Raw genomic sequence first — 54,806 nt, 5'->3', positions numbered from 1 at the left:
TGACCGACGGCATCGCCATGGGCCACGAGGGCATGCGCTCGTCCCTCGTCAGCCGCGACGTGATCGCCGACTCGGTCGAGCTGACCATGCGCGGCCACGGCTATGACGCCCTGGTCGGGGTCGCCGGCTGCGACAAGAGCCTGCCGGGCATGATGATGGCCATGCTGCGCCTGAACGTGCCGTCGGTGTTCCTCTACGGCGGCTCGATCCTGCCGGGACGTTTCCAGGGTCGCGACATCACCGTCATGGACGTGTTCGAGGGCGTCGGCGCCCACGCCGCCGGGACCATGGACGCCAAGACCCTTTGCGAGCTGGAGCAGCACGCCTGTCCGTCGGACGGCGCCTGCGGCGGCCAGTTCACCGCCAACACCATGGCCTGCGTGTCGGAAGCCATCGGCCTGGCCCTGCCGCTGTCGTCGGCTCTGCCGGCGCCGTACCTGGACCGCGACCAGTACGCCGTGGCCTCCGGCGAGGCGGTGATGCGGCTTATCGAGCAGAACATCCGCCCGCGCGACATCTGCACCCGCAAGGCGTTCGAGAACGCCGCCGTGGTCGTCGCGGCGACCGGAGGCTCCACCAACGGCGCCCTGCACCTGCCGGCCATGGCCCACGAGTGCGGCATCGAGTTCACCCTCAAGGACGTGGCCGAGATCGCCGCTCGCACGCCCTATATCGCCGACCTCAAGCCCGGCGGCCGCTACGTGGCCAAGGACATGGGCGAGGCCGGCGGCGTGCCGATGCTGCTGCGCACCCTGCTGGACGCCGGCCTGCTGCACGGCGACGTCATGACGGTGACCGGCAAGACCCTGGCCGAGAACCTGGCCGACGTGGTCTGGCGCGACGACCAGGACGTGATCCGCCCGGTCTCCAACCCGCTGTCGCCGACCGGCGGCGTGGTGGGGCTGTGGGGCTCGCTGGCCCCCGAGGGCGGCATCGTCAAGGTGGCCGGCCTCAAGCACCAGGTGCACCGCGGCCCGGCCCGGGTGTTCGACGGCGAGCAGGCCTGCTTCGAGGCCGTCTCGAACCGCGACTACAAGGAAGGCGACGTCCTGGTCATCCGCTACGAAGGCCCCAAGGGCGGGCCGGGCATGCGCGAGATGCTGTCGACCACGGCCGCCATCTACGGCCAGGGCGTGGAGAACATCGCCCTGATCACCGACGGCCGCTTCTCGGGCGCCACGCGCGGCCTGTGCATCGGCCACGTGGGACCGGAAGCCGCCGTGGGCGGGCCGATCGCCCTGGTCCAGGACGGCGACATCATCAGCATCGACGCCACCAAGGGCACGATCGACCTCGAGGTCGAGGCCGACGAACTGGCGCGCCGCAAGGCCGCCTGGAAGCCGCGCGGCCACGACTACAACAGCGGCGCGATCTGGAAGTTCGCCCAGCTGGTGGGGCCGGCCTATCTCGGCGCGACCACCCATCCGGGCGCGGCCAAGGAAACCCACGTCTACGCGGACATCTGAGGGGACGAGTTGGGCGGCCCTTGCGGTCGCCCGGCCTATTTCCTGATCTTCTTGAAGTCCTTGTAGAACAGGTCTTCCGGCGGGCGATCCTCCGGCGCGGCCAGGGCCGGCGCGGCGCAGCAAACGGCGAGGGCGGCGGCGAGAACAAGACGCATCGATCAGGGCTCCCAAGGTTTGCTTGCAGGGCGGCCTGCAGGGCATTTGTTGACGCAACGCGCGAGCTGTCAATCACGGGGCGAGCGACGGGCCTACATTCATCATGTCGGCGCCGGTGGGTTGTCTAAAAGCCTTCGAGTGAGCGCCGGGTCCCAACGTACGTGAGGGCTGAGGCCCCAATTCAACGCGACAGGCTGGTCTGGCCGCGCCAGCAAGAGTGCGCGGTGGCCATCGAGAGACATCGTCGGGATTGACCCTTCCTCGGCGAACGCAGTCTGAAAGCGCGCCATGCTTGTATAAATGGCCAAGGCTCTGCGTCCGTCGGGCAGCTTGACCGTCCATACGTTCACCTGTCCGTCCTTGAGAGCCGGGAAGCGCCTTGCTGTCTCGTCGTCGATGCGGACATACACCCTGGATCGCAACAACGCCTCGCCCACGGCCGTCTCGGTTTCAGGGCTGGGATGGTCGGCGAAGGCCACCAAGGCGCGCTCGAGATCGTTCTCGGGCGTTATGAAGGGCTGACCCATGGCCTCGGCCTCCCTACGAAGGCGAGGTTTGCAAGCTGACGCGAGGAGCGCCGCCATCGCCGAAATGGCCAGGATGGCGGCTCGTCTGTCCATCTTCCCGCCTAATCGTCCAGGTCGAACGGCAGCTCGTCCTGGTCGCTCTGGGGCGGACGGCCGGCCTTGGAGACTGGCTTGTAGGTCTTTTCCGCGATCGGCGACCGATCCTCGTCCACTCCCGGCGGGGCGTCGAGATCGTCATCCGCCTCCCAGGGGGCCTCCAGCGGGTCGGCGGTGGTGTCGATCTCGTCGAACAGCGGGGCGGTGGCGGTCGGGCGGGCCTGCGGCGCGGCGCTGATCGTCTCCAGGGCGGGCGTGTACGGCTTGGGCGCGCGCGCGGTCTCCGGCTCGACGGCCGGCGGGCGCGACTGGATGGCCGGCTCGGCCGTGGGCGAGACAGCGGGCGCGGGCCGGGCCTTCGGGGCCAGGGGGCGGCGGACGATGGCGTCGGCGCGCAGCAGCCAGCGGTTGGCTTCCTGGATGGCGTCGGCGGGCGAGCGGCTCTCGCGGCGCTGCTGGTCGCCTTCCAGCCACACGTCCAGCTCGAAGTCGGGGTGGCGCGGATCGTCGAAGATCAGCTTCAGGGTCACCTGGGCGGCCTGCTGCACGATCTGGTCGATGGCCCGGCGCTGCTCGCCGCGGAACACCCGGCCGATCACCTGGCCGTCGACCGACAGCTCGGCCCCCATTAGCTCGTCGATGCGGTAGATCAGGCACCAGGCGCCGCTGTCCCAGGCCACGGCGGCCTGGTTGGTGGTGAAGTTGAAGCCGGCGCCCCGGCCGCGACCCTTGGCGACGATCACGGTCTCCGGCGGGCCCTTCAGCACATGGCGCAGCGCGCGGCGGATCCGGCGCTCCTCGTCCATGAACCAGATGGCGGCGCTGCCCACGAAGGTCACCGCGGACGCCGACAAGGTCACGAGCAGCAGGAGACGCCAGAGTTCGCTCATGGGATCAGGCTAGCGAGAGTCCCCGTTTACGAACAGTTGCCGTTTCAGAGCGACAGCTCGGCGACCACGGGAACGTGATCGGAAGGCTTTTCCTTGTCCCGCTCGTCACGATGGATGACCACCCCGGCCAGCCGATCCGCCGCCTGGGGCGACAGCAGCAGGTGGTCGATGCGGATGCCCAGGTTCCTCGGCCAGGCGCCAGCCTGGTAGTCCCAGAAGGTGTAGCCGCCCGGGGCGCCGTCGGCCTGCAGGTAGGCGTCGGTGAAGCCCAGGTTCTTCAAGGCCCGGAACGCGCCCCGGCTCTCGGGCTGGAACAGGGCGTCGCCCAGCCAGGCCTCGGGATTGGCCACGTCCTCGGCCTCGGGGATGACGTTGTAGTCGCCGGCGATGACCAGCGGCTCCTCCAGGGCCAGAAGATCCCGGGCGTGGGCGTGCAGCCGCTTCATCCAGGCCAGCTTGTAGGCGAACTTCTCGGTCCCGATCGGATTGCCGTTGGGCAGGTAGATGCCGACCATCCGGAATGGGGTCGGGGCGGCGATCACCGCCTCGATGTAGCGCGACTGCTCGTCGACCTCGTCCGCGTGCAGGAAGGGCAGGCCCCGGCGCACGTCCTCCAGCGGGAACTTCGAGAGCATGGCCACGCCGTTATAGGTCTTCTGGCCATGGACGGCGACGTTGTACCCCAGGCGCTCGAAGGCCTCGGCCGGGAACTTCTCGTCCAGGCACTTGATCTCCTGCAGCACGGCCACGTCGGGCGCGGCCGATTCGAACCACTCCAGCACCCTTTCCAGGCGGGCGTTGACGGAATTGACGTTCCAGGTGGCGATGCGCATCGAAGGCTCCGTGAGGCCGGCGGAGGCTAGGGCGCATGGCGGCCGCGCTCAAGTCGGGCTTCCAGATTTCGCGCCGCGGATCGGCCCTAGATCGAGAAGCTGACGCCGCAGCCGCAGCTGGACTTGGCGTTGGGGTTGCGCACCTTGAACTCGGCGCCGGCCAGTTCGTCGACGAAGTCGATCTCCGAGCCCTTCAGGAGGGCCAGGGAGATGACGTCGACCAGGGCCGCGGCCCCGTCGCGCTCGACCCTCAGGTCGTCGGGCTCGGCGCTGTCGACCAGGTCGAACCGGTACTGGAAGCCCGAGCAGCCGCCGCCGTCGACGGCGACGCGCAGCATCACCCGATGGCCCTCGGCCTCGGAGAGGGTGTGGAGCCGGCGGGCGGCGTTGGAAGAAAGCGTTACGGCTGTGTCGGTCATGGCTGTGGAAAATCCATACTTCGCCTATATGAGGGCCTGCGCGCCCCAGGGAAAGGGGCGATCAGCAAAGGCCTTCCATGTCGTCGTCTCCCTTCTTCGTTCCGCGCGCGCCCTATGCCGAGGATCCGGCCAGATCCCTGGGGCGTCGTTTCCTGGAAGACGAGAGCCGCACGCGCACCCCGTTCGCCCGCGACCGCGACCGCATCATCCACACCTCGGCCTTTCGCCGCCTTAAGGAAAAGACCCAGGTGTTCGTCGCCCACGAGGGCGACAACTTCCGCACCCGCCTGACCCATTCACTGGAGGTGGCGCAGGTGGCGCGGTCGCTGGCCACGGCCTTGGGCCTGGACAGCGACCTGGCCGAGACCATCGCCCTGGGTCACGACATCGGCCACCCGCCGTTCGGCCACGCCGGCGAGGACGAGCTGCAGTCGTGCATGAAGGCGTATGGCGGCTTCGACCACAACGTCCAGACCTTCCGCGTCGTCACCGAGCTGGAGCGCCGCTATCCGGACTTCAACGGCCTGAACCTGACCTGGGAGACCCTGGAGGGGATCATCAAGCACAACGGCCCGGTGACCGAGAAGCTGGGCAAGCCGTCCTGGAAGGCGATCTCCAAGTACGACAGCGAATACAAGCTGGGCCTGAACACCTGGGCCTCGGCCGAGGCCCAGGTCGCGGCCCTGGCCGACGACATCGCCTACAACAACCACGACATCGACGACGGGGTCGAGGCGGGGCTGTTCACCCTGGATGAGCTGATGGACGTGCCGCTGATCGGCCCGATCCTGGCCGCCGTGCGCAGCGAGCGCCCGGACCTGGACCCGCGCCTGACCCGGCTGGAGGCCGTGCGGCGAATGATCGGGGCCATGGTCGACGACGTCATGGGCGAGACCCTGCAGCGCGCCGCCGCCACCGGCGTGCAGTCGGCGCAGGACGTCCGCGCCCTGGAACACGCCCTGGTCGCCTTCTCGCCGGACATGACCGAGGACTTGGCCCGGCTGCGCCAGTTCCTGCACGCCCGCATGTACCGCCACTGGCGCGTCAATAGGACGCGCAGCCAGGCCCGCCGCATTCTCGCCGAGATGTTCAACCTCTTCTTGGCCGAGCCCGACGTCCTGCCGTCGGAATGGTTCGCCCGGTCGCAGAACCGCGACGAGGCCGGCCGCGCCCGCGTCGTGTGCGACTACATCGCGGGCATGACCGATCGGTTCGCCATCGAGGAACATCGCAAGCTGTTCCAGCTGGACGTCTGGAACTAGCCCGGCCCGAAAGCCGGACGGCGACGTTCACGAGTGGTTCTGGGTAGGCCCGGGCTCCGATAAACTATGTCGGCGCGCGTCCGATTCGCTGTGAGCGATCCCGCGCGCATGAAGTCTGGAGCCTCGACGCGAATGTCCGATCCCCACCGCGGCGCCTACACGCCGCCCACCGATGCGCCGCTCTCGTTCGACGCGCGTCAGCCCGTTCGCGGCTCGCGGCCCCTGCCCATGACCCTGATCATCAGCGCGGTGGTCCTGGCCACCCTGGTGGTCGCGGTGCTGCTGATCTATCGCGGCGGCGTGCGCGGCCCCAACGAGCCGCCGCGCACGGTGGGCGAGCCCGTCGCCCAGATGAAGGCCGCGCCGCCGGCCGACGCCGCCCAGCCGGCCGACCCGGCCTCGGGCCTGCAGATCTATAAGAGCGAGACCCCCGAGGCCTCGCCGACCTTCGCCGCCCAGCCGGAAGCGCCGCTGGCCCGTCCGACCCCGCCGCCGCCCAGCGCGCCGGTCCAGACCGCCACCCTGCAGCCGGCCAAGCCCGCGCCGACCGGCCCTGCCGCGCCGGTCTCGGCCCTGCCGGCGGCCAAGCCGGCCGCCAAGCCGCAGACCATCGAAAGCCTGGCCACCGCCGCCGTCTCGCCGCGCGCCGGGCCGCCGGTCGCGACCAAGCCCGCCGCCGCGCCGGCCCCCGCCGCTTCCGCCGGCGGCCCAGCCAGCGTGCAGATCGGCGCCCTGTCCTCGACCGCCCTGGCCGACAAGGCCTGGTCCGACGCCGCCCGCATCGCGCCGGGCCTGGCCGCGGGCAAGGGCAAGCGGGTCGAGGCGATCGACAAGAACGGCACGACCCTCTACCGCACCGCCGTCACCGGCTTCGCGTCGCGCGCCGAGGCCAAGGCCTTCTGCGACGCCCTGTCCGCCGCCGGCAAATCCTGCTTCGTGAAGTAAGGGAGTCGGGCGCTTGGCCAGCATTTCCGCCGCCATCCTCGGCTGCGCCGGGACCACCCTGACGGCGGAGGAGGCCGCGTTCTTCCGCGACGTGAAGCCGTGGGGCTTCATCCTGTTCAAGCGCAACATCGCCGACCCGAACCAGGTCCGGGCCCTGACGGCGGCGTTGCGCGCCACGGTGGGGCGTTCCGACGCCCCGATCCTGATCGACCAGGAGGGCGGCCGCGTCGCCCGCCTGCAGGCGCCGCATTGGCGGAAATATCCGCCGGGCCGCGCCTATGGCGACCTCGTCGCCAACGACCCGCTGGTGGCGCGCGAGATCACCCGCCTGGGCGCGCGGCTGATCGCCCACGACCTGACCTCGCTGGGGATCAATGTCGACTGCGTGCCGGTGCTGGACGTGCCCGATCCGCAGGGGCACGAGATCATCGGCGACCGCGCCTATGGCGACACGCCGCAGCAGGTGGCGACCCTGGGGCGCGCGGCGGCCGAGGGCCTGCTGGCCGGCGGCGTCCTGCCGATCATCAAGCACATCCCCGGCCACGGCCGCGCCATGGCCGACAGCCACCTGGAGCTGCCGGTGGTGAAGGCCAAGCTGGCCGAGCTGGACGCCCGCGACTTCGCCCCGTTCCGCGTGCTGTCGGACATGCCGATGGCGATGACCGCCCACGTCGTCTACACGGCCATCGACCGGTCTCGCCCGGCCACGACCTCGAAGAAGGCGATCAAGAAGATCATTCGCGAGTCCATCGGCTTCGACGGCCTGCTGATGAGCGACGACCTGTCGATGAAGGCGCTGTCGGGCGATTTCCGGCAGCGCGCCAAGGACAGCCTGGCCGCCGGCTGCGACGTGGTCCTGCACTGCAACGGCGACATGGCCGAGATGAAGGCGGTGATGTCCGGCGTCGGCAAGCTGTCGCGGGAGGCCAAGCGTCGGGTCCAGGCGGTGATGGGCCGGCTCGTGAAGGTCCCCGAGCCGCTGGACGTGGCCGAGGCGCGCGCGCGGTTCGATGCGGCCTTCGACGGACGCTTTGCGTGAGCACGGGCTTCCAGCCCACTCTCGACTTCGAGGCCGCCAACGAGGCGGCCGAGGACGGCGCGGCGCTGGTCATCGACATCGACGGCTACGAAGGGCCGCTGCACGTGCTGCTGGCCCTGGCGCGCAGCCAGAAGGTCGACCTGCTGCAGCTGTCGATCACCAAGCTGGCCGAGCAGTACCTGGCCTTCGTGCAGCAGGCCCGCCGGGTGCGCTTCTCGCTGGCCGCCGACTACTTGGTGATGGCCGCTTGGCTGGCCTATCTGAAGTCGCGCCTGCTGCTGCCCAAGCCCGAACGCCCCAAGGCCGAGGAGCCGCCGGCCGAGGAGATGGCCGCCCAGCTGGCTTTCCGCCTGGCCAAGCTGGACGTGATGCGCAAGGCCGTCGAGGCCCTGAAGGAGCGCCCGATCCTCAAGCGCGACGTGTTCATGCGCGGCGACCCGGAGGCGGTGAAGATCGTCTCCTCGACCCGCTTCGAGGGCGACCTCTACGCCCTGATGACCGCCTACATCACCCAGCGCAAGCGCGAGCACGGCCGCCACTACGCCCCGCGCCCGCCCCAGGCCTATCCGCTGGAGGACGCCCGCGACCGCCTGCGCGAGCTGCTGCCGCGGATGAAGGACTGGACGACCCTGTCGGGAGTCGCGCCGGTCGACCGCTGGGAAGAGGATCCCGACGGCCCCAGCCCCGCCAGCTACCTGGCCTCGACCCTGTCGGCCAGCTTGGAGCTGGTGAAGGAGGGGATCCTCGAGGCGCGGCAGATGGAGGCGTTCTCGGATATCTATCTGCGGACAAGGGCCGAGCCGTTGGAGCCTGCGACGTGAGAAGACCCCCTCCGGCCCTTTGGGCCACCTCCCCCAGAGGGGGAAGATCGACTCAGGAGATGCTCCCCCTCTGGGGGAGCTGTCGCGAAGCGACTGAGGGGGCTTTCGCGCCATGACCATCGACCCCCTCTTCACCGAACGCTGCATCGAGGCCCTGCTGTTCGCGGCGGCCGAGCCGCTGAGCGTCGAGGACCTGGTCAAGCGCCTGCCCGAGGGCGCCGACATCGGCGCGGGCCTGGCCGACCTGCACGCGCGCTACGCCGGCCGGGGCATAGAGCTTGTGCAGGTGGCCGGCCGCTGGCGGTTCCAGACCGCCCAGGACCTGGCCTTCCTGATGACCGAGGAGCGCGAAGAGCCGCGCCGCCTGTCCAAGGCCGCCCAGGAAACCCTGGCGATCATCGCCTACCACCAGCCGGTCACCCGGGCCGAGATCGAGGCGGTGCGCGGGGTGCAGGCCAGCCGGGGCACGCTGGACGTGCTGCTGGAGCTGGGCCTGGTCAAGATGCGCGGCCGCCGCCGCACGCCCGGCCGTCCGGTGACCTTCGGCACCACGGACGCCTTCCTCGAGCACTACGGCCTGGCGACCCTGGGCGACCTGCCCGGAATCGCCGAGATGCGCGCGGCCGGTCTTCTGGCCCTGGACCTGCCGCCGGGCTTCACCGTGCCCGACCCGATGGGCCTGCGGGCCGGCGAGGACGAGGATCCGCTGGAGGACGGCGACGAGGCTCCGGAATTCGCTCAGGATTTCCTGGGAGACATGGAGCGGGGGTAGGGGCTTTACACATCGTCGCAGGCGCCCGCTTATCGTGCGGCGCCGCTTTGCCCCTCGCCTCGCGACGGCCTATATTGTCAGAGATATTGTAACGACACGCCACAGCGGCTAATGGGCCGCTGTCGCAAGGAGCATCGTCGTCATGGGTAGCATGAGCTGGATCCACTGGGTGATCGTGATCGCGGTCGTCGCCCTGCTGTTTGGCGGGCGCGGCAAGCTGTCCGGCATCATGGGCGACGCGGCCAAGGGCATCAAAGCCTTCAAGGACGGTCTGAAGGACGATTCGTCCGACGACGTCGCCGCCAACAAGTCGACGGGCGCCCTGCCGCGCACCGAGGCCGAGAAGGAAGACCTGCGCAAGTCGTAGGGGATTCGTCGCGCCGCGCCCCCGCGAGGGGGAGGGCGGACGCGGCTATCGTTTCACTTCGCGCGCCGGCTCCCGGCTCGCTCTAAGGCGCGTCCATGCTTCCTGATATCGGCGGAACGGAACTCCTGGTCATCGCCGCGGTCGCCTTGATCGTGGTGGGACCCAAGGACCTGCCCGTCCTGCTGCGCAAGCTCGGCCAGTTCGTCGCCAAGATCCGCGGCATGGCCAACGAGTTCCGCGCCAGCTTCGACGAGATGGCCCGCCAGTCGGAGCTGGACGAGCTGCGCCGCGAGGTCCAGGCCATGCGCGAAGGGCAGTACACCGCCCCGATGCGCGACGCCGCCGCCCAGGCCGGCGACGCCAGCCACGTCGACCAGGTGTTCGCGGACATCGACGCCAGCCTCAACAGCGGCGCGGTCAAGGTCTCGCCGCACGACGCCTACCAGCCCGCGACGCCCCTGGAGGCGCCCGCGCCCGGCGTCGAGATCGTCTCCAAGCCGAAGCGAAAGACTTCGGCCAAGCCCAAGGCCGCCGCCGAGGCGACCGAGATCGTCTCCAAGCCCAAGTCGGCCAAGGTCGCCAAGGGCGACCTCTCGGTTCCGGCCAAGCCGGCCCGCAAGCGCGCGGCCAAGACCTCGACCAATTCGGACATCGTCTCGTGACCAACGCCCTCGGACACGATCCGGAAGACGAGATCGAAGCCTCGCGCGCGCCGCTGATGGATCACCTGATCGAGCTGCGCATGCGGCTGATCATCTGCGTGGTCGCCCTGTTCGTCGGTTTCGGCGTCTGTTTCGCCTTCGCCGACCAGATCTTCCTGTTCCTGGTCAACCCGTTCACGGTGGCCCAGAAGCTGCTGGCCGCCCAGCACGCCGGCGGCCATCATGGCCCCTTCGACCTGCTGCTGGCCCTGCTGGGCCTGAAGGAGATCCCGGCCACCGACACCAAGGCCCTGGGCCTGGTCTATACCGCCGCCCTGGAGTTCTTCTTCACCAAGCTGAAGCTGGCCGGCTTCGGGGCCGTGGTCCTGACCTTCCCGGTGCTGGCCTGGCAGCTGTACCGCTTCGTGGCCCCCGGGCTCTACAAGAACGAGCGCTACGCCTTCCTGCCGTTCCTGATCGCCTCGCCGTTCATGTTCCTGCTGGGCGCGGCCCTGGTCTACTACGTGATGCTGCCGTTCGTGCTGTGGTTCTCGCTGAGCCAGCAGATCTCGACCGCCGGCATCTCGATCCAGCTGCTGCCCAAGGTCAGCGACTACCTGACCCTGGTCACGACCCTGCTGCTGGCCTTCGGCCTGTGCTTCCAGCTGCCGGTGGTGGTCTCGCTGCTGGGCATGGCCGGCATCGTCTCCAGCAAGATGCTGCGCGACGGCCGCCGCTACGCCATCGTCGGGGTGTTCATCGCCGCCGCCATCCTGACCCCGCCCGACCCGATCAGCCAGATGACCCTGGCGATCCCGATGTGCCTGCTCTACGAGATCTCGATCTGGTGCGTGTGGCTGATCGAGCGCCGCAAGGCCAAGGACGAGGCCGAGCAGACCAAGGACGTGGTGGCGGTCTGATTTCCCTTCTCCCCTTGCGGGAGAAGGTGGCGCGCAGCGCCGGATGAGGGGTCTCTCAGACGTTGGAGGCCGTGCGTAACGCGGCGGCGCCCGCCATCGACCCCTCACCCGACCCGCTGCGCGGGCCACCCTCTCCCGCAAGGGGAGAGGGAAGAGTGTTGGCGCCCCCGCCGACGCGCCTTAGAGAGGTCCGTTCTTAACGACTTCTCTTCCGAGCGTTCCGATGCACGACATCAAGGCCATCCGCGACAATCCCGACGCCTTCGAAGCCGCCTGGTCGGCCAAGGGCCGCTCGGGCGCGGCCGCCGAGGCGGTCAAGCTGGACGCCCTGCTGCGCGCGGCCCAGACGGCGCTGCAGGAGGCCCAGGCCAAGCGCAACGAGAGCTCCAAGCTGATCGGCATGGCCAAGGCCAAGAAGGACGAGGCCGAGGCGGCCCGCCTGATGGCCGAGGTCGAGCACCTGAAGGCGGTCATGGCCTCGGCCGCCCAGACCGAGACCGAGGTCGGCGGCCAGCTGCGCGACCTGCTGGCGGCCCTGCCCAACATCCCCGCGCCCGAGGTGCCGGCGGGCGAGGACGAGGCGGGCAATGTCGAGGTCCGTCGCTGGGGCGATCCGTCCAAACTGCCGGCCGGCCGCCTGAACAATCCCAAGGACCACGTCGATCTGGGCGCGGCCCTGGGCGGCATGGACTTCGAAGCCGCCGCCCGCATGAGCGGTGCGCGCTTCGTGGTGCTGAAGGGCCAGATCGCCCGGCTGGAACGGGCGCTTGGCCAATTCATGCTGGACCTGCAGACGGTGCAGCACGGCTACGTCGAGGTCAGCCCGCCGCTGCTGGTCAAGGACGAGGCGTTGTTCGGGACGGGACAGCTGCCGAAGTTCAAGGATGATCTCTTCTGCGCGAATAGCGGCGACGTCAGAGATATCCAAGAGACGTTGACCGCGAACCGAACCTGGGAACCCGGAGAGTTCGATGCAGCCGTGCGACTGTTTATCGGCGATCCGAAGTGGCTCATCCCCACCGCCGAAGTCTCCCTGACCAACATCGTGCGCGAGCAGATCACCGACGAGGCCGAGCTGCCGCTGCGGATGACGGCCCTGACGCCCAGCTTCCGCTCCGAGGCCGGCGCGTCGGGCCGCGACACCCGCGGCATGATCCGCCAGCACCAGTTCTACAAGGTCGAGCTGGTCTCGATCACCACGCCCGACCAGTCCGAGGCCGAGCACGAGCGCATGGTCGGTTGCGCCGAGGCCGTGCTGAAGGCGCTGGAGCTGCCGTTCCGCACCATGCTGTTGTGCACCGGCGACATGGGCTTCGGGGCCCGCAAGACCTATGACCTGGAAGTCTGGCTGCCGTCGCAGAACACCTATCGCGAGATCAGCTCGTGCTCGAACTGCGGCGACTTCCAGGCCCGGCGCATGGACGCTCGCTTCAAGAAGGCCGGCGAGAAGGGCACGCACTACGTCCACACCCTGAACGGCTCGGGCCTGGCCGTCGGCCGCACCCTGGTGGCCGTGCTGGAGAACTACCAGGACGAGACCGGCCGGATCACCATCCCGGACGTGCTGGTCCCGTACATGGGCGGCGTGACGCATATCGGGGGCGCGGCGTGACCCGCCTCCACGATCCTTCTCCCCTTGCGGGAGAAGGTGGCCGGCGCAGCCGGTCGGATGAGGGGTTGAAGATCGCTTCAGCCGCCCTTCTGGACCGGCGGCGCGACCCCTCATCCGTCAGCTACGCTGACACCTTCTCCCGCAAGGGGAGAAGGAAGGTCTAGATGCGCATCCTCCTCACCAACGACGACGGCATTCACGCCGAGGGCCTGCAAAGCCTGGAGCGCATCGCTCGCGCCCTGTCGGACGACATCTGGATCGTGGCCCCGGAATACGAGCAGTCGGGGGCCGGCCGGGCCCTGACCCTGTCGGACCCGATCCGCGTGCGCCGGATCGACGACCGCCGCTTCGCCGTCGAGGGCACCCCGACCGACTGCGTGGCCATGGCCGTCCAGCAACTGATCGACGGCCCGGCGCCGGACCTGGTGCTGTCGGGCGTCAACCGCGGCCAGAACCTGGCCGAGGACGTCACCCTGTCGGGCACGGTGGCCGGCGCCATCGAGGGCATGGCCCTGGGGATCCCGTCGATCGCCCTGTCCCAGGCCATGACCTATTTCCACGACGAGGTGGTGGCCCACTGGGAGACCGCCGAGCACTTCGGGCCGGGCATCGTCCGCCGCCTGCTGGAGATCGGCTGGCCCAAGGACGTGGTCATGAACGTCAACTTCCCGGCCCTGGCCCCCGAGGCGGTCACCGAGGTGGAAGTCACCCGCCAGGGCTTCCGCGACTCGCACATGCGGAGCATGGAAAAGCGGACCGACCTGCGTGGTCGCGACTATTACTGGACGGGCTTCGTTCTCAAGCCGTCCACGCCGGCGGAGGGCACGGATCTGAAAGCCGTCTACGAGGGGCGCATCTCGGTCACGCCGCTGCACATCGACCTGACCCACAACCCGACGGTGGCGGCCCTGAAGGGGCTGCTCGGCGGCGCGCCGCCAAAGCTGGAGGCGGCTTCGTGATGGCCCAGGCCAAGGCCGACACGCCCGAGGCCCGGCTGCAGGCGCTGATGAAGGCCCTGCGCGCCCAGGGCGTCACCGACCCGGCCGTGCTGAACGCCATTGAGAAGACCCCGCGCGACCTGTTCACCCCCGACCTGTTCAAGGAGCGGTCCTGGGAGGACTCGGCCCTGCCGATCGCCTGCGGCCAGACGATCAGCCAGCCGTTCATCGTCGGCCTGATGACCCAGGCCCTGACCCTGGAGCCGCGCTGCCGGGTGCTGGAGATCGGCACCGGCTCGGGCTACCAGACCGCCGTCCTCAGCCGCGTCTCGCGCCTCGTCTACACGATCGAGCGCTACCGCACCCTGATGAAGGAGGCCGAGGCCCGCTTCGCGGTGCTGGGCCTGACCAATGTCATCACGAAATTCGGGGATGGATGGGAGGGCTGGCCCAAACAGGCGCCGTTTGACCGCATTCTGGTCACGGCGGCGGCGCAGGATGAACCGGAAACTCTGCTTTCGCAGCTCAAGCCCCAAGGCGTGCTCGTCGCGCCGGTGGGCAAGGGGCCGGTGCAGAGCCTTCGCCGCTACGCCGGCGACGGAAAGGGGGGCTTCACCGTCGAAGTCCTGTGCGACGTGCGTTTCGTCCCGATCCTGGACGGCGTCGCCCGCGAATAGCGGGCCGGCGTCGCCGGGTTTTCCCCGTGGGTCCCGCCCGGGGTTCTCGGGGCGGCGCGACATGTTTAATGGTTGGTTTACCCTTGCGGCGGCGACTGGAGCCCATGCAAGGTAGAGGAGAGGCTATGAGGCAGTTGTGGACGCGTGCGGCGGTGATCGCCCTGACGGCTGGAACGCTCGCGGCCTGCGAGAGCACGGGCGGCGCGCAATATCCCACCCGGAGCCAGGCTCCGACGCCGAACTTCCCGATCGTCCAGGCCCCGCCGGCCAACCAGCAGCCCGAAGGCCCCTCGACCCCGCCCGACGAGCCGCAGCCCACCTTCTCCGCGCCCGCCGGCAATGTCGGCGTCTCCAGCCAGCCCCTGGCCCCGGCCACGACCACCCAGCCGGCGCCGCTTCCTCCGCCGCCCCCGCCCGTCGCTGAAACCCGTCCCGCCCCGGCCCCGCCGGCGGCGCGCCCGGTGGTGGTCACCACCGTCGGCGGCCCCGTGGTGACGATCGCCGGCCCGCCCAAGAGCTACAAGGTCAAGTCGGGCGACAATATCGACGCCATCGCCCGCACCCTGGGCACCACCCGCGCCCAGCTGGTCAAGGACAACGACCTTAAGGCGCCGTACCGCATCCATCCCGGCCTGGTGCTCCAGGGGCCCGAGACCAAGGACGCCAAGGCCTATGTCGTCCAGACCGGCGACACGATGTTCGCCATCGCCAAGCGCTTCTCCGTCACGGCCGCGGCCCTGGCCGAGGCGAACGACCTGAGCACCGGCTCGGCCATCCGCAAGGGCCAGAAGCTGCGCCTGCCGGACGGCTACAAGGACAAGGGCCCCAGCCGCACCACCGTGATGCAGCCGGTGGCCCTGGGCCCGGCGAGCGGCGCGCCGTCGTCGTCCAGCGGCCTGCCGCCGATCGGTTCGCCGTCCAGCCAAGCCTCAGCGTCAGCCCCCTCCCGCGAGGTCGAGGAGGACGAGGCGCCGGCCGGCCGCCCGGTCACCACCACCACGGTCAGCGTCACCGGTCCGGTGGTCGAGGTCGCCGGCCCGCGCCGCACCTACACCGTCAAGTCGGGCGACGCGATCGACTCCATCGCCCGCAGCCTGGACACCACCCGCGCCGACCTGGCCAAGGACAACGACCTCGAGGCGCCGTACCGCATCAAGCCCGGCCAGAAGCTGAAGGGCCCGGCGACCACGGCCAAGGCCTATGTGGTCCAGACCGGCGACACCCTGGCCAATGTCGCCAAGCGCTTCAACGTCAAGCCGGCGGCCCTGGCCGAGGAGAACAACCTCCGCACCTCGGCCGCGATCAAGAAGGGCCAGAAGCTGCGCCTGCCGTCCGGTTTCCGGGACAAGGGCCCGCTGAAGACCACGGTGACGACCACCCCGGCCGCGCCGCGTCCCAGCGTCCCGCGCCCGACCACGCCCGCGCCCAGCTACACCCCGCCGGCCGCCACGCCGCCGCCGGCGTCGCTGCCCTCGTCGCCGCGCCCCTATACGCCGTCGCCCAGCACGACCTATCCCCGCACGCCCACCGGCCCGGCCCAGCCGGTGACGCCGCCGCCGTCCTCGGGCCAGATCATCGGCAGCAGCCCGCCGCCGACCGAGGCCGAGATCGCCGCCGCCGGCCGCGGCCGCTTCGTGTGGCCGCTGCAGGGCGAGACGATCTCCGGCTTCGGCGTCAAGGGCACGGGCCAGCGCAACGACGGCGTCGACATCCGGGCGCCGGCCGGCACGCCGGTCCGCGCCGCCGCGGCGGGCGAGGTGGTCTATGCCGGCAACCAGGTGCCCGGCTTCGGCAACCTGGTGCTGGTCAAGCACGCGGACGGCTGGGTGACGGCCTACGCCCACCTGTCGACCACCGAGGTCAAGATGCGCCAGCAGGTCGCCCAGGGCGCCACCCTGGGCGCGGTCGGCCAGACCGGCGGCGCGCCCGAGCCGCAGCTGCACTTCGAGGTCCGCTACGCGCCGACCCCGAAGGACAAGGCGCGTCCGGTGGATCCAGGCCTGGTGCTGCCGAGGTAGGGGCTTTCTCTCCTCGGTAAAGGCAGCGGAATTGCCTATGGATTTTCGCCCCAAGAGGCTGTCATCCCGGGCGTAGCGAAGCGAAGACCCGGGACCGCCGGGAGCGCCGAGTTCACGCCCCGGTCCCGGATCTTCGCGCTGCGCGCTCGTCCGGGATGACAGCCGTCTGGGGGAGGCGATTGCCCCGCTTCACAATGGGAGAAGGGTCAGGCTATTTGTCGCCCCAGCGCCACTTCCAGGGGCCGTCGCTCTTGCGCCAGCTGACGATGACCACGATCGCCGTCGCGGCCAGCACGACGCCCAGATGCAGCATCGGGTCGCGCCCCGCGAACGCCACGCCGCTGGCGGCGAGGACGACCAGGAAGCCGGCCAGCAGCGCCCAGCCCTCCCAGCTGCACGGCAGGCCGGCGTCGAACCCGTAGCGCTTCACGCGAAACCAAGGCTTGCCCATCAGGGCCTCCGAAGGGTCTTACGCCGGCAAGTTTACACCCAGCTCCCCGGCCAGGTCTCGGATGAACTGGTAGGCTACCCGGCCCGAACGGGCGCCGCGCAGCTGCGACCATTGCAGGGCCCGGCGCTCGAGATTCTCGACCTTCAGCCCGAAACGGTCGGCGTAGCCGTGGATGGCGGCCAGGTAGGTGGGCTGGTCCATGGGCGGGAAGCCGATCCACAGGCCGAAGCGGTCGGAGACGCTCATCTCCTCCTCGGCGTTCTCGGCGGCGGCGATCGCGCCCTGGGTCTCGACGTGGTCGCGCGGCATCAGGTGGCGGCGGTTCGAGGTGGCGACGAACAGCACGTTCTCGGGCGGTCCGGCCACGCCGCCCTCCAGGGCCGATTTCAGCGCCTTGGCGGCGGCGGCCCCGTCCTCGAACGACAGGTCGTCGCACAGCACCACGAAGCGCTCGGCGCGGGCGCGCAGCAGGTCGAACAGCGGCGGCAGGGCGGTGACCTCGTCGCGGTCGACCTCGACCAGCTTCAGGGCGGGGTGCTCGGCGGCCATGCCCATGAAGGCCGACTTGGTCAGCGAGCTCTTGCCCGTGCCGCGCACGCCCCACAGCAGCACATGGTTGCAGGGCAGGCCGACGGCGAAGCGGCGGAGATTCTCGACGAACCGGTCCTTCTGCCGCTCGACGCCGATCAGCAGGTCCAGGGGCATCGGATAGTCGGGTGCCGGTATGAAGCTACCGCTGGCCGGCTCATGCCGGAACAGCCGCCCCGCGGCGAAGTCCGGGGCGGCCGGGGCGGCGGGGGCCAGGCGCTCCAGGGCGTCGGCGATGCGGGCGAGCAGGGGCAGGGCGGCGTCGGTCATGTGTTGCCTCCTAGCCCCACCTGCCCGTCATTGCAAAAGGGGAGGTGAACGCATAGCTTCCGCCGACTTGGCGGGCCCCCATGTGTGGCGGGACGCTAACCTGACTTTCTTGGAGACGACATGTCCGGTGGACTGCAAGCCCAACTGATCCAGATCGCGCCCATCATCCTGATGGTCGTGCTCTTCTATTTCATGCTGATCCGCCCGCAGCAGACGCGCGCCAAGCAGCACGCCGCGGCCATCGCCGCCGTGAAGCGCGGCGACAATGTCGTGCTGTCGAACGGCATGCTCGGCAAGATCGTCCGCGTCGAGGACACCGAGGTCGGCGTCGAGATCGCCCAGGGCGTGACCGTGAAGGTGGTCAAGAGCATGATCGCCGAGATCCGCGCCAAGGGCGAACCCGCCCCGGCCAACGATCCCAAGAGCTGATCACCACTTCGCTTGAACACGAGGCGCCCTGGGGCGTCGTCCAGAGCCTGTAATCCATGCTGACCCTCTCCCGATGGAAAGTCACCGCCGTCATCCTGTCGGTGATTTTCGGCATCGTCTTCTCCCTGCCCAACGTGCTGCCGCAGAAGACGCTCGATGCGCTTCCGGGCTGGGTTCCGCACCAGAAGCTGAACCTGGGCCTCGACCTGCAGGGCGGATCGTACCTGCTCTATGAGGTCGACACCGACGCGCTGCGGGCCGAACGCCTGACCAACATGGTCGAGGACGTGCGCACCACCCTGCGCAACGACCAGATCGAGTTCGGCGAGCTGGGCGAAGCGGGGGGCATCGTGCGGGTCCGCATCACCGACCCGGGCAAGGTGGACCAGGCGGTCAGCCTGCTGCGCCGCTCGATCGGCGGACCGCTGGCCGGCGCCATCGGCGGGCGGGACACCGCGGTGGCCAACAAGGGCGACGGGCGGCTGGAGCTGAGCTTCGTGCCGGAGGCCGCCAAGGCCGACGCCGTCAAGGCCGTGGACCAGTCGATCGAGACCATCCGCCGCCGGATCGACGCCCTGGGCACCAAGGAACCGACGATCACCAAGCAGGGCAGCAACCGGATCGTCATCCAGGCGGCCGGCGAGAGCGACCCGGCCCGCTTGCAGGCCGTGATCGGCCAGACCGCCAAGCTGACCTTCCAGATGGTCGACGAGACGGTCTCGCAGGAAGACATGATCGCCGGTCGCATCCCGCCCGGCGTCGTGGTCATCCCCGGCACCGAGCCCGGCGCTCCACCGCTCCCGGTCGCCAAGCGCGCCCTGGTGACCGGCGAGGACCTGGTGACCGCCAACCAGGAGTTCGACCAGAACGGCGCGCCCGCGGTCGGCTTCCGCTTCGGTGGTTCGGGGGCCCGCAAGTTCGGCGACGCCACCACCCGCAATGTCGGCAAGCGCTTCGCCATCGTGCTCGACAACAAATACATCTCGGCGCCGGTCATCAACCAGCCTCTGCCGGGTGGTTCGGGCATCATTTCCGGCAACTTCACGCCGGAAAGCGCCGCCGAGCTGGCCCTGCTGCTGCGCTCCGGCGCCCTGCCGGCCAAGCTGAACCTGGAAGAGCAGCGCACCGTCGGGGCCGAGCTCGGCGCCGACGCCGTCCGGGCCGGCGCCATCTCGCTGGCCATCGGCGCGGTGGCGATGTTCGTGTTCATCATCCTGGCCTACGGCCTGTTCGGGGTGTTTGCCGCCCTGGCCCTGGTGGTCAACGTGCTGCTGATCGTCGGCATCATGTCGATGACCCAGGCGACCCTGACCTTCCCCGGCATCGCCGGCCTGATCCTGACCCTGGCGGTCGCGGTCGACGCCAACGTGCTGATCTACGAACGGATGCGGGACGAGGCGGCGGCGGGACGATCGCCGATGTCGGCGGCCGACACCGGATTCCGCCGGGCCATGGTCTCGATCATGGACGCCAACATCACCAGCCTGATCTCCGCGGCGATCATGTTCGGGTTCGGCTCCGGCCCCATCAAGGGCTTCGCCTGGACCCTGTCGATCGGCGTGTTCACCTCGGTGTTCACCGCCATCATCATCACTCAAGTGCTCATCGGCTGGTGGTTCAAGACCGCCAAGCCGAAGAAGCTGCCGATCGCTTAGGTTCCCATCATGGCTTGGCCCCTCATCCGCCTGATCCCCCGCCAGACCCACTTCCGCTTCGTGAAGTGGGCTCCGGTCGCCGCGGCGATCTCCGCCCTGCTGATCGCCGGCTCGTGCGTGTCGTTCTTCACCCAGGGCCTGAACCTGGGCATCGACTTCAAGGGCGGCATCGCCATGGAAGCGCGCATGCCCACGCCCATCTCGGGCGACGCCCTGCGCACGGTCGCCCGGGCGACTGGCGCCCATGACGTGCAGGTCCAGGACAACTTCGGCTCGCCCAACGCGGCGATGATCCGCTTCCTGCCCACGGCCGGCGGCGACGCCATCGCCGAGGCCAACCGGGTCAAGGCCGAGATCATCTCCAAGTTCCCGGGCATGACCATGCCGGCCCCTTCGGTGATCGGAGCCAAGGTCTCGGGCGAACTGCTGGGCTCGGGCTTCAAGGCCCTGGGCATCGCCCTGCTGCTGATGCTGGGCTACATCTGGTTCCGCTTCCAGTGGCAGTTCGGCGTCGGCGCCGTGGTGGCCGTGTTCCACGACATCATCCTGACGCTCGGCCTCCTGTCAGTGCTGCAGATCGAGTTCTCGATGACCTCGATCGCCGCCCTGCTGACGGTGATCGGCTACTCCATGAACGAGAAGGTCATCACCTTCGACCGGCTCAAGGAGAACCTGCGCAAGTACAAGACCACGCCGTTGCGCGACATCATCGACCTGTCGGAGAACGAGCGTCTGTCGCGGACGATCATCACCGGCTCGACGGCCCTGCTGGCCTTGGGCGGCACGATGGTGTTCGGCGGCCCGGTGCTGTTCCCACTGGTCTTCACCATGACCTTCGGCATCCTGATCGGCACCTATTCGTCGGTCTATATCGCCCTGCCGCTGATCCTCGTCTGGGGCGTCAAGCGGGGCGACGAGGAAGCCACGCCGATCAAGCTCGGCGCCGGCACCCGGCCCTGATGCTGCGCCAGCCGCCATCGATCGACGCCTGGGGCGGCGGCGGTTTCCGCGTCTCCGGCGTCTGGCGTCCGGGCTCGCTGCTGATCCTCGACGACCAGCCGCGGGACTGGGCCGCCGCCAGCCTGGCGGCCCTGACGCCGGAAGACTTCGCCGAGGTCTTGGCGGCGGGCGGGGTGGTCGAGTTCGTGCTGCTGGGCGTGGGCCTAGTCAACGCCCTGCCGCCACGCCCGGTGCGCGACGCGCTAAAGGCGGCGGGCGTGGGGCTGGAGTTCATGAGCACCGAGGCCGCGGCCCGCACCTACAACGTCCTGGCCAGCGAAGGCCGGCGGCTGGCGGCGGCCCTGATCGCCGTCTGACGGCCGGCGCTGCACCGGGACGCTCCGCCGGTGTCATCCCGGAAAGCGCGCAGCGCTTGTCCGGGACCCAGGTGAACCGCACCGCCTTCGCCCAGTCGCCTGGGTCCCGGACAGCCCCTGCGGGGCTTCCGGGATGACAACGGATCTGGGGTGGCGTCCTGGCTGCCCGGCGTCCGCAAAAAGCGTGTCTATTTGCCGACTCTCCGGGGCGCCCTATACCTGAGCTCGCAACAGGGGCATCAGGGGGCCTGGACATGACCGGACTGCTTTCGAACTTCCGCAACACCATCATCGTCAGCGTGCTGCTGGCGCTGGTGATCGCGTTTGGCTTCGGGCATAGCCCGCACGGCTTCGACGACGCCTATTTCCAGGCGGTCTTCCGCCTGCTGCACGTGTTCTTCGGTATCCTGTGGATCGGGCTGCTGTACTATTTTAACTTCGTCCAGATCCGCGTCATGCCGCAGATCCCGGCCGAGCTGAAGCCGGCCGTGTCGAAGTACATCGCCCCCGAGGCGCTGTTCTGGTTCCGATGGGCGGCGCTGGCCACCTGGGTGATGGGCGTGGTCCTGGCCTTCGCCCGCGGCTACCTCGCCGAGGCGGCGACCTTCGGCCTGTGGGGCGGCTACGAGCGCGGCGTCGACATGGGCTTCACCTTCATCGGCCTGGGCATGTGGCTGGCGACGATCATGTTCATCAACGTGTGGGGCGTGATCTGGCCGAACCAGAAGCGGGCCCTGGGCATCGTCGAGGTGGACGCCGACGCCAAGGCCAAGGCGGCCAAGATGGCCATGCTGTTCTCGCGCATCAACACGCTGCTCAGCATCCCGATGCTGGCGACGATGACGATGTACCAGACGCTGTTCAACTGATCGCGCGATCAGTTCGATCGGAAAAGGCCCGCCGGCTTGGCGGGCCTTTTTCTTTTGGGCGATGCGGCGCATAAGCCGCGCCCATGACGACCACGCTGGACATCGCCCACCGCAACGCCGAGCCGGACACCGACCTGGACGCCCTGGTGCGCCGCGTCGATCCCGACCGCTGGCTGGCCAGCCGCTTCATCGCCGATCCCAAGGCCCGGGCCGACGTCATCGCCCTCTACGCCTTCAACTACGAGCTGGCCCGCGTGGCCGGCGGGGTCAGCAACGCCCTGATGGGCGAGATCCGCCTGACCTGGTGGCGCGAGGCCATGGAGGAGATCGCGGCCGGCCGGTCGCCGCGCCGACACCCCACGGTCGAGGCCCTGGCCGTTGCCGGCTATCCCTTCGGCGCCCTGGCCGAGATGGCGGAGGCCCGGATGGCCGACCTGGAGGCCGCGCCGTTCGCGACCGAGGGCGAGGTCCTGACCTATGTCGACGCCACGGCCGGGGCGGTGACCATGCTGGCCGCCTGGCGGCTGGACCCGAAGGCCGATCCCCACGCGGTGCAGGACGCCGCCCGCGCCTATGGCCTGGCGGGGCTGTGGCGGTTGAAACGGACGGGAATCCAGCGCCTGCCGGACGACTGGACTCAGGCCGAGGTCCGCCGCCGGGTGGGGGAGGCGCGACGCAAGGCGAACGCGGCGCTGAAGGCCCTGCCGGTGGCCGCGTTCCCCGCCGCCGCGCCGGCGGCCCTGGCGATGGCGCAGGCGGGCGCGCGCGAACTGGGCGAGGTGGAGACGCGGTGGCGCCTGACCTGGGCGGTGGCGACAGGGCGGGTTTAGGGAATCGCACCATCCGTTGTCATCCCGAACAAGCGCCGTGCGCTTTCCGGGATGACAACCCTCGGAGCGGGCCTGACGCCCGCTAAGCCGCCTCCGACGGCTTCTTCGTCTGCCGCGCCGCCTTGGTCAGACGGTCCAGAACGTCGGGCACCAGCTGTTCGGAAAAGCCGCCGATGAAGGCCCAGACCATCAGCTTGGCCGCGTCGACGGCGGCCGGGAACATCAGGCCGCGGTTGACCAGGGTGATCGGGCAGTCGTAGCGGCAGGGCACGATCTGCGGGAACAGGTTGGCCGCGGCCGGGCCGACGATCGCGCCCTCGCGCACCAGGCCGCTGGCGAAGAAGGCCACCAGCACGAACGAGACCGACATGCCCACGAAGGCGGCGATGAACACCGCCGTCAGGCCCTGGCTGAGGGCGCTGACCTGGCGTACGGGATCGATGTCGGACGAGGCCGAGGCCATGGCCGACTCGGTGCGTCGCAGCACCGAGACCATGGCGCCGGCCGCGCCGATGAAGGCGATCAGCGAGAAGTTGGCGATCACGGTCACCGACTCGCGAAGGGCGCCGGGCGGGATGATGTTGGGCAGCAGGCGGGTGACCACCAGCGCCAGGAACAGCCAGCACAGCAGGCCCAGGGCCCAGCGCCGCATCCGGCCGGTCAGCACCTCGCGCTCGCTGCTCAGGGTGTAGAGCAGCTTCAGCCGCTCCAGCAGGCTCAGGGCCTCGGCCTCCAGCTCGGCGCGGCTGGCGTCCTCGGGGGCGAAGACGATCGGTTCCATCCTGGCGGCTTTCGGCCCGATCGCGTGGATGTAGCGTTCGCGCAGCTGCGGCACGAACCATCTCAGCCGCTCCAGCCCGTAGTCGCGCACCATCCACTTGCGCAGGTCCACGGCGGCGGCGATCTGTTCGCTGGGGTAGGGGCTGTTGAAGCCCTCGGTCAGGCGTCGGAACTTCTCCTCGCGCTCGGCCTGGCTGTTCTGGTCGGCCGGGTCGCCTCCGGCATGGCCCTGGCTGCCGTGGCGCAGGGCGATCTCGGTCAGGTCCAGGTCCAGCTCGGCGGCTAGCACGCGGGCCTCGGCATAGCGTCCGCCCAGTCGAGATTGCAGCGTGATGCGGTTTGAGATCGCGCGGAACAGCTGGAACATGGGCGCCCCTTCCGTGTCCAAACTAACGGAAGGGGCGAAGAGCTGCAATTTATAAGCGCATTACTGGGCGGGCTCGCCCTTTGTCCAGCGGTCGAGCCATTTCAGCACCTCGTCATGCCACTGCACCGAGTTCTGGGCCTTGAGCACCCAGTGGTTCTCGTTGGGGAAGTACAGCAGCTTGCTGGGGACGCCCTTGCGCTGCAGGGCCGTGAACGTGCCGATGCCTTCCTCCAGCGGCACGCGGAAGTCCTGGCCGCCCTGGACCACCAGTTCGGGCACGCTCCACTGGTCCACATGGTCGGCGGGGTTGAACTTGGAATAGGTCGTGCCGGCCTGGTAGGGCGGGCCGCCATTCTCCCATTCGCTGAACCACAGCTCCTCGGTGGAATAGCCCATGAACCGGCTGTCGAAGATGCCGTCGTGGTTCACCAGGCACTTCCACGGCTCCTTCCACTGGCTGGCGATCCAGTTGATCATGAAGCCGCCGTACGAGCCGCCCAGGGCGCAGGCGCGGTCCTTGTCGAGGAAGGCGTACTTGCCGGTGGCGAAGGTCCAGCCCTTCTGCAGGTCCTCCAGCGGTCGGTCGCCCCAGTGCTGGCTGATCGCGTCGGTGAAGGCCTGGCCGTAGCCGGTCGAGCCGTGGAAATCGATCATCACCACCGCATAGCCGGCGCCCGCATAGGTCTGGGCGTTCCAGCGATAGTGGAAGAGGTTGCCGAACGAGCCCTGCGGGCCGCCGTGGATCAGGAAGGCGACCGGGTACTTCTTGGCGGGATCGAAATTGGCCGGCTTGACCAGGTAGCCGTGCACGGTCTCGCCATTCCAGCCGGGGAAGCTGAACTGCTCGGGCTCGCCCATGGCCACGCCGGCCAGGGCCTCGGCGTTGTTGTTGGTGAGCTTGATGGGCGCCTGGCCCTTCTTCGCCGTGGACAGGGCGTAGAGCTGGGCCGGGCCCTTCAGGTCGTCCTGGGCGTAGACGATCGACTGCGGGCCGACGCTGAAGCCGCTGACATGGCCTTCGCCGGTCAGGGCGGTGACCTTGCCGGTCTTGACGTCGACCGCGAACAGCCTGGTCTGGCCGACGTCCTCGGCGGTCGTGTAGATCGTCTTGCCGTCGGCGCTCCAGGCGATCGACTGGGCCGAGCGGTCCCAGGCGGGCGACAGCTCGCGGACCTTGTCGCCCTCGCGGATCATGATCGCGAAGCGGTCCGCCTCGAAGCCCGGGCGCTTCATGGCCAGATAGGCCTCGGTCTTGCCGTCGGGCGAGACGCTGGGCTGGGCGTCCCAGGCCTTGTTGGCCCCCGTGGCGTTCGCCGGCTTGGCCGAGCCGTCCAGCGGGACGCGCCACAGGTCGTAATTCGTGCTCCAGGCTTCCTCGCGGTCGGCCGGCTTGGCGGAGAACACCACCGACTTACCGTCCGGCGTGATCGTGAAGTCCTCGTCGCCGCCGAACGGCTTGGTCGGCGCGTCGCCGTTGAAGCCGTTCATCAGCGCTGTCGGCGCGCCCGTGGCCAGGCCGGCGTCGTCCAGCTTCAGGGCGTAGAGGTGGTTCTGGGTCCCGTCGTTCCAGGCGTCCCAGTGACGGATGAACAGCTTGTCGTAGACCACGCCCGTGGTCTTCTGCGCGCCCTTGGCGGCCAGCCTGTCCTTGGTGCATTCCAGCGTGTCGCAGTCGGGGAACACGGCCTGGGAAATGACGATGGTCTTGCCGTCCGGCGCGATCTTGAAGGCGCCGACATCGAACGGGGCCTTGGTCACCTGGATGGCGGTCTCACCGGCCGCGTCGGTGCGATAGACCTGGTCCAGGCCGCCGGTCCGCCCCGAGACGAAGTACAGGCCCTTGCCGTCCGGCGACCAGCGGGGGCTGCTGGCCCCGCCGTCGGAGATGGCCAGGCGGCGCGGGGCCATCCTGGCCTTCAGGTCGGCGATCCACAGCGACATGGCGGCCTTGTTCGCCGCGAAATCCATCGTCCGTACGCTGTAGACCACGAAGCGGCCGTCCGGCGAGACGCGCGGGTCGCTGATCCGCTCCAGCTGCACCATGTCCTTGGCCGTGAAGCCGCGGCCTTCCGCAAAGGCGGCGGGCGCCGTGGCGAAGGTCGCGACGGACAGGGCCCCGATGGACAGGGCGAGGACGGAGGCGGCTGTGCGCAAGGTCTTGGTCATCGAAACGGTATCCAGGAGGCGTTGGCGCCGGAAAGAGGCCGAAGCCTAGCGACGACATGCCGGCGAAGCCAGGGGAGGGGCGCATGATCGTCCTTCGCGACCACAAGCTTCGCAATGCGACAAAAATATGACCTTCAGTTGTCCGAAAAAGCCATGAAAAACAATCGGATATGGAGGTAACAATCCGAAACAGGACTTGCTTTGCCGCGACGCAGCATTTTCCCTAGATGGTAGGTGGGGCGAGAAGGCGGTCGATGAACCGCCCCGCTGGTAAGGTAAGGGTCTCAAGTGTCGGCTTCGGCATATTTTCAGCATACGGTCGCCGGACCGGTCATCTTCGCCGGGGTGGGTCTGCACACCGGCTCGCACGTGCGCGTCGCCGTGCGCCCGGCCCCGGCCGACGCCGGCGTCGTCTTCGTGCGCACCGATGTCCACGACCGCGACAACCGCGTGCCGGTGCGGCCGGACGCCGTCTGCCAGACCCAGCTGGGCACCGTGATCAACAACGCCGCCGACGTGCGCGTCTCGACCATCGAGCACCTGATGGCGGCCCTGGCGGCCCTCGCCATCGACAACTGCGTGGTCGAGCTGGACGGGCCCGAGGTTCCGATCATGGACGGCTCGTCCGAGCCCTTCGTGCAGATCCTGGACCGCGCCGGCCGTCGCAAGCAGGAAGCCGCCCGTCGCTATATCGAGATCCTGAAGACGGTGACGGTCGAGGAGGGCGAAAAGTCCGCCAGCCTGTCGCCGTGCGACCGCTTCGAGGTGGCCTTCGAGATCGCCTTCGCCAGCAAGGCCATCGGCCGCCAGCGCGTCGACCTGGCCGTCGACGAGGACTCGTTCCGCGCCGAGCTGTCCGACTGCCGCACCTTCGGCTTCCTCCGCGACGTCGAGGCCCTGCGCGCCATCGGCCTGGCCCGCGGCGGCACGATGGAGAACGCCGTGGTCATCGACGGCGACCGGGTGCTGAACCCCGAAGGCCTGCGCCGCCCCGACGAGTTCGTGCGCCACAAGGCGCTGGACGCGGTGGGCGACCTCTACGTGCTGGGCGCGCCGATCATCGGCCGCTTCGAGGGCGTCCTGGCCGGCCACGGCCTGAACAACGCCATCGTCCGGGCCCTGATGGCCAACCCGTCCGCCTGGCGGATGCGCGCCCATTCGGTGGAATTGGCGCAGGCCGTCTGACCCTCTGATACGAAGGCGTCGACCTTCGACCTGATTTGGTCAAAAAGCCGATGTCTGTAGGGTTTTGGCGGATTCCCCGGGGGATGCGTCTTGGGGCGTATCCTCGTCACGGTTCGGCTTCCATTTGCGCCCGCATCGGCGTGGTGTAGAAGCCTTGCACGGCGCAGGGGCGCACGTTTGCTTCGAGGGTGATAAGTCCGTGCTTCGTAATTTCTCGGGACGCAAGGTGGCCATGGTCGCGACCGCCGCGCTGGTCGCCCTGTCGGTCTCCGCCTGCGCCGGCAAGCGCAAGAAGCCGACCCTGGCCTATGAAGAACGCCCGGTGGAACTGCTCTATTCGACCGGCGCCAACCGCCTGGACCGCGGCAGCTGGAACGAGGCCGTCGACTATTTCCGCGAGGTCGAGCGCCAGCACCCCTATTCGGAATGGTCGCGCCGCTCGATCCTGATGACCGGCTACGCCCACTACATGGGCAACCAGTACAACGAGGCGATCTCGGACGCCGACCGCTTCATCGGCCTGTATCCGGGCAATCCGTCGGCCTCGTACGCCTACTATCTGAAGGCCGTCTGCTATTTCGAGCAGATCGTCGACGTCAACCGCGACCAGGCCGCGACCGAGCAGGCCATGGCCGCCCTGCGCGACGTGGTCCAGCGCTATCCCAACTCGGAATACGCCCAGGACGCCCGCCTGAAGATCGACATGGTCAGCGACCAATTGGCCGGCAAGGAAATGACCATCGGCCGCTACTACCTGCGCAACGGCCAGACCCTGGCCGCCATCGGCCGGTTCCGCACCGTGATCGACCGCCACCAGACCACCTCGCACACCCCCGAGGCCCTCTACCGCCTGGTCGAGAGCTACCTGACCCTGGGCCTGCTGGACGAGGCCAAGCGCAACGGCGCGGTGCTGGGCTACAACTTCCCGGGCGATCCCTGGTACGCCGAGGCCTACAAGCTGCTGACCAACAACGGCCTCAAGCCCGCGGTGGAGCCGCTGAAGGCCGGCAACAAGAAGAATTTCCTGGATCGCCTGATCCACGACAAGGACGCCACCCTGCCGCCGCCGGCCGCCACGACGCCGGCCCCGGCCGCGACCCCCGGCGCGACGCCGCCGGCCGACGCCAAGCCGCCGGCCAAGCCCAAGAGGGGCGGCATCATGGGCGTCCTGGGCATGTAGTTCAAAGCGGGCCGGTCCTTCCAGGATCGGCCCGTTTTCCGTTCAGGAGGGCCTTTCAGGCCGCCGAGAACGTCCCGGGAACAAGCCCCCTATGAAAAACCGTGATTCCCGGCGATCCTAGGGCTCATGCTGATCGGTCTCTCCATCCGCGACGTCGTGCTCATCGAGAGCCTGGACCTGGCCATCGGTCCGGGCCTGACCGCCCTGACCGGCGAGACCGGGGCCGGCAAGTCGATCATCCTGGACGCCCTGGGCCTGGCGACGGGCGCCCGGGCCGACGCCGGGCTCGTTCGTCGGGGGGCTGCAGGCCACGCCAGCGCCACCGCCATCTTCGCCCCGCCGGCCGACCACGCCGCCTTCGCCTATCTGGACGACAAGGGCCTGGACTACGCCCGCGACGAGGACCTGGTCCTGCGCCGCCAGCTGTCGCCCGACGGCCGCTCGCGCGCCTTCGTCAACGACCAGGCCACCAGCGTCGGGGTGCTCAAGGACCTGGGCGCCCTGCTGCTGGAGGTCCACGGCCAGCACGAGACGGTCGGCCTGCTGGACCTGCGCACCCACCGCACCCTGCTGGACGCCTTTGGGGCGGTCGGCGTCGGGGCCGTGGCCGGCGCCTGGAGCGCCTGGCGCGCCGCCCGCGAGAAGGCCGCGGCCCTGCGCGGCCTGGCCGACCGGGCCGCCGCCGAGACCGAGGAGCTGACCCTGCGCCTGTCCGAGCTGGACCGGCTGGATCCGCGCGAGGGCGAGGAGACGGCCCTGGCCGAGGAGCGGGCCCTGCTGGGCTCGGCCGAAAAGGCCCTGGCCGACATCGCCGCAGCCAGCGAGACCCTGGGCGGCGACGCCCTGTCGGGCAAGCTGGCCAGCGCCTTCCGGGCGCTCGAGCGGGCCCGCGACCGCGCCATCCAGGCCGGCGCCCCGGCCGACGGCCCGGCCGTCACCCGACTGGCCGCCGCCTGCGAGGCGGTGGACCGCGCCCTGGTCGAGGCCCAGGAGGCCGCCGCCGCCATCGACGCCGCCGCCGAGGGTTTCGAGTTCGAGCCCGACCGCCTGGAAAAGGCCGAGGAGCGATTGTTCGCCCTGCGGGGCATGGCCCGCAAGCTGAACATCGCCGTCGAGCTCCTGCCCGGCAAGCGCGCCGAGTTCGCGGCCCAGCTCCAGGCCATCGAGACCTCGGCCGAGGCCCTGACGGCGGCCGAGCGCGACGCCGCCGACGCCCGCGACGCCTATCTCTTCGCCGCCCAGGCCCTGTCGGCCGAGCGTCGCGCGGCCGGCGACCGCCTGGCGGCCGCCGTCGAGGCCGAGCTGACTCCGTTGAAGCTGGAAAAGGCCCGCTTCCGCGTCGCCGTCGAGCCGCTGGACGAGGACCGGGCCGGTCCGACCGGGATCGACCGCGTGGCCTTCGAGATCTCGACCAATCCCGGCGCGCCGTTCGGGCCGATGGAGGCCATCGCCTCGGGCGGCGAGCTGGCCCGCTTCGCCCTGGCCCTGAAGGCCGCCCTCGCGGGGCGCGAGGGGCCCCAGCCGCTGATGATCTTCGACGAGGTCGACCAGGGCGTCGGCGGGGCCGTGGCCGACGCGGTGGGCCTGAGGCTCAAGCGCCTGGCGGCCAACGCCCAGGTGCTGGTGGTCACCCACTCGGCCCAGGTCGCCGCCCGGGCCGACGCCCACTGGCGGATCTCAAAGTCGGGTGACGACAGGTCGACCCGCACCCGGGTGGAGCCGCTGTCGGCCGCCGAGCGGCAGGAGGAGATCGCCCGCATGCTGTCGGGGGCCGAGGTCACCGAGGCCGCGCGCGCGGCGGCCAGGGCGCTGATCGGCTAGCCTTCGCTGTCTTGACGTTGTCATCCCGGACAAGGCCCGAAGGGCCGCCGATCCGGGACCGCCGGAATCGCCGCGCTCGGCCCCGGTCCCGGATCTTCGCGCTGCGCGCTCGTCCGGGATGACAGGAGAAATTAGGCCAGCGCGGGCTCGGCCTTGGGGGCAAGGTCCTTGCGCGACCAGCCCTTGATCCACGCCTGCAGCGGGGTGTCCACGTAGCGCTCGAACAGCCAGGCGGCGACCACGCAGGCGGGCAGGGCCATGGCCCAGGCGGTCCACAGCAGCGGACCCTCCAGGCCCAGCTTGCCGGTGGCGGCGCGCAACAGGCCAAACCACGCCACGGCGACCAGCTGGTTGGTCAGGAACAGCGAGAACGACAGGCGCCCGGCCACGCCGGCCCAGCCCCAGCCCTTGGCCTCGGAGGCGCCGGCGGCGTAGATCAGCAGGCCCAGCAGGGCCAGGCTGGCATGGTCGAAGCGGCCGAGGACCTGCAGCGCCACGACGGATGCGCCGGCCGCCAGCGCCAGGCCGTCGGCCCACCGCGACGAGATCGCCGTGGGCAGGCGGGCGATCAGCATGCCGACGATGAACAGCGGGATCCCCCGCACCAGGCCGAACCGCAGCGGCAACTGGTGGGCCGGGATGCCGGTCACGGCCTTGGCGGCGTAATCAACGGCCAGGAAGATCCCCACGCCGATCAGCAGGGTGGTCCAGGGCGAGCGGATCCTGGCCGTGGCGCGCCAGGCGGCCGGGAAACCGGCATAGCAGACGATCAGGGCCGACAGGGTCCAGGTCGGCATGTTCCAGCCCGACGGGCCGGGCACGAACCAGGCCTGCGTCAGGAAGACCTGCGGCAGCAGCTGGTTCCACTGGAACCATTGCGGGTTCTGCGGGGCCAGGCCGACGGCGCCCGTGCCCAGGACGAAGGCCACGAACAGCGCCAGCATCACCAGGTGGGCGGGCCAGATGCGCAGCACGCGGCGCTTGAGGAACTCGCCGGTCGTGACGCTCTGGGAAAGCAGGCGGGGTCCATAGGTCCTGGCCAGGACATAGCCCGACAACATCAGGAAGAAGTCGGTGGCCAGGTAGCCGCGCCCGAGGGCTGGATGGATCGCGAACAGCGACACGGGGGCCCGTTCGGCCACGTGGTAGAGCACGATGAACAGCGCCGCCACGAACCGCAGCAGGTCCAGGGCGCCGCCGCGGGACAGGCCTGGACCGTTTTGGGACATCGGGACGGACTGGGACATGCGACGAGCTCCTTTCCCTTGTGTGAGCAAGGCTCGGGCCAGCGGCGTGTCCCCAGGTCTCGCGCGGGCCAGGCGGAGATCCGCGTCGTGGATCGAGCTGGCGAATTTTCATCATCGCGAGGTGGGGGGACCAGCAAAGGCGCCGTCCCTCCCCCTTGCGGGGAGGGTGGCCCGCGTAGCGGGTCGGGTGGGGGATCGGTGCAGGGCGATGGACGGGGATTATTCTGCTGACTCAGCAGCCCCCCACCCGACCCTGGCGCTGCCAGGGCCACCCTCCCCACGAGGGGGAGGGACGGGTCTATCCTTGGGCGGTCGGGGATGAACCCCAGAAAAATCAACGCCCTGAACTTTCTCGACCCATTCCTGTCCTCACCCTTTCCAACTACCCGTATCCTTGACTCACCTCGTCGCGGGAAAGGGCGCATGGCCAGCGACCGATGCGGCGGCGGGGGGCGATCGAGCGGGTAGCTCCTTCGGCCGAGGCTCGCATGTGTAGGGGTCTCGTCAAACCTTGCGTCTCTGGTGCCGGTCGGGCCTGTTATACAGATACGACGTGACGTGAGGGCCGGCCGAGCAGCAGGCGAGCTTTGACAGGCTCGCGGTCCGGGACCGGGTGTCGTTGACCTGGCCCGCCCGTCGGAGGCTTCAAGGCGGCGAGGCCCGAACAGGGCTCAGCGCCGCAGGCTTCCGGACAACGACCGCGCGGAGCGATCTGGGCTTCGTCGAAACGGTAACAACTCAAACACTCCGGACGATGTCCGGCGCTCCGCGACCCTTTCCATAACCTCAGCGGTTTCCGCGTGAGAATGAGAGATCGTGCCCGCGAAAGACCCCCTCAGTCGGCTTCGCCGACAGCTCCCCCAGAGGGGGAGCAGCTCGTACGGCGTAGCTCCTCCCCCTCTGGGGGAGGTGGCCCGAAGGGCCGGAGGGGGCCTCGCGGGCGCCCAGGACCTAAGCCGCCTTCTTGGCCGCCTTTTCCTTCTTGGGCTTCTTGTCCTTCTTGCCGTGGCCGGCCTTCTCCGCCTTGGGGGGCTTAAGCTTCTTGGCCTTGGCCTCGGGCTCGGCGTGGACGTCGGAGACGGCCATGTCGGCCAGCAGCTCCAGGAAGCCCTCGCGCTTGCTGGGCTTGAGCAGGGCCAGGATGCGGGCGTCGGCCATGGCCACCTTGGGACGGCTCTCCTCCAGCACGGCGGCGCCGGCGGGGGTCAGGCTGACGGTGTTGGCGCGGGCGTCCTGGTCCGAGCGCTGGCGCTCCAGGTGGCCCTTGGTGATCATCCGGGCGACCATGTCGGCCAGGGTGGAGCGGTCGATGCCGGTGGCGCGGACCAGGCCCGTCTGGGTGACGCCCTCGTTCTCGGCCACGGCGGCCAGGACCGCGTACTGGCGCTGGGTGATCCCGCCGGCGCCGCTCTCCTCGGCATAGATGTCGAGGGCCAGTTGCAGGACGCGGTGCAGCAGATGGCTGGGCGAGCGGGACAGGGCCCCGCCTTGATCGCCTCGATCCCCCTTGGTGTCGCCCTTCGTATCGCCCTTGGTCTTGGCCATGGTTCGCCGTCCCTCTTTTCCGCCGACGGACCTTTCAGTACCACGCTTAGACGTCGTTTTGACGACAGACGGTCCGTGGGCTGCCGATTACCCGCCCCCGGGTCCCGCGGCCGGCGGCTCGGACGGCTCCGACGGCTCCGACGGCTGGGCCGCGTCGCCGTCGTGCATGTGCTTCATCATGAAAGGCACCTGGGTCAGCGAGAAGAGGATCATCAGCACCGCCAGGCCCGGAAACTTGAACCACACCCAAACCGCGTCGGACTGCGTCCGCCAGACCGCCTCGTTGACGCCGGCCAGGATCAGGAAACAGCCGCCATAGCGGATCGTCAGCGTCCGCCAGGCGGCGTCGGACAGGTGCATCGCCTCGCCCAGCAGCACCTTCAGCGGGTTCTTGCGCAAGGCCACGCCGCCAAACAGGAAGCCGGCATAGGCGATGTTGAGCACGGTGGGCTTGATCTTCAGCAGGCGCGGGTCATGGAAGATCAGGGCCAGGCCGCCGAACACCAGGGCCCCCAGGCCGGCGATCAGCGGCATCGGCGCCAGCCGGCGCTCGACCGCGAAGCCGAACGCCAGGGCGATCGCCGAGGCGGCCACCAGCACCCAGGTCGCGGTCGTGATGCTGCGGGTGATCAGGAAGCTGACCAGGAAGGCCAGCAGCGGTCCGTAGTCGACCGCATGCCGAATCCAGGCGGACCGCTTAGCGGCGGACGAGTCCGGGGTCCGGGGCGTTTCGGGGATGCTCATCGCCTAGTCCTCCAGCCCCACCAGCGACCGGGAGAAGGCCCGCGCGTCGAACGGTTGCAGGTCGTCGACGCCCTCGCCGACGCCGATCAGCTTGATCGGGCTGTCGGAGGCGCGCGCCACCGGCACCAGCACCCCGCCGCGCGCCGTGCCGTCCAGCTTGGTCATCACGATGCCGGACACCCCGACCTGGTTGCCGAAGATCTTCTCCTGGGCCAGGGCGTTGCGGCCGACCGTGGCGTCCAGCACCAGCAGGGTCTCGTGCGGGGCGTCCGGATCGACCTTCTTGAGCACGCGGATGACTTTCAGGAGCTCGTCCATCAGGCCCTGCTTGTTCTGCAGCCGGCCGGCGGTGTCGATCAGCACCACGTCATGGCCTTCCAGCTTGGCGCGCTCGACGGCCTCGTAGGCCAGGGCGGCGGCGTCGGCGCCGGGGGGCCTGGACATGAAGTCCGCCCCGGCCCGGTCGGCCCAGACCTTCAGCTGCTCGACCGCGGCGGCGCGGAAGGTGTCGCCGGCGGCGATCAGCACCTTGGCTTTCCGGCCGGTCAGGTCCGAGGCGATCTTGCCCAGGGTCGTGGTCTTGCCCGAGCCGTTGACGCCGATGAACAGGACCACATAGGGCCGGGGTCCGGCCAACGGATCGAACACGCCCTCGCGGTCGGACAACTCGGCGGCGACCAGCTCCGCCAGGGCTTCCTTGACCTCGGTCTCGGTCGACGACTTGCCGAACCGGGCCTTGCCGAAGGCGTCGGTGATGCGGGCGGCGATCTGGGGACCCAGGTCGGCCTCGATCAGCATCTCTTCCAGCTGGTCCAGCTGCTCCTGGTCCAGGGGCTTCTTGGTGAAGGCGCCGGTGACCTGTTCGGTCATCGCCTGGGACGACCGGGCCAGGCCCGACGTCAGGCGCTGGAACCAGCCTTTTTTCTGCTCGGGCTTTTCGCTCATGGCGTTCCTTTAGAGCGTGGCAGCCGAAAGTGTGAGCGGTTTCGGCGCCCGCCTCGCTCCAATTTTATAGGGATGGAGCCTGGGACAGGCTCCGTCGGGCGTGGCATGAAACGCCCATGGACGCGCTTTCGACCACGCTCTTCTGGCTGGATTACGCCGCCGTCGCCGTGTTCGGGGCGACCGGGGCGCTGGCGGCCGCCCGTCGCAAGCACGACATCATCACCTTCGGCTTCTTCGCCGCCATCACCGGGGTGGGGGGCGGCACGTTGCGCGACCTGCTGATCGGCGCCCCGGTGTTCTGGGTCCAGAGGCCCGGCTACGTCATGGTCTGCCTGGCGGCGGCGGTCGCGGTCTGGCTGCTGGGCAAGCGCGGCTGGCGGTTCCGGGCCCTGCTGTGGCTGGACGCCCTGGGCATGGCCGCCTACGCCGTGGTCGGCACGGCCAAGGCGCTGAGCCTGGGCGTCCACCCGTTCACCGCCGTGGTCATGGGCGTGCTGACCACCGCCTTCGGCGGGGTGATCCGCGACGTGCTGGCCGAGGAGCCCAACCTCCTGCTCCGCCGCGAGATCTACATCACCGCCGCCCTGCTGGGCGCGGCGGTGTTCGCGGTGCTGCACCAGCTGCACGTCGGTTTCTGGCCGGCCGGGATCGCCGGCTTCGCGGCCGCCTTCGGCCTGCGGGCCTGCGCGCTCAAGTTCGGCTGGAGCCTGCCGGGGTTCGCGGGCGGCGAGGATGCGCGGCCTTGATGCGCGCCCCGCGTTAGCGCATCCGCATTAATCCCGATATAGTAGTAATTCTTGAGAAAATTCAACCGGTTAAGGTAATGGTACGGTTCTCCCGGCACAGCCTGGGAGATCATGATGCCGTTCCGTCTCGTCCTGGCGAGCCTCCTGCTCGTCCTGCCAGTCAGCGCCCTCGCCGATCCCTGCGTCGCGCCCCTGCCCCGTCCTTCGACCACCTTCAGCGGCATTGTCCGCTATGTCGGCGACGGCGACAGCCTGTGCGTCAGCATGACCTCCGACCCCCGGACCTGGATCGAGGTGCGCCTCGGCGATTTCTCGGCTCCGGAACTGCGCGAATCGACGGGGCCGCGGGCCAAGGCCATGCTCAAGGCCCTGACCTATGGCCAATATCTGGTCTGCCGGGCCGGCCGGCAGTCCTACGACCGGGTGGTGGCCCGGTGCCGGCTGAACGGCGCGGGCGTCGGCGACCTCCTGCGCCAGAACGGCGCGATCGAAGGCGGCAACTAGGGCGGATCAGGTCTCGTGATCCGGATGCTGCCGGCTGACCACCGGGCCGGACGGCCCCAGTGGCGGCCGCACCGGCATGTCGGCCAGGTGATCCATCCAGGCCGGACGCCCCTCGACCGCCAGCTGCACCATCGGCTCGACCCGCGACGGGTCGTCGAAGGCGAACACCGCCAGGTCGATCTGGTCGGCGCTCCATTCAAAGGTCAGGGGCGTGCCGCAGGCGGCGCAGAAGCCGCGCTTCACCGCGTCCGAGCTCTTGAAGGCCGAGCGCTCGCCGCGGGTCCAGGCCAGGTCGGCGACCTTGACGGTGACCAGCGCCCCGAACGGGCCGGCGAAGGCCTTCTGGCACATGCGGCAATGGCAGATTGAGGCCCGGCCCGGTTCGCCCTCGACCCGAAAACGCACCGCGCCGCATTGGCAACCCCCGGTCAAAACAGGCGTGTCGGACATCGCAGGACCTCAGGGCTGGTGCGGGGGGACCGGCAGGACGGGGATCGGCGTCAGGCGAAAGGTGACCTCATAGGCGTCGTGGTCGGACAGCACCGGCCCGCCGGTGGCCGAGCCGTCGAACCGGGCCTCGACCTGGATCGGCCGGATCGCCACCTTGTCGCCGGGCTTGAAGCCGATCAGGTCCTGGGTGTCGAGCCACGGGGCGTCGCCGTCGGCCGAGATCTTGGCGTCGCAGTCCTGCGGCTCCTGGAAACAGACCTGGCTGACCACCTCGAACGGATAGCGCTGCATCACATAGTCATAGCGGTCCGGCGCGTGCATGACATTGAAGTCGCCGCCGACGATCAGGGGCGCGCCCGGCGTGCGGTCGCTCTCCATGAAATGGCCCAGCTCCTCGGCCTGCAGGTGGTGGGCCATGCGGTTGCGGTTGCGCGGCACCCCCGAGGCTCCCTTGGAATTGAGGTGGGTGTCGGCGATCTCGACCGGGGTGGGCAGGCCTGGCACGTCGAGGCTGACCAGCATCACCCCCTTGTTGGCCAGGCAGTCCAGTCCCGCGCAGTAGCGATAGGCGTGCGACTTGACCCAGTTGATCGGATAGTCGCTCAGCACCCACAGGCCGCTGGAGCCCCACTTGCCCCAGCCCTCGCCCTTCCGCCGGTACTTCACGCGCTTGTAGGGCGGCCGATCGTCCTTGCTGAACGGATTGGCGTCGCGCTGCTTCTTGCGCGGCCCCCGGGCGACATGGGCGTAGCCGCTGAGCGCGATCAGGTCGCGGACCTCCTCGCGGAAGCCTTCCTGCAAGAGGACGACGTCCGGCTGCAGGCCCTTCTCGCGCAAGGCCGCCAGCTGCTGGCCGATGGCCTTCAGCTTCGAGCCCCTGCCGAACCGCACCGGCCAGGGCAGGCCCTCGACATTGTAGGTCATGACGCTGAGCTCGACTGGCTTCATCGGTCCGACCGGATGGAAGGCGGCGGGCGGCGTGTCCTCGGTCTTGGGCTCCTGAAGCGGCGCAGGCTCCTGGGCGCGGGCCGCGCCGAACGACAGGGTCGCGGCGACGACGGCGGTCAGGACGAGACGGCGGACCATGCTCAGGCGGCGAGCTCGGCGATCACCCGCGTCCCGTCGTGTCCGACCACCCGGAAGGCGGCGATCTGGCCCTGCGGCGCGGCGCCCCCCAAGGCGGGATCGAAGGCGATTTCGGTGAAGTCCTCGGCCCGGGCCACGCCGTCGCGCTCGACCAGGCCCGACAGGGTGCGGCCGACCTGGCGCTGCAGGTGGCGTTCGAGCCCCGCCTGGCCGGCCTCGCGGAGGCGACGGGCGCGGTCCTTGATCACTGGTCCCTTGACCGGTGGCATCCGCGCGGCCGGCGTGCCGGGGCGGGCGCTGTAGGGGAAGACGTGCAGGAAGGCCAGGCCCGCCTCCTCGACCAGCTTCAGGGTGTTCTCGAAGGCCTCGTCGCTCTCGGTCGGGAAGCCGGCGATCAGGTCGGCGCCGAAGGCGGTGTCGGGGCGCACGCGGCGGACTTCGGACACCAGCTTCAGCGCATCCTCGCGACTGTGGCGGCGCTTCATGCGCTTGAGCACCAGGTTGTCGCCGGCCTGCAGCGAAAGATGCAGGTAGGGCATCAGCCGCGGCTCGGTCTCCAGCAGCTTGAACAGGTCCGGATCGATCTCGGCCGCGTCGATCGACGACAGGCGCAGGCGCGGCAGGTCGGGGACCAGTTTCAGGATCCGGGCGACCAGCTGGCCCAGGGTCGGCTGGCCGGGCAGGTCGGCGCCCCAGGAGGTGACGTCGACCCCGGTCAGCACCACCTCGTTATAGCCCTCGGCCGACAGGCGGCGGACCTGTTCGACCACCTCCCCGGCCGGGGCCGAACGCGAATTGCCCCGGCCATAGGGGATGATGCAGAAGGTGCAGCGGTGGTCGCAGCCGTTCTGCACCTCGACATAGGCCCGGGCCCGGTCCTTGAGGCCGGCGATCAGGTGACCGGCGGTCTCCTTGATCGACATGATGTCGTTGACCCGCACGCGGGTGGAGGTGTCGAGCAGGGCGCCCGGCGCGGCCTTCTCGGCGTTGCCCAGCACCAGGTCGACCTCGGGCATGGCGGCGAAGGCGGCGGGGTCGATCTGGGCGGCGCAGCCGGTGACGATCAGCCGGGCGTCCGGCCGCTCGCGACGGGCCTTGCGGATCGCCTGGCGCGCTTGGCGCACCGCCTCGCTGGTCACCGCGCAGGTGTTGAACACCACCGCGTCGGCCAGGCCGTCGGCGCTGGCCCGGGCCCGGATGGCCTCGGACTCGTAGGCGTTCAGCCGGCAGCCGAAGGTGACGACGTCGACGCCGTCCGGCCCCGACATCGTCGTCGCCGGCCCGCCTTCATCACCGATGGCGGGCTTGGGCGTCGGCGGACGCGAGATGAGGGTGTAGGTCGTCACGGCCGGTCCACGAACGCCGCGAAGGCGTCCTTCCAGTCGGGGTGCCAGCGCGACAGGGCCGGGCGGTTGTCGATGACGTCGCCCATGGCCCAGACCATGCGCTTCTCGTCCAGCGCCCGCGGCACATCGTTGTCCGGGCACAGGATGTAGAAGTCGCCGCGGGCGATGCTGTCCAGCATGAACTGGACGGTCTGCTCGGGCGTCCAGGCGCCGGCCGGCTTGTCGCCGCCGCGCCGGGTCATGCCGGTGAAGACATAGCCGGGAATCAGCAGGCGGGCGTCGACCTGGCAGTCGACGATCTCGCGCAGGGTGTGGGCCAGGCCCTCGGTCAGGGCCTTCACCGCCGACTTGCTGACATTGTAGGCCGTATTGCCCGGCGGCTGGGTGATCCCCTGCTTGGAGCCGGTGTTGATGATCAGGCCGGGACGGCCGCTGGCGGCCATTTCCTCGCCGATCAGCTGGACGCCGTTGATCACGCCCCACAGGTTGACGTCCAGCACGCGCTTCCAGGGATCCTCGCCCGAGAAGGCGTCGCCCCCGCCGCCGACCCCGGCGTTGTTCATCAGCACGTCCACGGCGCCGAACCGCTCGACGGCGGCGTCGCGCAGGGCCTGGACGGCGGCGCGATCGGCGACGTCGGTCGGCACGGCCAGGGCCTTGTCGCCGATGGCGTCGGCGGCCTTCTTCAGGGCGCGGCCCATGATGTCGGCCATGACCACGTTCATGCCCAGGGCGGCGAAGGCCTGGGCGGCGGCCAGGCCGATGCCGTCGGCCGCGCCGGTGACGACCGCCGTCTTGCCCGGCCCGATGGCGGGATGGATCGTCATGCCGCGGCCTTCTCCGGCAGCTTGCCGACGAACTCCATGGTCACGGGACCGGTCATGATCACGTGGCCGTCGCTCTCGCGCCATTCGATGGTCAGGGCGCCGCTCTCGAACTCGACCTTGGCCGTCCGGTCGGTCAGGCCGCGACGCACGGCCGCCACCTGGGCCGCGCAGGCGCCGGTGCCGCAGGCGGCTGTCAGGCCCGCCCCGCGCTCCCAGACCTTCAGCTGGATATGGTCGCGGGCGGCGACGTGGGCGAAGCCGACATTGACGCCCTCGGGGAACAGCGGATGGTGCTCGACCAGGCTGCCCGTGCCGGTGGCGAACGCGTCGCTGACCGGGGCGTCGACGAAGAACACCACGTGCGGATTGCCCATCGAGACGCAGCCGGGGGTGTGGACCAGCGGCGCGTCGATCGGGCCGACCTGCAGCTCGATCCCGACCGTGTCCATCTCTTCGGCCAGGGGGATCTGGTCCCAGGCCAGGCCGGGCTGGCCCATATCGACGGTGACGAGCTTGTCGCCCGCCATCACGCCCGACAGGCGCCCGGCCACGGTGTCGAAGGCCACCGAGTCCTTTTGACCCGACTGCATCAGCAGCCAGGCCACGCAGCGGGTGCCGTTGCCGCAGGCCCCGGTTTCTTCGCCATCGGAGTTCCAGAACCGCACATAGGCGCTGGCGCCCTCGGCGCGCGGCGGGTCGATGGCGATCACCTGGTCGCAGCCGATCCCGCCCTCGCCTCGTTTGGCGATGGCACGGATGTCCTCAGCCGTCGGATGGAAAGGCTGGGTCAGGGTCTCGATCACGACGAAGTCGTTGCCGAGGCCGTTCATCTTGAGAAAGGTGCGGCTCATGGTCCGGGCTATATAGTGGAAAACCTCGGCCGAGTCAGAGGTCGAGCCCAACTGCGGCGATTTTGAGCGCGGGTTTCCCGGCGCGGAAGGGGGCTTGAGTGCGCGATCAGGACGGCGGCATGAGGGACCTGCGCCTGAGAGCCCGACTGCGGGCGCTCTATCACGGCGCCTCGCCGGCCGCGGTGCGGTTCCGCTACGGGATCATCGTCATCGATCTGGCGATCATCGCCTTCTTCATCGCCGCGCCGCTGATGCGCCGCCACGGCCTGACCTTCTATCTGATCGATTACGGCGTAGCGGCGTTCCTGGGCCTGGACCTGCTGGCCCGGGCCATCGCCTACGGCGATCCGAAGTCCTGGCTGAAGAAACCGATCGTCTGGGTCGACCTGTTCGTGCTGGCCACGCTGCTGTTCCCCGCCTGGCTGTTCAACTTCGGTTTCCTGCGGATGCTGCGGCTGTGGACCCTGATCCACAGCGAATTCTTCTGGCGCACGGTCGGCCGGCGCTATGACGACACGCGGGTGGAGCAGATCACCCGGGCGGCCTCGTCGCTGCTGACCTTCGTCTTCGTGATCACCGGCTTCGTCTATTCCAGCTTCGCCGGGCGGCACGAGGGCATCGCCGGCTATGTCGACGCCCTCTATTTCACCGTCACCAGCCTGACGACCACCGGCTATGGCGACGTCACCCTGCCCGGCGTCTGGGGCAAGCTGCTATCGATGGCGGTGATGCTGGGCGGGGTGTCGCTGTTCATCGGCCTGATCCAATCGATCCTGCGACCGCACAAGGTGACCTTCCCCTGCCCTTGCTGCGGCCTGCGCCGGCACGATCCCGACGCGGTGCACTGCAAGGCCTGCGGCCAGATGCTGAACATCCCCAACGACGATTGAGCGGACTGGCGCGGCCCGGGATTTTCGATACCGTCCCGCTCGAAGGCCCCCACTTCTCGACGAAGGCGGGCCACCTGTCACGAACGCCGCCGGATCCCTAGATGCGCAGTCTGCTTCTCGCCCTCCTCGCCACCACGAGCCTCATGACCACAGCCCAAGCCGCCGATCCCGTTCCGCCCGCTGCCCCCCCAATCACGAACGGGGAAGCCCGCACGCCGCTGGCCGACCTGGGCAAGGACGATCCCTACAAGTGGATGGAGGAGATCGAGGGCGAGCGGCCGCTGGCCTGGGCCAAGGCCGAGAACGCGCGAAGCCTGGCCGTCCTGCAGGGCGACGCGCGCTATGCGGGGCTGGAAAGCCAGGCCCTGGCCATCCTCAACGCCAAGGACCGGGTGCCCGGCGTGTCGTTCGCCGGCGACGGGTCCCTGCGCAACTTCTGGCAGGACGCCGACCACGTGCGCGGCATCTGGCGCGGGACCACGCTGGACAGCTACCGCACGACGACGCCCCAATGGGAGACGATCCTCGACATCGACGCCCTGTCCAAGGCCGAGAACGCCAACTGGGTGTTTAAGGGCGCCAGCTGCCTGCCGCCCGACGAGACCCGCTGTCTGCTGACCCTGTCGAACGGCGGCAAGGACGCGGTGACGATCCGCGAGTTCGACACGACCACCAGGACGTTCGTCGAGGGCGGGTTCGTCCTGCCCGAGGGCAAGCAGAGCGTCGGCTGGCTGGACAAGGACACCCTGCTGGTGGCCCGCGAATGGGAACCGGGCCAGGTGACCAAGTCCAGCTATCCCTACGTGGTCAAGGCGTGGAAGCGCGGCACGCCCCTGGCCTCGGCCCAGGAGGTGTTCCGGGGAACGCCCGACGACGTCTCGGCCTCGGCCTACACCCTGACCGACGCCGACGGAAAGGTCGTGGCCGTGCTGGCCAACCGCGCGGTCAGCTTCTTCGAATCCGAGAGCTACCTGCTGACCGACGCCGGCCCGGTGAAGCTGCCCCTGCCGCTGAAGCATTCGATCCAGGCCTATGTCGCCGGCCAGATGGTGATGTCGCTGGAGCAGGACTGGCCCGAGCGAGGCTTCAAGACCGGCGACCTGATCAGCTTCGATCTGGCCGCCTTCAAGGCCGACCCGGTCAAGGCCGCCGCGACCCTGGTCCTGCGTCCCACCGCCAGGCAGTCGGTCGAAGGCGTTACCACCACCCGCGACAGGCTGGTGGTCGGCCTGCTGGACAACGTCACGGGCGCGGCCCTGGTCTACGCCCACGGCCCCGAGGGCTGGACGCACCGGAAGCTGGCCCTGCCGGCCAATTCGACGATCGGCCTGGGCTCGGCCTCGCAGAAGGATGACCGCCTGTTCGTCAGCGTCACCGGCTACCTGACGCCCTCGACCTACTGGCTGGCCGACGCCGGCTCGCTGAAGCTGGAGCAGATCAAGGCCTCGCCCGCCCGGTTCGACGCCTCCACCCACGTGGTCGAGCAGTTCGAGGCTGTCAGCCGCGACGGGACCAGGATCCCCTACTTCGTCGTGCGCCCCCGGGGCGTGAAGTACGACGGCTCGGCCCCGACCCTGCTCTACGCCTATGGCGGCTTCCAGGTGTCGATGACCCCGGCCTATTCGGGAGTGATGGGCAAGCTGTGGCTGGAGCGCGGCGGCACCTATGTGGTCGCCAATATCCGTGGCGGCGGCGAGTTCGGGCCGGCCTGGCACGATGCGGCCCTGAAGGCCAACCGCCAGAAGGCCTATGACGACTTCTTCGCCGTCTCCCAGGACCTGATCGACCGCAAGATCACCTCGCCGCGCCGCCTGGGGATCATGGGCGGCAGCAACGGCGGCCTGCTGATGGGCGTGGCCTTGACCCAGCGGCCCGAGCTCTACAACGCCATCGTCGTGCAGGTGCCGCTGTTCGACATGATCCGCTACAGCCAGATCGGGGCCGGCGCCTCGTGGGTGGGCGAGTACGGCGATCCCGCCATCCCGTCCGAGCGTGCGGTGATCGCCAAGTACGATCCCTATTCCAACCTCAAGGCGGGCCGGAAGTACCCCGAGGTGTTCATCGAGACCTCGACCAAGGACGACCGCGTCCACCCCGCCCACGCCCGCAAGGCGGCCGCGCGGCTGGAGGAACTGGGCTATCCGGTGCTCTATTACGAGAACATCGACGGCGGCCACGCGGCCAGCGCCAACCTGGCCGAGACCGCCCGCCGCCAGGCGCTGGAATATGTCTATCTGTCGAGGAAGCTGATGGACTGATCCTCGCGCCTCGAAGAACGCGGGTCTTCGGGGCGTAAACCCTCGTTCAATCTATCCCCGTCATGGTGGTGCCGAATATCCGGCCGCACGTTCGGCTCGAGCCGGATCGAGGTTGCCTTGAAGATCGACGTCTTCCCCGCTCTGGAGCTGCCCGCGGAGGTCGCCGCGGCCTGGTCGGCCGCCCAGGCCGGCGAGACGCGTTTCGACAGCCCGTTCCTGTCGCCGCTGTGGGCCCAGGCCGTGGCGCGCGCGCGCGGCCCCGCCAACAGCACGAAGGTCGCGGTCCAGTACGACCAGGCCGGCGATCCGGCGGCCTTCCTGGCGGTGCGCAAGCGCGGTTCGACCGCCATGCCGGTCGGCGCCCCGATGAGCGACTACCAGGCCCTGGTGACCCGCGACGGCTTCCGGGCCGATCCCCGCGCCATGCTCCAGGCCCTGGGCGTCTCGCGCTACGACTTCTGCCACATGCAGGCGCAGGACCCGGCCTTCCAGGGCCACGCCCGCGGCCATTGCATCTCCTGGGTGATCGAGGTGGCCGACGGCTATGCCGCCTACGAGGCCGAGCGCAAGGCGGCCGGCGTCGGCGCGCTGAAGGACATCGACAAGAAGCGCCGCAAGGTCGAGCGCGAGGTCGGCCCGACCCGGTTCACCGCCCTGTCGGACTCCCGAGTCGCCTTCGAGCAGCTGGTCGCCTGGAAGCGCGCCCAGCTGGCGGCCACCGGCCAGACCGACCTGTTCAAGACCACCTGGGTCCTGCGGCTGATGGACGAGCTGCTGGAGACCCGCGACCCGGCCTTCGGCGGCGGGCTCTATACCCTGCACCTGGGCGACGAACTGGCGGCCGTGCACTTCCATCTGCGCGGCGGCGGCACGATCCACGGCTGGATGATCGCCCACGATCCGAAGTTCGAGCGCTATTCGCCGGGCCTGCTCCTGTTCCAGGACATCCTCAGGAGCCTGGACGGCGGGCCTTACAAGCGCCTCGACCTCGGGGCCGGCGACTATCGCTTCAAGCGCGAACTGTCGAACCGGCAGCAGGGCGTGATGTTCGGATTCCTGGGCGCGCCGTCGGTCTCGACCCTGGCCCGCACGGCGGTCTACGGCCTGCGCGAGATGGCCGAGGCCCTGCCCCTGGGCCCGGTGTCGGCCTTGCCGGGCAAGGCGATGCGCCGGCTCGACCTGCTGCGGGGCTTGCGTTGAGGCGCTGGATTCAAACATTTAGAGCGTGGCAGGCGCCGAAACCGCTCACACTTTCGGCTGCCACGCTCTAGATCGCGCGGGCGATGAGCACGATCAAGCCGGCCCAAAGGACGAGATTGACGGCGACGACGAGCGCAAACCAGCCAAAGCGGCTCGAACGACCGCTCTGGCGGGCCCGATACGGCGCGCCGCGGACCCCCTGATCCATGGCTTTCCTCCCAAGACCCTCAACTGGAGCTTGAGTGGAATGAAAGCTCCGTTCCGGGACGTGCGCAAGCGAATTTGACCAGACGTCCCAGAACGGTCCCGAAGAAGCGTGGACTCCGGACGACGTCTAGGGCGAGACGCGGTTGATCCGCAGGGCCGGCGGATCGATGCAGCCCGCCTCCCAGGCCCGCGTCCAGGCCAGCCGCTTGACCGGTTCGCGGAAGGCGAAGCGCATCAGGTGCTCGGCGACGACGTCCTCCAGCCGGGCCAGGGCCTCCAGGTCGACGGCCTCGATCGTGACGTCCAGGCCCTCGGGGTCGGCGAGCATGCTGCAGGTCCCCAGCGGCAGCGGGATCAGGGCCGAGACGTCGTCGTACGTCGCCTCGAACCGATGACTCCAATGCTTGGCCAGCTGGATCATGTAGCGCGCGCCCCGGTCGGTGTTCAGTCGGGCATGGCTCTGCATGACGGCTAGACCCCTTCGATGGCCGCGGCCGCGTCGTCCATGACCTTGGCGATCGCCGAGACCTGTTCGGGGGTCAGCGAGCCGGAGGTCAGCTTCAGGCGCAGGGCGGTCTTGAGGTTCTCGCGGGCCCGCATGATCTGCGGCGAGAAGGCGGCGCTCTGGGCGGCGGCTTCGGCCATGCGGGTGAACAGGCCGTGGACCGGCTGGCTGTTGGCCTCGAGGAAGGCCCGGCCCTCGTCGGTGATCGTGTAGAGCTTTTTGCCGCCCCCCGCGTCGGCCGCGGTGACGTAGCCCAGCTCTTCCAGCAAGGTCAGGGTGGGATAGATCACACCGGGGCTGGGCGTGTAGGCGCCGCCGGCGGCGGTCTCGACGGCCTTGATCAGCTCGTAGCCGTGGCTGGGCTTGTCGGCGATCAGCTTCAGCACGACCAGGCGCAGGTCGCCGTGATCGAAGAACCGGCCCATGCGGCCGCCGCGGCGATGGTGGCCTTCATGGCCGTGGAAGCCGAACGGATGGCGGCCGAAAGGCGCACCGTGATGACCGCCGTGGCGGCCGTGATGGTGGGGATGAAGTCCAAACATGTAGGTTTTAGATCCTGTTTCGTTATATCGGAGTTACAGATATATCGGATTTGTCGGACGTCAAGAGTGCTTTTAGATATATCTAAAAAGGTCGAACGCCAGGCGACGGAAAAGGCGCATGCGCCTGTTCCTCTACGGTTCCGTCGCCCCAAGTCCACGCACCCGCCGGACCGCCGACGGGCGCGGTCTGGATTCAGTGCTTGGTGCCTGGAAGGTCGTAGCGTTGGAGCAGCAGGTGCGCGGCCGAGACGGCCTCCGCCGAGCCCTGCCCCTCGAACTTGGCCCGCACTTCGTCGACGAGCATCCTCATGCTGGCGTTCAAGGGCGGGTTCAGGGTGTTCAAGCCGATTCCCCGCTCGATCAGGGCGACCGCCTCTCTCCAGGCGTCGCGCGCAAGGGTGTTCAACCCGGTCACGAATAGGTTCAGGGGGTCGTCGGCCGGCAAGTCTAGGAGCGGAGCCCAGACCCCCTCGGCCGTTTCGGCGTCGCCCGACGTGAAATGCAGCAATCCCAGTTGGAAGCGCGCGGTCGTGAACGACGGCGCGATTTCGACGGCGCGAGCGATCGCCACGATCGCTGCCTCATAGCGCTTCTGCCCGGCCAGGATCGAGCCCCGCAGGAAGTGAAGACGTGGATCCAGGGCGTAGTCCCGCAGCAGGACGTCGAGCCGATCCAATCCGGCGTCATCGTCGCGGTCGAGCACCTCCAGCACCTCGCTGACTTGCTCGGGGGGGCATTCGGCGTCTGAGATTCTTGACGGCATGGACGGTTCCTATCGTCTCAACTTGAAGTCTTCGCCATTGAGCAGCCGCTTTCTTAGCAGCGACAAGGCGGCGCGATGCAACTGCGAGACCCGGCCCTTGCTGATCCCCAGCAGGTCACCGATCTGGTCGAAACACAGTCCATCAAAATAGTGCCGGCGGAGGATCACCTGCTCGCGCGGCGGCAGGCCGGCCACTTCCGCGAGGGCGCGCCGCACGGTGTCACGCCAGGCGAGGCTCTCGTAGGCGCTGGCTTGGCGGTCGACCTCTCCCTCGCCCACATAGAGCGCCGTGCCTTCCAGCATGAACCCCAGCGCCAGGCCCAACGCCACCTCGATAAGTTCGTCCATCACTTCCGAGGCGTTCAAGGTGTCGGGATCGGCCGTCGCGATCGACCGGGCCCGCTCGTGACGAACGCGGTTGCGAAAGGAGATCTGCTCGCGCACCTCGCTCATCTTGGCCAAGCCGTCGAGGATGCTTCCCGTGACCCGGCGCGTGGCATAGCCGGCGAACGGCGTTCCCTGGGCAGGGTCGAAATGATCGATGGCCTCCAGGAGGCCCGCGCAGGCCAGTTGATGGAGGTCGGCGAACTCGATATCGCCGCCCCGGTCCAGGAAGTGACGGCGCGCCGTGCGCCGGGCGAACGGCAGATAGAGTTCGAACAATCGCTCACGCGCCGCAGCCGATCCTTCCTGCCGCGCGGCGCGCCAGAGGTCCATCTCCTCGCCGCCTGGGGCGATATCCGCCTCAGGGCCTGGGGTCACTTGAAGCTTCCGACCACGTTCTCCAGCACCAGGGACCAGCCGTCGATCAACACGAACATAAGGACCTTGATCGGCAGCGAGATCGTCGAGGGCGGCACCATCAGCATGCCCAGCGACAGCAGCACGGCCGAGACGACCAGGTCGATCAGCAGGAACGGCAGCAGCACCACGAAGCCGATCTTGAACGCCACACGCAGCTCGTTGAGCATGAACGCCGACGTCAGTTCGACCGTGCCGACCTCGGCGGCGCTGTCGGGCAGGCTTTTCTTGGCGATCTGGTAGACCGCCGCAAGATCACGGTCGTGGACCTGGCGCAGCATGAAGACCCGCATCGGTTCGACGCCCCGCGTCATGGCGGCTTCCACGGAAATCTGGCCTTGCATGAAGGGCTGCAGCGCCTGATCGTTCACCGCGCCCAGCGTCGGCATCATGGTGAACGCGGTCAGGAACAGGGCCAGGCTCACCAGCACCTGATTGGGCGGGGTCTCGGGCATGCCGAAGGCGTGACGGATCATCGACAGCACGACAATGATCCGCACGAACGGCGTCATGCAGATGACGATGGCGGGGATCAGCGCGGCGATCGTCAACACCAGCGCCGTGCGCACAACCTCGGCGGTCTCCACCGGTTTGCCGATCGTATTGGCGGCCTTGGGCGCCGGGACGGAAACAGGGACACGTGCCCGCAGGTGCGCCGCCGCGGGGGCGGACGCGGCTGGCTCGGCGGAAGCGGGAGCTGAAGCGACAACGGGGGCGGGCGTGGCCGGAAGAGGAGCCTGGACCTCTGCCCCGCCCCCCGCCACGGTCGTTTGCGCCGCCACGGGAACCGCCGATGCGAACACCCCGCATGTCACGAACGCGACCAGGATGCAGGCTTTCAACCGTCGCATCACGCGCCCGTCTCCGACTGGCCCTTCGAGGCCTCCTGTCCGGGCTTCGAAATCACGACCAAGCCTTGCAACGTGGACGCCACGATGAAATCGCCGTCGTCGCAACGCATCAGGCAGACGTCCACCTGATGGCTGAGGCGCACGGTCTCGACAAGTTTCAGCCGCCGCTCCTGCGTGCCGAACACCGGCGCGACGCCGCCCCGGAGCCTCGTCCGCAAGGCGTAGGCAACGCCGATGGCCAGTCCCAGGCAGACGATCAGCGAGCCCAGAACCCGCCAGATCGAGATCTCGTCGCCGCCACCCTGCCCGAGCTTCTGCGCCAGGGCCGGCCCGGCCCAGCCGAAGAGGATCGTGGCCAGGCCAAGCGCCCGCGCCAGTCGCCGGGGCCAGACCTTCATGCGACCTTCGCGACCTCGACGACGCGCACGCCGAAATTGTCGCCCACGGCGACGATCTCGCCCCAGGCCAACACCGATTGGTTGAGTTGCAAGGCGATCCGGCCGTTGATCTTGAGGTCAAGCTCCAGCACCGAGCCGGCGCGCAGGTTCATCAGGTCCGCGATCGACAGCGTCACGCGGCCAAGTTTGGCCTCCAGTTCGACCTCGACCTCCTTGAAGATCGCGGCATCGAGTGAAACCAGGGGCGACCCGGCGGGGTTGGCCGGGGGCGAGGCGGACGCCGTAGTGTCCCCGGTTTTTGATCGCGTTGTCATCGTACTCACGTGTCTTCAAGCTTGCAGGGTTAGGGCGACTTGCCCGTCGATGTCCGTCAGATGGGCGCTGGCCACGGTGTAGGCCGAGCGTGGATCGACAAGGTCCACCACGCCGCTCAGCGGCGTGCCGAGCACCAGGACGTCGCCGACCGCCAGGCCGCGCAGTTCGGCCAAGCCCACCCTGGTCCGGCCAAGGACGACGTCCAGCGCGATCTCGGCGGACCCGACCGCGTCAAGGCGCGGTGTCAGCGCAATATCGGGTCTGGCCGCATCGGGCGCCAAGGACTTGCATAGCGCCACGACGGCGGGAACCGGCACCGCCAGCGCGCCAATGCGAAGGCCGTGGGCGTCGGCCAGGTCGATCACGACCACGGGCTCCGACGCAGCGCCAGCGTCACGGTCGGCATTGGAGAGGCCCAACGCCTTTTCAAGCTCGGACACCAGGTCGTCAGTCAACCGCGTCGCGAAGGAGTCGAGCACTTGGCGGTCGTTGGCGTCGGGCCTGAGCGCCTCCAGATTGGCGTCCAGCGCCCAATCCAGAATGCGACTCTCTTCGCGGGGCGAGCAGCCGATCGCCACGCCCGCGCCGGGACGTCGCCAGACCGTATCGATCGTGCCGCCTCGTGCGGCTTCCGATCTCACGGTCCAGCCCGAAGCCTCCAGCCGGCGATCCGTGAACCAGCGCGAAGCCCATGCGCTCACCGCCGCCTCGATCCGGGTCCGCACACGAGGCCCCGTCGCCGCCTCCATCGGCAGCCAGATTTGGGCCTCCCGGCTCACCCTTGCCCTCGAATGCCGAACAACTGCTGGATCATGTCGTTGGAGACGCTAACCACCTGCGAGGAGGCCTGGAAGCCGCGTTGGATCAGGATCAGATCGCCGAATTCCTGCGAGAGGTCGACGTTCGACGCCTCGACCTGCTTGGAGACCAGCTTGCCGATCCCCTGCTGCTGGCTGGCCAGCAGTTGGATGGGGCCATCGCCCTTGCGTTCGAACAGCCCCTCGCCCACGCGCTCCAGTCGTTGCGGATCGCGGAAGTCGGCGAGAGCCACCGCCCCCATGAGTTCCGTCTTGCCGTTGGAGTAGGTCAGCTTCACCTGGCCATCGCCATCGATCGTCACGCTGCTCAGCGTGCCCACGCCATTGCCGTCGACCGCCGAAGCTCGCAGGGACGAAGTCGTACCGGCCGAGAACGATGTCACGCCGTTGGAGAAATCCAGCACCACCGATAGCGGATCCGCCCCGCTCGGCGTGTCGGTGATCGTCATCTTGGCCGTGGTCGGATCGATCACCCCGCCAGTGAACTTGATCTTCGACGTGCCCTTGGTCGCGCCGAGCGCGTCCGTCACCGTGACGGTCCATTCGCCGGGGGATGTCGCACCCACCGCGGTGAACTTGGCCTGCCAGACCTGCTTGACGCCATTGGAGTCGTAGATCGAAAGGCTGGACACCACGGCGTCCGTGGCGGTCGACGACAGGTTGTCGGCGAAGGTGATCAGCTTGGTGGCCGCCGGCGGACTGATCCGCCTGGATTCGACGTTCACCTCGACAGCCTTGTGGTTGCTGTCGAGGATCGCCAGGCGTCGTTCAGCCGCGCCCTGCTGCGAGATGAAGCCCGCCTCGTCGACGGTGAACTGGCCCGTGCGCGCGTAGTACGTGCGGCCGCCGTCGAGGAGGACCAGGAAGCCGCTTCCCTGGATGGCCAGGTCCAGGTCGCCATCCGATTGCCGCAGATCGCCCTGACCGAAATTGATCGTGGGCGCGCCAAACCGCACGCCGTTGCCGTTCTGCTCGCTTTGAAAGCCGCTGGTGTAGCTGAGGCCACCCCCACCGCTGTTGAAAGCGTCCTGAAAGTTTACCGAGTTCGACTTGAACCCCAGCGTGTTCAGATTGGCGACATTGTTGCTGATCATCTGAAGGCCTTTTGAATAGGCGTTCATGCCGCTCAAACCGATATAGATGGCTCCAAGCATTGGGCGGGCTCCTATCGAACCTGTGTGATTGCGGCGATGGAAATGTTGGCGATCAGCTGACCGCTCGAGGTTTTGACCGTGACCTCGGGCTGCCCGGTCGCGAACGACACAGACTGGACCACGCCGGACAGCGCCGACGTCTCCGTGGAAAAGTCGACGGTCCGTCCCAGCATGCTGACCGATTGATTGGCCGATTGGGCGGCCAGCAGGCTGGTCACCTGGTCGTTCAACGTCTGACTTTGCTGAAGCTGAGAGAACTGGGCCAGCTGCGAAACGAACTGGAAATTGTCCACCGGCTTGAGCGGGTCCTGGTACGTCAGCTGCGTCAGGATGATCCGCAGCAACGACTGGAAATCCAGACCATAGGCGCTTTGAGCCGACGAGCTTGTGGCGCTAACGGGTGTAATCGCCATGGATGGCTCCCTGGAAATCGAAGGATGGGATGTCGATCGGCTGGCCGTCCATCAGAAGCTCCGACAGCGTCAGGCCATGCTCGGCGGCAAGACCGGAAATCCGCTGGCGAAGGTGCTCGCTCAGCGCTGGCGAGATCTGGAAGCCGGCCGCGAGGATTCTCAGGCTCTGGCCGTCGGCCGCCAGGACCAAGCTGACCTGGCTCGGCGCGGATCGGTCGGCGGGCGCCCGCGGGACGGTCTCCGGAATCGGATCTTCATCCGGCCCCGCTGCGGTCCAGCCGGGCGTGGAGGCGGCTGTCGGTGAAGCAATGGTGGTCAGGGTCTCGGCGGCCTGATCCCGAAGCGCGCTCATCGCCTGATCCAGGTCTGCGCGGCTGGCGCCGGCCCGTGGGCGTTGTGGCGATAGCCTCGGTGGCGAGAAGGGCCCCGCATGCTCGGGGGGGGCGACATCGGGCGCCGCGCCGGCCGTCTCGACCTGCGGCGTCGCTTCGTGGCCGTCCGGGCGGGCGGGCTGTGCTTCCGCCCCGGCGGAGGTCGGGCGCGCGAAGACGCCGAGCTCGCCAAAGCCGAGGGCGCGCTGATCGGCGGCGTCTCGCGAAGGATCGCCGGCCAACAGCGCCTCGAACCGGCCCGCGCCGGCGGGCGCGGCCGGTCTTGCCGACGCCGCAGGGCGCGGGGCGGCGCCGAAGGAATGGGTCACGATCTTCATCGCCGCGCCGCCAAGGCGGCGCGGTCGGCCAGGTCGGCTAGAACGGCCTCTTCGCGGGCTCGCGCCTCGCGCCGCCTAGCGGCCTTCTCGAGCACCTTCATGGCCTCGGCTCGAGCCTGCGCCTGGCCTAGCGCCGCGGCGCGCGAGGTCTTCAGCGCCTCAGCGTCACCAACCTCTCGACCCAGGGCGTCCAAGTCCCGCACAGCGTCTCCCACCGCTCGCCCCCAGACCGCCATGCCGCCCAGATTCATCGACGGCTCCGAGAGGGCCGAGATCCATTGCTCGTGTTGCGACGCCAGGCGCGCGGCGCCGTCGGCCTGCGCGGCTTGCCGCTCCCGCAGCGCCAACGAAGCGCTCATCAATTCGGCCTGCGCCGCCTGGCGCTGGATATCGCGGACCTCGGCGATCTGGCTCAACAGGCGATGCGCATTGCGGCGCGCCATCAGGACAGCCCTTCCATGCCCGCGCCCAGTTGGGCGCCCAGCTGCTCACAGGTGTCCCCATAAGTCGTGAACTCGGCCTCGCCTTGCTTGAGGAAGGCCATCAGCGACGGCCGCAGTTCCAGGGCCCGATCGATGTCGTGGCTGGATCCGCGCACATAGACGCCGGTCTCGACCAGCGTCCTGGACGCGTCGTAGGTGGAGAGGGCCTCGACCGCCTTGGCGACATTGGCGCGATGCTTCGGACCAGCCACCGTGCCGGCCAGCCGGCTGATGCTGCGCGGAACGTCGATGGCGGGATAGTGGCCCAGCTCGGCCAGGTTGCGCGACAGCATGATGTGGCCGTCGAGCAGCGACTTCATCATCTCCGAGATCGGATCGTCGATATCGTCGGTTTCACTGAGGACGGTCATAATCGCCGTGATCGAACCACCGCTCGCCAGGGCGCCGCAACGCTCGACGATCTTCGGAATGGCCGCGAACACGCTGGGCGTATAGGCGCGGACTGTGGGTGGTTCGCCGGCGGCCAGACCGATCTCGCGCATCGCCATCGCCAGGCGGGTGACCGAGTCGATGAACAGCAGCACGTCATGGCCCTGGCCTCGCCAGTGGTCGGCGAGCGCCAGCGCATACTGGCCGGCCCGCACTCGCATGGCCGCGCTCTGGTCCGAGGTCGCGGCCACCATCGTCGTGCGGGCCTTGACCTCCGGCGACAGGCCGCCCCGCCAAAGGGCCTCGACCTCGCGGCCCCGTTCGCCCACCAGGCAGATGACGCAACGGTCGATCCTGACCTGACGCGCGATCTGCGTCATCAGGCTGGTCTTGCCAACGCCGCTGGCGGCGAAGATGCCGACTCGCTGGCCATGGGCCAGGGTCAGCATGCCGTCGATCGCCCGCACGCCCGTCTCGAACACCCGTCGCGGCGAGGCGCGATCCAGCGGCGTGGTGTGGACTCCATCCAACGCGGCTCGCCGATCGGATCGGACCAGACCCAGGCCGTCGATAGGCCGCGCCAGGCCGTCCACGGCCCGTCCCAGGAAGGCGTCGCCGACCGGCGCCTGGCTGGTCTGGCCGCGCGCGACCACGGCCGCCCCCGAGAAGGTCGCGGCCCCGGTTTCGAAGGGCGCCAAGACGATCGAATCCTCGTTGACGCCGACGACCTCGGCCAGGGTCGTGTCCGGGCCCATGGTCTCGATCTGGCAAAGCGCGCCCAGGGGCAGGTTGGGGCCATCAGCCTCCACGAAGGTGGAGCGAATGCGGCGCACCCGTCCGGTTCGGCCGACCAGGTCGCTCGCGCGCAACGTTTCGACGAAGGGATGGAGATTCATTCCGCCGCGCTCGCCAGGCTGAGCTCATCGAACAGCAGGCTGAGCCGGTCCCATTGCTGGTCCACGCCAATGTCCAGCGCGCCCAGCCGCAATCGCATCTCGCAGGCCCCCGCCGGCAGGTCCGGCGAGGCTCGCAGGTCCAGAGCCCCGTTGGCCACGTTCAGGCGCAGCTTCCCGAGCTCCGCGTCGGTTGGAAAATCGTCCTGGGAAACCGTGACCCGCACCACGGCCCGCTCGCCCACGGTCTCGGCATGATGCCGGATCGTGCCGGCCAACAGTTCGCCGTAGAGGTTGGGGTCGCCGATGATCTTTCGCAGACCCTCGCCAGCCAGGGTCGCCGCCAGACGCTCCATCGACGACAGGCGGACGGCGAACTCGGCCATGGCGGCTTCGATCCCGCCAGCCAGCCTGGCCAGCCGATCCTGGCGGCCATCCTCGGCTTCCCGCAGCCCCGCCAGGCGCCCTTCGGCGACGCCGTCGCGGTGAGCCTCGATCACGCCTTCGGTCAGGCGCGCGATGCGCGCGTCCCGCGCAGCCAGATCCTCGGTCAGGGCGGCGATCCGCTCGTCCTGCTCGGCCGCTCGGCGTTCGAAGGCCTTCTGGCGCGGATCGACCAC

General features: G+C 69.1%; 59 protein-coding genes and 1 pseudogene (2 of these 60 cut by a window edge). 27 read left to right on the top strand and 33 right to left on the bottom strand.

All coding sequences use genetic code 11. The annotated features are described in order from the left end of the window. Positions 1-1,466: the 3' portion of a dihydroxy-acid dehydratase gene (ilvD, locus tag AC07NX_RS14365; protein WP_494642656.1), read on the top strand. Its footprint begins 265 nt before the window's first position; only the last 1,466 of its 1,731 coding nucleotides appear in the window; the start codon falls outside the window, past its left edge; its stop codon occupies positions 1,464-1,466. Positions 1,467-1,723: 257 nt separating this feature from the next. On the opposite strand, the gene AC07NX_RS14360 is transcribed toward ilvD, so the two are convergent. The 4 genes from AC07NX_RS14360 to erpA form a co-directional block, all read right to left on the bottom strand. After that, complete coding sequence (locus AC07NX_RS14360) at positions 1,724-2,149, bottom strand: SseB family protein (protein WP_494642655.1); 426 nt, start codon at positions 2,147-2,149, stop codon at positions 1,724-1,726. A 101-nt stretch (positions 2,150-2,250) separates the two neighbouring features. Further along, complete coding sequence (locus AC07NX_RS14355) at positions 2,251-3,135, bottom strand: SRPBCC family protein (protein WP_494642653.1); 885 nt, start codon at positions 3,133-3,135, stop codon at positions 2,251-2,253. A 44-nt stretch (positions 3,136-3,179) separates the two neighbouring features. Next, a complete protein-coding gene (xth, locus tag AC07NX_RS14350) occupies positions 3,180-3,968 on the bottom strand; it encodes an exodeoxyribonuclease III (RefSeq protein ID WP_494642651.1) in 789 nt (262 codons plus the stop codon). 86 nt (positions 3,969-4,054) lie between these two features. Continuing rightward, positions 4,055-4,387, bottom strand: coding sequence for an iron-sulfur cluster insertion protein ErpA (gene erpA / locus AC07NX_RS14345; protein ID WP_494642649.1), 333 nt, complete (start codon positions 4,385-4,387; stop codon positions 4,055-4,057). A gap of 77 nt (positions 4,388-4,464) precedes the next feature. Here erpA and AC07NX_RS14340 point away from each other — a divergent pair, with 77 nt between their 5' ends. The 9 genes from AC07NX_RS14340 (at position 4,465) to serS (ending at position 12,766) form a co-directional block, all read left to right on the top strand. Continuing rightward, positions 4,465-5,649, top strand: coding sequence for a deoxyguanosinetriphosphate triphosphohydrolase (locus AC07NX_RS14340; RefSeq protein WP_494642647.1), 1,185 nt, complete (start codon positions 4,465-4,467; stop codon positions 5,647-5,649). A gap of 132 nt (positions 5,650-5,781) precedes the next feature. Continuing rightward, positions 5,782-6,594: a cell division protein FtsN gene (gene ftsN, locus AC07NX_RS14335; RefSeq protein ID WP_494642645.1), complete on the top strand. Its 813-nt coding sequence runs from the start codon at positions 5,782-5,784 to the stop codon at positions 6,592-6,594. Positions 6,595-6,607: 13 nt separating this feature from the next. Beyond that, entirely contained in the window at positions 6,608-7,633 is a 1,026-nt protein-coding gene (gene nagZ / locus AC07NX_RS14330) for a beta-N-acetylhexosaminidase (protein ID WP_494642643.1), read from the top strand. After that, a complete protein-coding gene (locus AC07NX_RS14325; RefSeq protein WP_494642641.1) occupies positions 7,630-8,454 on the top strand; it encodes a segregation and condensation protein A in 825 nt (274 codons plus the stop codon). The genes nagZ and AC07NX_RS14325 overlap by 4 nt, the downstream gene beginning before the upstream one ends. Positions 8,455-8,566: 112 nt before the next feature. Further along, positions 8,567-9,226, top strand: coding sequence for an SMC-Scp complex subunit ScpB (gene scpB, locus AC07NX_RS14320; protein WP_494642639.1), 660 nt, complete (start codon positions 8,567-8,569; stop codon positions 9,224-9,226). A gap of 142 nt (positions 9,227-9,368) precedes the next feature. Continuing rightward, complete coding sequence (locus AC07NX_RS14315; RefSeq protein ID WP_494642637.1) at positions 9,369-9,593, top strand: twin-arginine translocase TatA/TatE family subunit; 225 nt, start codon at positions 9,369-9,371, stop codon at positions 9,591-9,593. Between the two features lie 95 nt (positions 9,594-9,688). Further along, entirely contained in the window at positions 9,689-10,255 is a 567-nt protein-coding gene (tatB, locus tag AC07NX_RS14310; RefSeq protein WP_494642635.1) for a Sec-independent protein translocase protein TatB, read from the top strand. Beyond that, the gene (gene tatC / locus AC07NX_RS14305; RefSeq protein WP_494642634.1) at positions 10,252-11,154 is read left to right on the top strand and encodes a twin-arginine translocase subunit TatC; all 903 of its coding nucleotides are present in this window, start codon (positions 10,252-10,254) and stop codon (positions 11,152-11,154) included. The genes tatB and tatC overlap by 4 nt, the downstream gene beginning before the upstream one ends. A 223-nt stretch (positions 11,155-11,377) precedes the next feature. Further along, the gene (serS, locus tag AC07NX_RS14300; protein ID WP_494642633.1) at positions 11,378-12,766 is read left to right on the top strand and encodes a serine--tRNA ligase; all 1,389 of its coding nucleotides are present in this window, start codon (positions 11,378-11,380) and stop codon (positions 12,764-12,766) included. Positions 12,767-12,779: 13 nt separating this feature from the next. Here the strand turns inward: serS and AC07NX_RS14295 are convergent. After that, positions 12,780-12,911 (bottom strand): annotated as a pseudogene (locus AC07NX_RS14295) (hypothetical protein); the annotation flags it as partial. Between the two features lie 19 nt (positions 12,912-12,930). Between AC07NX_RS14295 and surE the strand changes: the two are divergent. From surE to dipM, 3 genes are all read left to right on the top strand, one after another. Next, the gene (gene surE, locus AC07NX_RS14290; protein ID WP_494642631.1) at positions 12,931-13,725 is read left to right on the top strand and encodes a 5'/3'-nucleotidase SurE; all 795 of its coding nucleotides are present in this window, start codon (positions 12,931-12,933) and stop codon (positions 13,723-13,725) included. Continuing rightward, positions 13,725-14,381 carry a protein-L-isoaspartate(D-aspartate) O-methyltransferase gene (locus AC07NX_RS14285; protein ID WP_056755596.1) on the top strand — a complete coding sequence of 219 codons (657 nt, stop codon included), beginning with the start codon at positions 13,725-13,727 and terminating at the stop codon, positions 14,379-14,381. The genes surE and AC07NX_RS14285 overlap by 1 nt, the downstream gene beginning before the upstream one ends. Before the next feature lie 125 nt (positions 14,382-14,506). Next, positions 14,507-16,399, top strand: coding sequence for a cell division endopeptidase DipM (gene dipM / locus AC07NX_RS14280; RefSeq protein WP_494642629.1), 1,893 nt, complete (start codon positions 14,507-14,509; stop codon positions 16,397-16,399). A gap of 211 nt (positions 16,400-16,610) precedes the next feature. Here the strand turns inward: dipM and AC07NX_RS14275 are convergent, their stop codons facing one another. Both AC07NX_RS14275 and AC07NX_RS14270 read right to left on the bottom strand, forming a co-directional pair. After that, the gene (locus AC07NX_RS14275) at positions 16,611-16,850 is read right to left on the bottom strand and encodes a hypothetical protein (protein ID WP_494642627.1); all 240 of its coding nucleotides are present in this window, start codon (positions 16,848-16,850) and stop codon (positions 16,611-16,613) included. An 18-nt stretch (positions 16,851-16,868) separates the two neighbouring features. Next, complete coding sequence (locus AC07NX_RS14270) at positions 16,869-17,708, bottom strand: ATP-binding protein (protein ID WP_494642625.1); 840 nt, start codon at positions 17,706-17,708, stop codon at positions 16,869-16,871. Between the two features lie 120 nt (positions 17,709-17,828). On the opposite strand from AC07NX_RS14270, the gene yajC reads away from it, so the two are divergent. From yajC to AC07NX_RS14240, 6 genes are all read left to right on the top strand, one after another. After that, on the top strand, positions 17,829-18,137 hold the full coding sequence (gene yajC, locus AC07NX_RS14265; RefSeq protein WP_494642623.1) for a preprotein translocase subunit YajC: 309 nt from the start codon (positions 17,829-17,831) through the stop codon (positions 18,135-18,137). 56 nt (positions 18,138-18,193) lie between these two features. After that, the gene (gene secD, locus AC07NX_RS14260; RefSeq protein ID WP_494642622.1) at positions 18,194-19,792 is read left to right on the top strand and encodes a protein translocase subunit SecD; all 1,599 of its coding nucleotides are present in this window, start codon (positions 18,194-18,196) and stop codon (positions 19,790-19,792) included. 9 nt (positions 19,793-19,801) lie between these two features. Continuing rightward, positions 19,802-20,752: a protein translocase subunit SecF gene (gene secF, locus AC07NX_RS14255; protein WP_494642620.1), complete on the top strand. Its 951-nt coding sequence runs from the start codon at positions 19,802-19,804 to the stop codon at positions 20,750-20,752. Positions 20,753-20,754: 2 nt separating this feature from the next. Continuing rightward, a complete protein-coding gene (locus tag AC07NX_RS14250; RefSeq protein ID WP_494642727.1) occupies positions 20,755-21,108 on the top strand; it encodes an Mth938-like domain-containing protein in 354 nt (117 codons plus the stop codon). 254 nt (positions 21,109-21,362) lie between these two features. Then, on the top strand, positions 21,363-21,977 hold the full coding sequence (locus AC07NX_RS14245) for a urate hydroxylase PuuD (RefSeq protein WP_494642619.1): 615 nt from the start codon (positions 21,363-21,365) through the stop codon (positions 21,975-21,977). Positions 21,978-22,060: 83 nt separating this feature from the next. Beyond that, positions 22,061-22,807 carry a squalene/phytoene synthase family protein gene (locus AC07NX_RS14240; protein WP_494642618.1) on the top strand — a complete coding sequence of 249 codons (747 nt, stop codon included), beginning with the start codon at positions 22,061-22,063 and terminating at the stop codon, positions 22,805-22,807. A gap of 82 nt (positions 22,808-22,889) precedes the next feature. Here the strand turns inward: AC07NX_RS14240 and AC07NX_RS14235 are convergent, their stop codons facing one another. After that, complete coding sequence (locus AC07NX_RS14235) at positions 22,890-23,954, bottom strand: hypothetical protein (protein ID WP_494642616.1); 1,065 nt, start codon at positions 23,952-23,954, stop codon at positions 22,890-22,892. 60 nt (positions 23,955-24,014) lie between these two features. Then, positions 24,015-26,120 (bottom strand): prolyl oligopeptidase family serine peptidase, encoded by a 2,106-nt coding sequence (locus AC07NX_RS14230; RefSeq protein ID WP_494642615.1) that lies wholly within the window; start codon positions 26,118-26,120, stop codon positions 24,015-24,017. Between the two features lie 288 nt (positions 26,121-26,408). Between AC07NX_RS14230 and lpxC the strand changes: the two genes are divergently transcribed. The 3 genes from lpxC to recN all read left to right on the top strand — a co-directional run bounded on the left by lpxC (position 26,409) and on the right by recN (position 30,306). Continuing rightward, positions 26,409-27,305, top strand: a complete 897-nt coding sequence (gene lpxC / locus AC07NX_RS14225; protein WP_494642614.1) for a UDP-3-O-acyl-N-acetylglucosamine deacetylase — start codon at positions 26,409-26,411, stop codon at positions 27,303-27,305. Between the two features lie 232 nt (positions 27,306-27,537). Further along, entirely contained in the window at positions 27,538-28,485 is a 948-nt protein-coding gene (locus AC07NX_RS14220; RefSeq protein ID WP_494642726.1) for an outer membrane protein assembly factor BamD, read from the top strand. Positions 28,486-28,611: 126 nt separating this feature from the next. Next, complete coding sequence (recN, locus tag AC07NX_RS14215) at positions 28,612-30,306, top strand: DNA repair protein RecN (RefSeq protein ID WP_494642613.1); 1,695 nt, start codon at positions 28,612-28,614, stop codon at positions 30,304-30,306. A gap of 131 nt (positions 30,307-30,437) precedes the next feature. Here recN and AC07NX_RS14210 read toward each other — a convergent pair whose 3' ends face one another. The 4 genes from AC07NX_RS14210 to ftsY form a co-directional block, all read right to left on the bottom strand. Beyond that, complete coding sequence (locus tag AC07NX_RS14210; protein WP_494642611.1) at positions 30,438-31,553, bottom strand: acyltransferase family protein; 1,116 nt, start codon at positions 31,551-31,553, stop codon at positions 30,438-30,440. Between the two features lie 951 nt (positions 31,554-32,504). Next, the gene (locus tag AC07NX_RS14205) at positions 32,505-33,098 is read right to left on the bottom strand and encodes a MarR family winged helix-turn-helix transcriptional regulator (RefSeq protein ID WP_494642609.1); all 594 of its coding nucleotides are present in this window, start codon (positions 33,096-33,098) and stop codon (positions 32,505-32,507) included. A gap of 87 nt (positions 33,099-33,185) precedes the next feature. Next, the gene (locus AC07NX_RS14200; RefSeq protein ID WP_494642607.1) at positions 33,186-33,842 is read right to left on the bottom strand and encodes an inner membrane-spanning protein YciB; all 657 of its coding nucleotides are present in this window, start codon (positions 33,840-33,842) and stop codon (positions 33,186-33,188) included. A 3-nt stretch (positions 33,843-33,845) separates the two neighbouring features. Beyond that, on the bottom strand, positions 33,846-34,787 hold the full coding sequence (ftsY, locus tag AC07NX_RS14195; protein WP_494642605.1) for a signal recognition particle-docking protein FtsY: 942 nt from the start codon (positions 34,785-34,787) through the stop codon (positions 33,846-33,848). A gap of 116 nt (positions 34,788-34,903) precedes the next feature. Here ftsY and AC07NX_RS14190 point away from each other — a divergent pair, with 116 nt between their 5' ends. Further along, complete coding sequence (locus AC07NX_RS14190) at positions 34,904-35,533, top strand: trimeric intracellular cation channel family protein (protein WP_494642603.1); 630 nt, start codon at positions 34,904-34,906, stop codon at positions 35,531-35,533. A 114-nt stretch (positions 35,534-35,647) separates the two neighbouring features. Continuing rightward, positions 35,648-36,037, top strand: coding sequence for a thermonuclease family protein (locus tag AC07NX_RS14185; RefSeq protein ID WP_494642601.1), 390 nt, complete (start codon positions 35,648-35,650; stop codon positions 36,035-36,037). 6 nt (positions 36,038-36,043) lie between these two features. Here the strand turns inward: AC07NX_RS14185 and AC07NX_RS14180 are convergent, their stop codons facing one another. Genes AC07NX_RS14180 through dapF form a run of 5 tightly spaced genes read right to left on the bottom strand, consistent with a single transcriptional unit; the run spans position 36,044 to position 40,597 of the window. Beyond that, on the bottom strand, positions 36,044-36,487 hold the full coding sequence (locus AC07NX_RS14180; RefSeq protein ID WP_494642599.1) for a GFA family protein: 444 nt from the start codon (positions 36,485-36,487) through the stop codon (positions 36,044-36,046). 9 nt (positions 36,488-36,496) lie between these two features. After that, positions 36,497-37,573, bottom strand: a complete 1,077-nt coding sequence (locus AC07NX_RS14175) for an endonuclease/exonuclease/phosphatase family protein (RefSeq protein ID WP_494642597.1) — start codon at positions 37,571-37,573, stop codon at positions 36,497-36,499. A 2-nt stretch (positions 37,574-37,575) separates the two neighbouring features. Next, positions 37,576-38,919, bottom strand: a complete 1,344-nt coding sequence (gene mtaB, locus AC07NX_RS14170; RefSeq protein ID WP_494642595.1) for a tRNA (N(6)-L-threonylcarbamoyladenosine(37)-C(2))-methylthiotransferase MtaB — start codon at positions 38,917-38,919, stop codon at positions 37,576-37,578. After that, complete coding sequence (locus tag AC07NX_RS14165; protein ID WP_494642594.1) at positions 38,916-39,830, bottom strand: SDR family NAD(P)-dependent oxidoreductase; 915 nt, start codon at positions 39,828-39,830, stop codon at positions 38,916-38,918. The genes mtaB and AC07NX_RS14165 overlap by 4 nt, the downstream gene beginning before the upstream one ends. Continuing rightward, complete coding sequence (gene dapF, locus AC07NX_RS14160) at positions 39,743-40,597, bottom strand: diaminopimelate epimerase (RefSeq protein ID WP_494642592.1); 855 nt, start codon at positions 40,595-40,597, stop codon at positions 39,743-39,745. The genes AC07NX_RS14165 and dapF overlap by 88 nt, the downstream gene beginning before the upstream one ends. A gap of 119 nt (positions 40,598-40,716) precedes the next feature. Here dapF and AC07NX_RS14155 point away from each other — a divergent pair, with 119 nt between their 5' ends. From AC07NX_RS14155 to AC07NX_RS14145, 3 genes are all read left to right on the top strand, one after another. After that, positions 40,717-41,487 (top strand): potassium channel family protein, encoded by a 771-nt coding sequence (locus AC07NX_RS14155; RefSeq protein ID WP_494642724.1) that lies wholly within the window; start codon positions 40,717-40,719, stop codon positions 41,485-41,487. Between the two features lie 101 nt (positions 41,488-41,588). After that, positions 41,589-43,745, top strand: a complete 2,157-nt coding sequence (locus AC07NX_RS14150; protein ID WP_494642590.1) for a prolyl oligopeptidase family serine peptidase — start codon at positions 41,589-41,591, stop codon at positions 43,743-43,745. Between the two features lie 117 nt (positions 43,746-43,862). Further along, positions 43,863-44,945, top strand: coding sequence for a GNAT family N-acetyltransferase (locus AC07NX_RS14145; RefSeq protein ID WP_494642588.1), 1,083 nt, complete (start codon positions 43,863-43,865; stop codon positions 44,943-44,945). Between the two features lie 67 nt (positions 44,946-45,012). Here the strand turns inward: AC07NX_RS14145 and AC07NX_RS14140 are convergent, their stop codons facing one another. From AC07NX_RS14140 to AC07NX_RS14070, 15 genes are all read right to left on the bottom strand, one after another. Further along, positions 45,013-45,153 carry a hypothetical protein gene (locus AC07NX_RS14140; RefSeq protein ID WP_494642586.1) on the bottom strand — a complete coding sequence of 47 codons (141 nt, stop codon included), beginning with the start codon at positions 45,151-45,153 and terminating at the stop codon, positions 45,013-45,015. A 126-nt stretch (positions 45,154-45,279) separates the two neighbouring features. Beyond that, a complete protein-coding gene (locus AC07NX_RS14135) occupies positions 45,280-45,618 on the bottom strand; it encodes a DUF2218 domain-containing protein (protein WP_494642584.1) in 339 nt (112 codons plus the stop codon). A gap of 5 nt (positions 45,619-45,623) precedes the next feature. Continuing rightward, a complete protein-coding gene (locus AC07NX_RS14130; protein WP_494642582.1) occupies positions 45,624-46,199 on the bottom strand; it encodes a PadR family transcriptional regulator in 576 nt (191 codons plus the stop codon). A 193-nt stretch (positions 46,200-46,392) separates the two neighbouring features. Beyond that, complete coding sequence (locus AC07NX_RS14125; protein ID WP_494642580.1) at positions 46,393-46,911, bottom strand: tetratricopeptide repeat protein; 519 nt, start codon at positions 46,909-46,911, stop codon at positions 46,393-46,395. A gap of 60 nt (positions 46,912-46,971) precedes the next feature. Then, positions 46,972-47,724 carry a sigma-70 family RNA polymerase sigma factor gene (locus AC07NX_RS14120; RefSeq protein WP_494642578.1) on the bottom strand — a complete coding sequence of 251 codons (753 nt, stop codon included), beginning with the start codon at positions 47,722-47,724 and terminating at the stop codon, positions 46,972-46,974. After that, positions 47,721-48,614 (bottom strand): flagellar type III secretion system pore protein FliP, encoded by an 894-nt coding sequence (gene fliP / locus AC07NX_RS14115; RefSeq protein ID WP_494642722.1) that lies wholly within the window; start codon positions 48,612-48,614, stop codon positions 47,721-47,723. Before fliP ends, AC07NX_RS14120 begins: the two co-directional genes overlap by 4 nt. Next, a complete protein-coding gene (locus tag AC07NX_RS14110) occupies positions 48,614-49,012 on the bottom strand; it encodes a hypothetical protein (protein WP_494642576.1) in 399 nt (132 codons plus the stop codon). The genes fliP and AC07NX_RS14110 overlap by 1 nt, the downstream gene beginning before the upstream one ends. Next, a complete protein-coding gene (locus tag AC07NX_RS14105) occupies positions 49,009-49,326 on the bottom strand; it encodes a FliM/FliN family flagellar motor switch protein (RefSeq protein WP_494642574.1) in 318 nt (105 codons plus the stop codon). Before AC07NX_RS14105 ends, AC07NX_RS14110 begins: the two co-directional genes overlap by 4 nt. A 15-nt stretch (positions 49,327-49,341) precedes the next feature. Beyond that, positions 49,342-50,106, bottom strand: coding sequence for a FliM/FliN family flagellar motor switch protein (locus tag AC07NX_RS14100; protein WP_494642572.1), 765 nt, complete (start codon positions 50,104-50,106; stop codon positions 49,342-49,344). Further along, positions 50,103-51,299 (bottom strand): flagellar hook protein FlgE, encoded by a 1,197-nt coding sequence (locus tag AC07NX_RS14095; RefSeq protein ID WP_494642571.1) that lies wholly within the window; start codon positions 51,297-51,299, stop codon positions 50,103-50,105. Before AC07NX_RS14095 ends, AC07NX_RS14100 begins: the two co-directional genes overlap by 4 nt. Positions 51,300-51,310: 11 nt before the next feature. Beyond that, positions 51,311-51,712, bottom strand: a complete 402-nt coding sequence (locus tag AC07NX_RS14090) for a flagellar hook assembly protein FlgD (protein WP_494642570.1) — start codon at positions 51,710-51,712, stop codon at positions 51,311-51,313. Further along, positions 51,693-52,421 (bottom strand): hypothetical protein, encoded by a 729-nt coding sequence (locus AC07NX_RS14085; RefSeq protein WP_494642568.1) that lies wholly within the window; start codon positions 52,419-52,421, stop codon positions 51,693-51,695. Before AC07NX_RS14085 ends, AC07NX_RS14090 begins: the two co-directional genes overlap by 20 nt. After that, positions 52,418-52,864: a hypothetical protein gene (locus AC07NX_RS14080; protein ID WP_494642567.1), complete on the bottom strand. Its 447-nt coding sequence runs from the start codon at positions 52,862-52,864 to the stop codon at positions 52,418-52,420. The genes AC07NX_RS14085 and AC07NX_RS14080 overlap by 4 nt, the downstream gene beginning before the upstream one ends. Next, positions 52,864-54,189 (bottom strand): FliI/YscN family ATPase, encoded by a 1,326-nt coding sequence (locus AC07NX_RS14075; RefSeq protein ID WP_494642566.1) that lies wholly within the window; start codon positions 54,187-54,189, stop codon positions 52,864-52,866. Before AC07NX_RS14075 ends, AC07NX_RS14080 begins: the two co-directional genes overlap by 1 nt. After that, on the bottom strand, positions 54,186-54,806 hold the 3' portion of the coding sequence (locus AC07NX_RS14070; protein ID WP_494642565.1) for a FliH/SctL family protein. It continues 78 nt past the right edge of the window; only the last 621 of its 699 coding nucleotides appear in the window; the start codon falls outside the window, past its right edge; its stop codon occupies positions 54,186-54,188. Before AC07NX_RS14070 ends, AC07NX_RS14075 begins: the two co-directional genes overlap by 4 nt.

The organism is Caulobacter sp. GW821-FHT09A05 (assembly GCF_059418465.1).
This window is presented reverse-complemented; position numbering and strand designations above follow the sequence as displayed.

Bases quoted from the DNA above. Each gene is read 5' to 3' on its own strand.
- AC07NX_RS14360 (WP_494642655.1), bottom strand. From the start codon at position 2,149: ATGGGTCAGCCCTTCATAACGCCCGAGAACGATCTCGAGCGCGCCTTG.
- AC07NX_RS14355 (WP_494642653.1), bottom strand. From the start codon at position 3,135: ATGAGCGAACTCTGGCGTCTCCTGCTGCTCGTGACCTTGTCGGCGTCC.
- xth (WP_494642651.1), bottom strand. From the start codon at position 3,968: ATGCGCATCGCCACCTGGAACGTCAATTCCGTCAACGCCCGCCTGGAA.
- erpA (WP_494642649.1), bottom strand. From the start codon at position 4,387: ATGACCGACACAGCCGTAACGCTTTCTTCCAACGCCGCCCGCCGGCTC.
- AC07NX_RS14340 (WP_494642647.1), top strand. From the start codon at position 4,465: ATGTCGTCGTCTCCCTTCTTCGTTCCGCGCGCGCCCTATGCCGAGGAT.
- ftsN (WP_494642645.1), top strand. From the start codon at position 5,782: ATGTCCGATCCCCACCGCGGCGCCTACACGCCGCCCACCGATGCGCCG.
- scpB (WP_494642639.1), top strand. From the start codon at position 8,567: ATGACCATCGACCCCCTCTTCACCGAACGCTGCATCGAGGCCCTGCTG.
- AC07NX_RS14315 (WP_494642637.1), top strand. From the start codon at position 9,369: ATGGGTAGCATGAGCTGGATCCACTGGGTGATCGTGATCGCGGTCGTC.
- tatB (WP_494642635.1), top strand. From the start codon at position 9,689: ATGCTTCCTGATATCGGCGGAACGGAACTCCTGGTCATCGCCGCGGTC.
- serS (WP_494642633.1), top strand. From the start codon at position 11,378: ATGCACGACATCAAGGCCATCCGCGACAATCCCGACGCCTTCGAAGCC.
- surE (WP_494642631.1), top strand. From the start codon at position 12,931: ATGCGCATCCTCCTCACCAACGACGACGGCATTCACGCCGAGGGCCTG.
- AC07NX_RS14285 (WP_056755596.1), top strand. From the start codon at position 13,725: ATGGCCCAGGCCAAGGCCGACACGCCCGAGGCCCGGCTGCAGGCGCTG.
- dipM (WP_494642629.1), top strand. From the start codon at position 14,507: ATGAGGCAGTTGTGGACGCGTGCGGCGGTGATCGCCCTGACGGCTGGA.
- AC07NX_RS14275 (WP_494642627.1), bottom strand. From the start codon at position 16,850: ATGGGCAAGCCTTGGTTTCGCGTGAAGCGCTACGGGTTCGACGCCGGC.
- AC07NX_RS14270 (WP_494642625.1), bottom strand. From the start codon at position 17,708: ATGACCGACGCCGCCCTGCCCCTGCTCGCCCGCATCGCCGACGCCCTG.
- yajC (WP_494642623.1), top strand. From the start codon at position 17,829: ATGTCCGGTGGACTGCAAGCCCAACTGATCCAGATCGCGCCCATCATC.
- secD (WP_494642622.1), top strand. From the start codon at position 18,194: ATGCTGACCCTCTCCCGATGGAAAGTCACCGCCGTCATCCTGTCGGTG.
- secF (WP_494642620.1), top strand. From the start codon at position 19,802: ATGGCTTGGCCCCTCATCCGCCTGATCCCCCGCCAGACCCACTTCCGC.
- AC07NX_RS14245 (WP_494642619.1), top strand. From the start codon at position 21,363: ATGACCGGACTGCTTTCGAACTTCCGCAACACCATCATCGTCAGCGTG.
- AC07NX_RS14240 (WP_494642618.1), top strand. From the start codon at position 22,061: ATGACGACCACGCTGGACATCGCCCACCGCAACGCCGAGCCGGACACC.
- AC07NX_RS14235 (WP_494642616.1), bottom strand. From the start codon at position 23,954: ATGTTCCAGCTGTTCCGCGCGATCTCAAACCGCATCACGCTGCAATCT.
- AC07NX_RS14230 (WP_494642615.1), bottom strand. From the start codon at position 26,120: ATGACCAAGACCTTGCGCACAGCCGCCTCCGTCCTCGCCCTGTCCATC.
- AC07NX_RS14220 (WP_494642726.1), top strand. From the start codon at position 27,538: ATGGTCGCGACCGCCGCGCTGGTCGCCCTGTCGGTCTCCGCCTGCGCC.
- recN (WP_494642613.1), top strand. From the start codon at position 28,612: ATGCTGATCGGTCTCTCCATCCGCGACGTCGTGCTCATCGAGAGCCTG.
- AC07NX_RS14210 (WP_494642611.1), bottom strand. From the start codon at position 31,553: ATGTCCCAGTCCGTCCCGATGTCCCAAAACGGTCCAGGCCTGTCCCGC.
- AC07NX_RS14205 (WP_494642609.1), bottom strand. From the start codon at position 33,098: ATGGCCAAGACCAAGGGCGATACGAAGGGCGACACCAAGGGGGATCGA.
- AC07NX_RS14200 (WP_494642607.1), bottom strand. From the start codon at position 33,842: ATGAGCATCCCCGAAACGCCCCGGACCCCGGACTCGTCCGCCGCTAAG.
- ftsY (WP_494642605.1), bottom strand. From the start codon at position 34,787: ATGAGCGAAAAGCCCGAGCAGAAAAAAGGCTGGTTCCAGCGCCTGACG.
- AC07NX_RS14190 (WP_494642603.1), top strand. From the start codon at position 34,904: ATGGACGCGCTTTCGACCACGCTCTTCTGGCTGGATTACGCCGCCGTC.
- AC07NX_RS14185 (WP_494642601.1), top strand. From the start codon at position 35,648: ATGCCGTTCCGTCTCGTCCTGGCGAGCCTCCTGCTCGTCCTGCCAGTC.
- AC07NX_RS14180 (WP_494642599.1), bottom strand. From the start codon at position 36,487: ATGTCCGACACGCCTGTTTTGACCGGGGGTTGCCAATGCGGCGCGGTG.
- AC07NX_RS14175 (WP_494642597.1), bottom strand. From the start codon at position 37,573: ATGGTCCGCCGTCTCGTCCTGACCGCCGTCGTCGCCGCGACCCTGTCG.
- AC07NX_RS14165 (WP_494642594.1), bottom strand. From the start codon at position 39,830: ATGGCGCGAGAGCGACGGCCACGTGATCATGACCGGTCCCGTGACCAT.
- dapF (WP_494642592.1), bottom strand. From the start codon at position 40,597: ATGAGCCGCACCTTTCTCAAGATGAACGGCCTCGGCAACGACTTCGTC.
- AC07NX_RS14155 (WP_494642724.1), top strand. From the start codon at position 40,717: ATGAGGGACCTGCGCCTGAGAGCCCGACTGCGGGCGCTCTATCACGGC.
- AC07NX_RS14150 (WP_494642590.1), top strand. From the start codon at position 41,589: ATGCGCAGTCTGCTTCTCGCCCTCCTCGCCACCACGAGCCTCATGACC.
- AC07NX_RS14140 (WP_494642586.1), bottom strand. From the start codon at position 45,153: ATGGATCAGGGGGTCCGCGGCGCGCCGTATCGGGCCCGCCAGAGCGGT.
- AC07NX_RS14135 (WP_494642584.1), bottom strand. From the start codon at position 45,618: ATGCAGAGCCATGCCCGACTGAACACCGACCGGGGCGCGCGCTACATG.
- AC07NX_RS14130 (WP_494642582.1), bottom strand. From the start codon at position 46,199: ATGTTTGGACTTCATCCCCACCATCACGGCCGCCACGGCGGTCATCAC.
- fliP (WP_494642722.1), bottom strand. From the start codon at position 48,614: ATGCGACGGTTGAAAGCCTGCATCCTGGTCGCGTTCGTGACATGCGGG.
- AC07NX_RS14110 (WP_494642576.1), bottom strand. From the start codon at position 49,012: ATGAAGGTCTGGCCCCGGCGACTGGCGCGGGCGCTTGGCCTGGCCACG.
- AC07NX_RS14105 (WP_494642574.1), bottom strand. From the start codon at position 49,326: ATGACAACGCGATCAAAAACCGGGGACACTACGGCGTCCGCCTCGCCC.
- AC07NX_RS14095 (WP_494642571.1), bottom strand. From the start codon at position 51,299: ATGCTTGGAGCCATCTATATCGGTTTGAGCGGCATGAACGCCTATTCA.
- AC07NX_RS14090 (WP_494642570.1), bottom strand. From the start codon at position 51,712: ATGGCGATTACACCCGTTAGCGCCACAAGCTCGTCGGCTCAAAGCGCC.
- AC07NX_RS14085 (WP_494642568.1), bottom strand. From the start codon at position 52,421: ATGAAGATCGTGACCCATTCCTTCGGCGCCGCCCCGCGCCCTGCGGCG.
- AC07NX_RS14080 (WP_494642567.1), bottom strand. From the start codon at position 52,864: ATGGCGCGCCGCAATGCGCATCGCCTGTTGAGCCAGATCGCCGAGGTC.
- AC07NX_RS14075 (WP_494642566.1), bottom strand. From the start codon at position 54,189: ATGAATCTCCATCCCTTCGTCGAAACGTTGCGCGCGAGCGACCTGGTC.